The sequence below is a fragment of the Paraburkholderia sabiae genome, from assembly GCF_030412785.1.
In the GTDB taxonomy this organism is placed as follows: domain Bacteria; phylum Pseudomonadota; class Gammaproteobacteria; order Burkholderiales; family Burkholderiaceae; genus Paraburkholderia; species Paraburkholderia sabiae.
Genome location: NZ_CP125296.1, coordinates 230687 through 288357, shown reverse-complemented (window position 1 = coordinate 288357; position 57671 = coordinate 230687). Strand labels below are relative to the sequence as shown.

The window sequence follows — 57671 nt, the reverse complement described above, 5'->3', positions numbered from 1 at the left end:
GTTCGATCAGCCGCGAAATCAGATCGATTGCTCGCGCGACCTGCGCTTCCTGAAACGCGGCGATCCGGTCGAGCACCGGGCCGAGACCGCCCGTTTTCTCGGCGACGGTCAAGAGCCGGTACGTGATCGCATCGGCGAGCGACGCCTGCTGGAACGCGTCCGAAATCTTCGTGCCGTTGCGCACCTGTTCGAGCGCGCGGGCCAGCGACGCCTGATCCGAGCGGCCTACCAGTCCCTTCGCCAGATCGAACGCGCGCACGGCGGGAATGCCGCCATCGACGAGCATCGCCGTCGTGCGGAAGAACTGCGACTGACGGAACACGCGGAAGTACTGGCCGATGCCCGGCAACGCGAGCATGCGATCCGCGATCCAGTCGCGCGTGGATGGACGGCGCAGCATCACGGCAGCGGCGATTGCCAGCGCCGCCGAGCCGAACGACAGTTCCTTGCCGTGCGCGTGAACCATGCTGCCCCACGCGATCAGCAGTTGAGAAAGAAGCGGTAGTTCGCGCCCGCTATGTTCGAGCAGCGTCGAGAAGCGCGGCACGACGAAGCCCAACAGAAAGAGCACGACTACCGCGCCAACCCCCAGCAAGACCGACGGATAGATCGCCGCCGACACGACGCGGCCACGCAGTTCATGCAGCATCGCGCTGTTGCGCGAATAGCGCGTGAGGCTGTCGGCGAGACCGCCCGTCTGCTCGCTCGCTTTCACGCACGCGACGAGCACGGCGGGAAAGACGTCGCTTGCCTGTTCGAGCGCGGCGGACAACGACTGTCCTTCTTCGAGCCGCCGCAGCAAGCCGCGATACACAGCCGCCGATGCGTCGCGCCGCTCATTGCTCGCCAACGTGCGCAACGCGTCGACCACACCGACGCCTGCTGCGAGCAGCGCGGCGAGTTCGCGCGCGAAGAGTTCGACATTCAGCTTGCCGCGAGCGAGCGCGGGCGCGCGCACGCGCCACGGCGCGTTGCCGCGTTCGCCGCGCACCGATACGACGCGCAGTCCGCGCGCGCGGGCCACGGCAGCGGCATCCGCCGTCGAGTCGCTCTCGACGCGCACCGTCTGCACCGCACCGTTCGTATCGAAGACCCGCAGCACATACTTCACGTCGCTTCTCCTCACGCTGCCTTGCTTCACGCTACTTTCCGCAGCGCTCGCCGCTCACCAGGAAGTCACGTCCGAGTTCTCGCCCGCGCCGCCCGGCTGGCCATCCTTGCCGTACGTGTACAGGTCGTAGTCGCCATGCTCGCCGGGCGAGCGGTATTGATACGGACGATCCCACGGGTCGGGCGGCGCGTTCTTCTGCAGATACGGACCGCTCCAGTGCGGGGCGTCCTGCGGCTTCGCCATCAACGCCTGCAGACCTTCTTCCGTCGACGGATACGCACCCACGTCGAGCCGGTATTGATCGAGCGCCTTGCCGAGCGATTCGATCTGCGCGCGCGCAATCTTCGTGTTCGACTTGCCGACCTGTTCGAAATAGCGCGGCGCGACGAGACCCGCCAGCAGACCGATGATGACCATCACCACCAGCAGTTCGAGCAGCGTAAATCCACGTTGGCCACGCTCACCACGTTCACGCGCAGCCCGCCGGACGCACCTTCTGCTCACGTCGCTCGCATCGTTCACGTTGATTTCCTCCCTCGGGCTGCGCGCTGCCGCTATACCTGAGTGCATTCTTGTTCAGGTGCGCGGAGGCGCTAAGTAGGGAGACCCGTGCAAACGGATGGGTAAAGCCCCTCCAGTTTTCGACGGGCTAGATGAAGTAGTTCAACCCATTCGACGTCTCGTCGGGCAGCGCGAGCACGCCCAGATCGAGCGCCGCGCGCACGAGCCCCGTCGCGTTCGAAACGCCGAGTTTGCGCATCAGGCTCGCGCGATGTTTCTCGATGGTCTTGGGACTCAGGCGCAGCTGTTCGCCCACTTCGCGATTCGTGCAGCCTTCCGCGACGAGCCGCAGCACGCTGCGCTCGCGGCCCGTCAGCGCGCTCCATGTCTGCGCGTGTTCGGTGTTGGCCGCGAGGCCGGGCGGTTCGCCATGCCGCGCGCCGTATTCGTCGAGTGTCGGGTTGCGGCGGCCGAGCATGACAAGGCGCATCGCCTCGACGAGTTCGTCGAACGAAGCGTCCTTCAGCACGTAACCGTCGACGCCCGCCGCCAGCGCTTCGCGCATATGCATGTCGCTGGCGTGGATGGTCAGCGCGATGATGCGTATCTGCGGCGTGTGCCGCTTGATCTGCGCGATCGCGTCGACGCCGCTCTTGCCGGGCATCGACAGATCCATCAGGATCAGATCGGGCAGCAGCGCCGCGGCGAGACTGCACGCTTCGACGCCGTCCCTCGCCTCGCCTGCGACGCTGTATTGCTGCAACCTGCGCACCATCGAACAAAGACCGCCGCGCAAGAGCGGCTGGTCTTCGGCGATCAACACCCGGTGGATCTTGTCCACGTTGCCACCTCCGTGCAGCGCTTCACGATCCGTTGCTGGAGAGCACCTCGTGATACGCGCTCAGCAGTTCGTCCGGTGTCGCGAGGCCGTCGAGGCGCAGCCACGGCTTGCCGGGCGCCGCGCGCAGAAACGCGACGGCCGTGTGATTCATCTTGTCGCCGCGATAGACGTTGAAGGCGCGTTGCGCGGCGACGCTCGCGTCCACCGTGCCCGTGTAGTACTGCCACTCGGGACCGGCGCCGAAGCGTTCCGCGTAGGACTTCAGGCGCGCGGGCGTGTCTTCTTCGGGATCGATCGAAATCGACACGATGTGCACCTTGTCGCGCTCGCTGCCCAGCTGTTCCTGCAATTGCTCGAAGGTCTGGCTGACCATCGGGCAGATCGTCGTGCACGACGTGTAGATGAACGTCAGCAGGACCGGGCGGCCATCGTTCAGCTCGTCGGCGAGCGAGACTGACTTGCCGTCGTCGCGCACCAGCGTCACGGGCGGCAACGCGTAGTCGGCCGTCGTGCGGGTCGTGCCCGGCGCCATGTCGTGATGATGCGCGTGCATGTCGTGCTCGCCGGACATCGAATGCTGTTCGTCTTTTGCCTGCTCGTCCTGGCTTGGCGCGGCGCCGGCGGGCGTCGTCGCTTCGTGTGTATCGTTTGCGTCGTTCGCCGTGGGCATCGGCATGTCGGCGGGCATGGCGTGAGTTTCGTCTGCGGCGGCCTCTTCGGTTGCTTTTTCTTTCGCCGCTGCCGCCGCTGCCGCCTGCTTCATCACCCGCTGTTTGGCCGACATGTTCGCCATCGCGGCATCGTCGGCGCTGGCGTCGTCCATGTTCATCGAGGCATCGTGATGATGCGCCGGCGTCTGCGGATCGGCGCCAAACGCGGCTTGCGCTGCGAATGCCGCGCCTGTCAGAATGAGCGCGCCGAGTACGCGCGTTTGCGTGTCCATTGCAACCTCCTCGTCATGACGCAATGGGCTGCGAACCTGGGGCCGGCGCGCAATTCGCCCTTGCTCGTGTCAGTCTCGTCAAACGGGTGGAGAGCGTCATTGGATGAAGCTACCCAAAGCAAGGTAGGAGACTTCCACCTGAGGGTTGCTCCGCTCCTCGCGGTCAGAGGTTCCCCGTACGGATCGCAGCATGTGCCCCGTTGCCGTGCGTCGAGTGCGCGGCCTACAATCGTCCAGCGGCTTGAACGTTTTCGGGTCTATCAGCAGGAGCGCCCATGCATGCCATTACGCCGCCTGAACCGCCCGTGAGGCTGCGCGATCTGATCGACGCGATGCGCAAGCTGGGCCACGCCGCGCGCCATGCGCAGCCGCATGCCGGGCATGCCGCGCATGTCAGCGACGCGCGCGGCGCGGCGCTCGCCGTCACGACCTGCGACGGCGCAATCGTCAGCGTGAATCGCAGCGCGACGGTGCTGTTCGGTTACGCGAACGCCGAGCTTGCAGGCAAGCAGCTCGCCGATTTCGCGCACGACGACGACCACGCGCACGCCGAGCACGAGTTTCGCAGCAATGCCGCTGAAGCGTTCCGTTCATTCGACGTCACGCTCGTGGGCCGCACAGGGCATCGGCTGTTCCTGCGCGTGTTTCAGCAGAGCATTGCAACAGACGCCAGCAACGCGCCCTTGCGCCTCCTGATGTTCGTCGAGCCGCTGACGCTGGCGAACGTCAATTCAATCGACGGCGACACTCACGCGTTCACGAACTGGCTCTTCATGGGCCAGCAGCGCGAACGCGAGCGCCTCGCCGCCGAACTGCACGACGGCATGGGCCAGGCGCTGACGCTGATCAAGCTGATGGTGGAAGACGCACGCATGCGCCTGCGAGCCGGTCATACCGACGACGCCGCGCAACTGCTCGACTCGACCGTCCTGCAGATCCGCGACACCATCGGCGAGATGCGGCAAATATGCGGCGAGTTGCGGCCGCTCGCGCTGGAGCGTCTCGGCTTGCCCGCCGCGTTGAGCACGTTGTGCAGGCGCGTCGAGAAGAGCGTCGAAACCTTGCGCGTCGCGTTCGCGTGCGGCGTCGAAGACGGCGAGATACGCGATCATCTGAAAGCCGATATCTTTCGCGTCGTGCAGGAAGCGCTCAACAACATCGTCAAGCATGCGGACGCGTCGGAGGTCCGCGTCGATTTGCAACGCGACGGCGCGTATCTGCGGCTGTCGATTCACGACAACGGCAGCGGCTACGACCATCATCCGCTGAATTCGAACGATGCACGCACGAACGGGCTGGGCCTGATCGGCATGCAGCATCGCGTCGAGGCTCAAGGCGGCGTGTTCGCCCTGAACCCCGGCGACGACGGCGGCACGGAGATTACCGCTCACTGGCGGCTGTAGCGCGTCGCTTTTATCCCGCTTCCGTGCCCGTCATGCGCGGCAAGGTGCCGGGATCATGAGTCACGTGCGTGTCGTCGACACCGAGACACGTCAGCTTGTCGTCCGAATCCGGCTCCGCGCACTTCGATGCAAGCGAGGTCAGCAATCCCATGCTGATCGCCGCGAGCACCAGCCCCGTGACGTTTTCGATTTCGAGCTTGTGCATCACGCTCGCGCGATATTTCTCGATGGTCTTCGGGCTCAGGTTCAGATACTGCCCGACCTGCCGGTTCGTGCGGCCTTCCGCGATCAGCTTCAATACGCTGCGCTCGCGCGCCGTCAGCAGATCCCATGCTTTCTTGGGCGCGGCGATCTCACGGCCCGTCACGAACGAATCGACCATGAAGCCGTAGACGTCTGCGCTCAAATGCTTCTTGCCCTGCATGACGGTGCGCATCGCGAAGAGCAGTTCGTCGAACGACACGTCCTTGAGCACGTAACCGTCGACGCCCGCGCGCAACGCCTCGCGCACGTACTCTTCGCTCTGATGCACGGTCAACGCGATGATCCGCACGTCAGGCGAACGCCGCTTGATCGCGGCCGTTGCGTCGATGCCGTTCATGCCGCGCATCGACAGGTCCATCAGGATCAGGTCGGGCGCAACGGACATCGCAATCTGACAGGCTTCTTTTCCATCGCGCGCTTCGCCCACTACTTCATATTCGCTTTGCGTCGACAGCATCGATCGCAACCCGCTGCGCAGCAGGTCATGATCTTCTGCGATGATGACTCGATGTTTGATGTTCACTTTCGGCTCCTCGGCTCCGACATCTGTTATGGCTTTAAGATCGGCGAGCACAAATTCTTCTTCTTTCGATTGTTACTTTCTTGAACATTACGTTAGTATTTCGATATGCTAACTACGTGTTTCAAGTTCCCTCTGCAGCGAGCTTTCGCGCAGAAACAGCAAGGAGCTTGCCAATCTCGCGCGGCCTGATCAGACGGATGGTCGATTAAGAATTCGTCAGATATCGGTAAAAGTTGCCTCTAAAAACGTTTCATTTCTGATCGTTTTCTTTCCGTTTCGCCGTTCGGTAATAATCCGCAAAAAGTTCATTTCCACGCAGCGCGATCTTTATTGGAGAAGTTTCCGCTCACGCTCGTGCGGCGCTCTCCTGCTTCCGTCTTTCATGTCCGCCACACGCCTCCGGACTGCGCGAGACGCTGGCGTCCTTAACCGGCCCACCTGTAACGTTTCTGTACAGTGGGTGAAAGCCCTCCACTCGCCCATTCGAAAAAGGGGAACACGCCCCATTGCCGAGCGCTGGACCGCGCAACAGAATCAGAACACCAGCGGAGATCCATCATGCGCGGGCATGCAGCGACACGACCGGCTCATTCGTCGACCGCGCCATCCGTCGTACTCGGGGCCGTGCTGTTCGTGTTCATGCACGCGGCGCACGCGGATATCTTCGGCAAGGTCGATCGCTCGGGCGCAGTCGTGCTGACCGATACGCCGGGCAAGGCGGGCATGTCGGTGATCGTCGCTGCGCCTGTCGCTTCTGGTCGCGCAAAGCAGCCCGGCGACTCGCGCACTGTGCCCGTCGATACCGCGCAGTTCGATACGGTGATCGCGGAAGCCAGCGAAACTTTTCATCTGCAACCCGAACTCATTCACGCCGTGATCGACGTGGAATCGCGCTACAACCCGTATGCCGTCTCCGACAAGGGCGCGCTCGGTCTCATGCAGCTGATGCCGGACACGGCACGCCGATTCTCCGACGGCAACATGTTCAATCCGCGCGACAACGTGCTCGCCGGCGCGCGCTATCTGCGCTTCCTGCTCGATCTCTTCAAGGACGATGTCGAACTGGCGCTCGCCGCGTATAACGCGGGCGAGAACGCGGTGATACGCGCGGGTTATCGGGTGCCGTCGTTTCCCGAGACGCGTTCGTACGTGCCGCGCGTGCTCGAAAAATACCGGCGGCTACTGCCTGCCAGCGGCTGAGCACATAGAGCGCGTCGGTGCTTGCGTCTAAGGCACGATCCAGTCGCTATCGGCGACGACACGCAGCCGGTCGGGCTCCGCATAGCGCACGATGTAGCCGCCCTTCGACGCGAAACGCTGCCCCGGCGCAAGCGTCAGGCGCGGATAGTAGCCCGTGAGAATGCGATGCTCGAGCATGTCGTCGATACGTTCGACGAGATAGTCCCGCACGAAAGCATCCACCATATGGCTCAGCGTTTCCGCGAGCAGTCCGCACGCGAGATAGGTATCGGCCTGCACGCGTTCGTCGACGACGGGAATATGGCGGATCGCGAACCAGCCGAATGCGTAGTCGACACGCACGCGCCGCCCTTGCGGCAGATCGACGGGATAGGCGAGCCGCGCGTTGGCGCGCCACGACGCGGGCAATGGCGCGCGGTCGAGTCCGCCCATGATTCCCGACACATACACGGCCGTCGATGGATGCGGCGCCTCGCCGAGCGCAGCGAGATCGGGCGGCCGCAGCCACAGCACGACTGCATCGGCATGCGATGCGTTGCGAAGCGCGGCAGCAACGCCTGCATTAGCCGACAACGCGCGATTGTCGACGGCAATACCCTGTCTGCGCAAAGTCGTGGCGAGCAGTTGCGCGGCGGCCTCGCCGCTATCGCCTGCCCGATACACCTGCAGCACGCTTCTGACGGGCCGCGCCGGCTCGCGTATTCGCTGCGCGATCAGCTGCGCTTCGAGCAGCACGCCTCGCGAGAAGTACATCGAATAAAAATCATGCTCGCTTTCAACGGGCACTTCGACATTCGGAAACAGACACGGCACTTCCTCGCGTTCGCAGAAGTCGTGAACAGGCGCCCAGTTCCGGCCGCCCAGCCCCGATATCACGGCGAACACCGGCTGCTGCGCGAGATAGTGCTGTAACTGCTCGCGCCAGGTATCCGCTGCGCCATGCAGCTCCCACACATGCAGTTCCCAGCGTCGATTGACCATGAACATCATCTTGCGCGACGAGCGCAGCGCGGGCGTCGCGCCAAGCGGCGCGGCGTTCTTGTCGGCGAAATAGTGTTGCAGCACGTCGAGCATGCCGCGCCGCTTCACGGGATCGGCGTCAGGCGTGATGATCGTCGCGAAATGCAGGACGGTGTCGGTCACGCCGGGCGCTCTGCGGCGGTCGAGCGTCTTCAGATAATCGATCAGCGCATGCATGTCCGCATCGCTGAGCGCGAATTGCGGCATCAGATAACCGAGCGGCCTGCCTTCGGAATCGATGCCTTCGCGGATCGCGCGGGCAAGCGTCGCTTCCCTGTATGGCTGGCGAGCCGTGCGCATCCCGTCGATAAACGGCACCATGAGTTCGTCCGCGCTCTGCGCGCCCGGACGGAACAGATACTGCGCGGCGATCGGGGGAATCGTCGTGTTGCCTTCCTTCGCACCGAGACCGCTGCGCCGATGGCAATTCGCACACGCAGCGGCCGCGCCGCGCATCGCGAGCTGCTCGTGATGCGTCGCTTCGACGGCACTGCCGTCGCCCGCGATGCCGTCGCGAAAGATCGCCTCGCCGGGATTCATAGGCGGCGATGCGTGCGCGCCGAATGTGGATAGCAGCGCGCTCGCGGCCAGTGCGAATCCCAGCAGCCACCCGCTCGCGACGTGACCGCGCATCATGACTACGGCGCAGGACGCAGCGCGGGCATGCCGCTCACGCCCACGGCCACCGTTGCGTGGCGCCCCGGTATCGCGGGCTTGATGAACATGCCCTCGTCGAGCGGCGGATTCATCGACACTCTTTCGAGCACGAGCCGGTCTTTCTTCGCCGCGCCCGCCACGCTGCTCTCGATCACGAACGGCACCTGCAAGCCGTCCACTTCGCGAAAGTCGCGATACGTCACTTCGACTATCACCGGCGTGCGCGACAGGGTGGGCGCTTCGCGGTCGTAGCGGATATCGAGGAACGTCGCGGCATCGACCCACACATGCCGATGCGCGCCCGACGGCAACGTGACGTTGAGCCGGTAAGCGTTCTTCCCTTCGATCGCTTCCATGCCGTCGAGCGCCACCGTAATGCCCTTCGCCGCGTGATCGAGCAACGGACCGTCGATCACCTGCTCGTCGCGCGCAAAGCGCACTTCAGCGGGCGCATAAGCCTGCACATCGGGCGCGCCGCCCGACGACGGCCTGATCTTCCAGCCTTCCCTGCCGTCGAAGATGCGCACGATCCGCTGGCTCATCGCCGTGATCTCGAAGCGCGTGCTGCTGGGCCGCCGCAGCGCGAGCACGAACGGCGCGTTCGGCGTCGGCGCATTCGCGCTTTCCACGTGCCCGGTCCAGAGCATCGTGCGAATCTGCCGCCATGCTTCTTCGCCGCCGCGCGCAGTCGCATTCTTCGCGATGATTTCGTCGACGGTAAGGGGATGTTCGGCTGCGGGCATCTGCGCCCACGCGATGGCGGATACGCAGCCCGCCAGCAACCAGGTGACGATGCGTTTCATGATCGGACCTCGTGCGAACGCGCCGCTTATTTGGCCGCGACCTTCGCGGGCGCGGGTGCCGGTTGTCCCTGTGCGGGCAACTGGGGCTTCGCGAACAGCGTATCGTCGGCGGGCTGATTCACCGCGACGCGCTGGATCGTCATCTGATGCTTCTGCTTGACGCCCGTCACCTGCGTCTCGAGAACATGCGGCACCGTCAACGCCCCTTCGCGCCGGTAATCGCGGTAATACACGGCGACGTTATGCAGGCGGCCATCCAGCCGGCGCGGATCGCCTTCAACCTTCAGTTCGAGAAAGCTCGACGCGTCGATCCATACATGCCGCTGCCGCTGGTCCTTCGTCGTCAGCAGGATCTTGTAGGCGCGATGACCCTCTATGGTCTCCATGCCTTGCATCGCAATCTGGCTGCCCTTGGCCGCATAGTCGATCAGCGGGCCGTCGAGATCTGCCGTTTCCGCCGCGGATTTCGCTTCGGCAGCCGTATACGGTTCGGCGACATTGCGCCCGAGAAACGGCCGCACTTTCCAACCCTGCGCGCCGTCGTAGACCTGATACGCAATCTGGTTATCGAAGTTCAGTTCGAAGCGGCTCTTGTGCGGGCGCTTCATCGTCATCACGAACGGCAGCTTGACGGGCTTCGTGCCGCCGACGTCGATCTGCCCGCTCATCATCATCGTCGTGACGGCGCGCCACGCTTGCAATCCGCCGCGCGCGGCCACGTTGCGTTCGACCACCTGCGACGCGCTCATGCCGCCGCCGCCCGCCGCCATTGCCACCTGCGAAGCGGCGATCGCGGTCAGCGCGAGCGTCGTGCCAGCCGTCATCCGAATGCCCCGTTTCATGTCTGTCTCCTCGATATGTTGCCGCGCGCACCGCTTCACTGAACGACCAGTCCGTCGATATGGAACGAGCCGATCAGCACGTTGACGCGGTCTCCTGCCTTCACCACATCGCCCTTGTTCGAAAACACCATCCAGTATTCCTGGCCGACTTCGAGGTCGCCCGTCTGCCGCAACTGGCCGATGTTGTCCATCACGGGCACTTCGAGCAGCACGTGTTTCGCTTCGCCGTACAGATACGGCGTCGTGCTCTTGTCGCCGAGCAGCTTCGCTGCCGCTGGATCCGTCACGCGATAGCTGAAGCGCAACAGGTTGCCCGACGCGGTGCGCCGCACGCTCAGCCTGTCGATGCCGCGTACCGACTGGTAGAACGCGCGCGCATGCTGCGGCAGCTTCATCGGCTCGTAGTGCGACGCGTGAGAAGTGTGAGCGCTGCCGCTTTGCACCGACACCTGCTGGGTCTGCTGCGCCGTTGCGGGGACCGCCAGCGCGGCGGCCCAGCCGACCCATGCCGCCGCGATGACGAGGCGTCTCATTGCACGCCTCCCGTGACGGCGTTCGCCTGCTGTCCGCCCGCTCCCGCCGCTCCGTTGTTCAGCACCTGATTGAGCAGATCGAGCAGCGCGCCGGGCGCGAGCGGCAGGTTGCCGCCTGCGAACAGCCCCGTGCGCGGCAACTCCACAGCGCCGATGTCGTAACTGCCGCTCTGCGGACGCTGCGTGCCGAAGAAGTCGTGATTCGGCGCACCCGCATTCGTGCCGGCATTGACGGCAGGCGAGCCCGTCTTGATCGAGTAGTTGCCGAGCGGCACGCCGTAGCCCGTGCTGCCCGAACTCACCGTCATGTTGAACAGCGACAGCGGTCCATACGACATGTTGATCCACTGGTTGCCTTCATCCGGTGTCGCCGACGGCATCAATCCGAACAGCGGATTCGGCAGCACGGTGTCCGCGATTCCGGGCGGCACCGCGAAGCCATTCCCGCCGCCTTCGGGCGGCACGCGTGCGCCGTTGCAGTACTGGCTCACCACGTTCGGATTCGCTCCGCTGTTGTGCGCGCCCGGGTAGTCGGTTGCGTCCGTGATGATCGAATACTGCGGTGCGAGCCGCATGCCCGACGAGTGATCCGACGGCTTCGTATCGCCATACGCGCCGATATCCCAGTACACCGCCTTCGGATCGCAGTAGCCCGTCTGATGACCCGCCTGGTTCAGCGTCGGGTTCAGCGTGACGATGTTCTGCAAGCCCGGGATATTCGGATTCAGCCCGCCCACGGTGATATAGAACGTGCGGTTCTGCCAGAACACGTCATTCGTCATCACAGGGAACGAGAAGTGGCTGCAGTCCTGCCCGTTCGGACATCCCGCGTTACCCGCGGTGAAGGCCGTCAGGAAGTTCTGCGTGTGCTTCGCCGTTTCGAGGCCGGACGGCTGCATCGTCGACGTGGTGATCGGGCTGCACGTCGTTTCCGAGCCGACGGTCGTGCAGTTCGGCGGACCGACGTTGGCCTGCGCGGCAAGCGCCGTGTTGAACAGCACGCCCGCTGACGCCGTCGAATCGTTCGACATCACCGTGTTGTTGATGAAGTTCACCCGCACGGCATCCTGCACCGACACGCCGCCGCCCGACCAGCCCGCCACGTTGTTCGCGATGATGTTGTTGACCACGCTCACTTCGTACCAGCGGTTGCGGTTGCGCGGGCTGCGCTGCACGTCCGTGCCATTGATGTTCTGCAGACGCAGGCCGCCGCCCTTGCCGCTTTCCGCCGTGTTGCCGACGATCAGATTGCCGTCGATCACGAGGCCAGGTCCGACGCCGTCGGAGAGCTGCGGCGCGCAGTCGATATCAACGGGGTTGTTCTCGCAGAACGTGCCGTCGGGCGGGACGCCCTGGGCGATCAGCCCGCCGCCGTATGTCGGCAGCGTCGGGTTGTTGCTCTGGTTGAACAGGATCCAGTTGTGCGACAGATCGCCGTTGTAGCTGAAGCCGAAGTGCGCGACACCGCCGCCGTCGCCGCTGCTCATGTTGCCGCAGACCCAGTTGTAGTTGAAGTGATAGTTGTCCGCGCCCGAGCAGAACGTCACGCCCGCTGCCGACGAAGGCGTCGTCGAGTTGATCTCGTCGCCGTACGACGCATTCGACGTCACCGAGTTGTGGTGCACGTTGACATGCGTGTTGTAGGCGAACGGCTCCTCGGTGAAGCCATCGGCGGCGATCGTGCCGTCGGGCACTTCCACCTGGCCGACCGTGATCCCGCCCGTCAGCGTGCCCGCGTTGGCGAACACGCGGTTGTTCGACACCTCCGTATAGTGGTTCCAGCCGTGCAGGAAGATGCCGCCGCCGCCCTGCGAGCTGTTGGTGAACGTGATGCCGTCTACCCGTGACGGATTGCACAGGAAGTTGCTCGAGTACGTGTTGCAGTCGGCATTGCTGGCCGTGAGCGGCACGCAGATTCCGTTCGCCGTGCAGTTCGGATCGGGCTGCAGACGCCCGCCGACGCGCACGTCGCGCACGCCCTTCGCGAGCACGGTGATGCCCGCGCCTTCGTACGCGCCCATCAGCGTCGGCTCCATCAGCAGTTCGCCGAGATTGCCGTTGAGCGTGTTGTCCCAGCCTACAGTCGGCTCGAGCGGAATTGCGTCGACCTGGCGCTGCATCGCGGCTGCGCACGAGTACGCGCCCGACGGATCGTACGGATTGCCCGCCGAGATCGCGCCGCCGTTGAGCGACACACCGAACAGGCACGCCACCTCTCTGCGCCACGGATCGAGCTTGCCCGACGGATGCGTGTTCGCGTTCACGACCACGGACGGCGCACCCACGCCTTGCAGACGGACCGGCTTCCACATCAGCAGCATCTCGTTGTAGTTGCCCGGACCGACGATGATCATGTCGCCCGGCGTGGCCTTGTCGATGGCTGCCTGCAGCGCGTTGCTGGTGCCGTTCTCGCCGCCCACATAGGTTGGCGGCTTGCCGCCGATCGTCACCGTGACGGTATCGATCGACTTCTTGCCGTTGCCCGACGTGATCACCAGTTCGCCGCAACGCGTCTGCGTGTTGACGCCGCGTTGCTGGATCGTGCAGCTCGACTGGTTCGCCGACAGCGTCGGCACGTTGACGCTGATCTGCGTATCCGACCACGAATTGACGTGCGCATTCACGCCGCCGATCGTCACCGTTCCCGATCCTTGCGCCGTGCCGAAGCCATAGTGGCGCGAGACGAACTTCTGGTTGTACGGCGCCGTCGTCGCGGCGGGACCGCCGTACGCGTGGTTCGGCACCTGCTGGTCGCCGAGCGCCTTGATCGTCAGCGTGTGACCTGCCTGGCTCACCCACGGACCGGCGCCGCCGCCGCTCGAGTCACCCGTCACCGAAGAAATTGCCGGCGTCGCATCGGGGTACGCGCAATCGGGCGGGTTGTAGCCGTCCGCGAACGCGGACACAGGCACGACAGGCGTATCCATGTATTGCGTCTGTCCGGGCATGAACGGTATCTCGTAGCAGAACTGGCTGTACGCAGGGTTGAAGAGCGGATCGCGGATCGTCTGCCCCGGATGCGCGGGGTCGGGCATGTCGGGATCGTTCATGCAGGCGACCATCATCGTCGGCGCGTAGCCCGTCGGATTCGGCGGATTCACTTCCCACGTCGAGTAATTCATGCCGTTGAAGATGCCCCACTGATCCGAATAGACGCGGCTCACCTCGTTGCCCGCGAAGTCCTTCAGCGAAACAGGCACGTTCGGCACCGCGAACTTCTCGCCGAATTGCGGCGAATACGGGTCGAACTCCGATGAGAAGTCGTCGAGCATGAAGCCTGTGAAATGCGCGGCCACGTGCGTCGAACTGAACACCCAGAACTTCGCGAGCACCGACATCTGATCGGTCAGCACGACTTCCTTGCGGTCGCACAGATGGCGTGACGCACCCGCGAACGGCGCGACTTCCTGCGAGCCTGGGAACAGGCTGATGTAGTCGGGCACCACGCGCAGCGCACCGACGCACGGCCAGAACGTTTCGACGCTCCCCGTATCGCCTTCGTGACGCGGTGACGAGCCGAGATCCGTCGTCGGGTTCTGCGCGTTGTTGCGGTTGTACGTCGCGTTCACGGCCGCCTGGTCGGGCAGGATGAAGATGTTGCCGAGACCGCCGAACTGCTGCGTGACGGGCGCAATGTAGTTGTCGCCGATCAGGATGTTCTTGTCTTCCTCCTTCACGAGTTCATAGCCCGGCGGCACGATGATTTCCACCACGTACTTGCCCGGCGGCAGCATGTACGAACCGTCCGCGAGCTTGCTGCAGATCGCGCAGTTCGAGCCCGTCGGCGTGCCCTTCGACGGATCGCGGCCCGTGACGCTCGGGAACTGGTACATCCCGTCATACGGCGCGGGCTGCAGCTGGTTGAACGCGTGCATGCCGTCGTAGCACTTGAACTGCGAGTGAGCAGGCAGCGCGCGATGTTGCGAGTCGAGCCACTGCGGGCTGTCCTTCAGCGTGAAGAAGAACGGGTCGGTGGTTTCCTGGCCCGGGCAGTTCATGTTCGGCATGCCGTCCGAACGGAAGCCCTGCGCCCAGTCGTCCCAGCTGCTGGTCTTCGTCGTATCGACGAGCTTGAGACTTTGCGTGCCGTCGGCGGCCGTGCCTTCCGCGTACAGGTTGACCGTCACGTTCGGCACGTCAGGCGTCCAGCTCGTATGGATCAGCAGAGCGGGATCGTCGAACGGACGCGTCGATGCGTAGATCACTTCGCCGTGAATCCCGCCGTTCTCGTTTGCCCCGTAAGGCGCCTTGCCGAACTCGATGAACGAGTTCTGGCCGGAAAAGCCTTGCCAGCCCATCGTCGTGACCCACGGCGGATCGACACGGCCCGTCGACGGATTCGTGCCCGTGCGGTCGTTGCAATCCGCGTCGTTGCAGTAGGTCGCGCCCGGCACGCGCAGTGCGGACGGCAGATGCGCGGTCGACGACTCCTTCGTGTTCGCGAAGTTCGCCGCGATCGACGAGCTTCCGCCTCCCGGCGTGCCGTCAGGCGGACCGCCCGCGTCATAGACGACGTGCACGCCCGTCTGCTTGTAGCGCGTCGTGTCGGCCTCCGCGATGTACCAGTTGAAGAGCGGGAACACTTCGTTGAACGACGCGTAGCCATTCAGGTCCGTGTTGTTGAAGTTCGAATAGCTGCCGTCGCGGAAGCGGATATTGGTCGGCACCAGCGCGAGACCCGGCTCGTTGTCCTGCGACACGCCGTCGCCGTTCGTATCCATGAAGCTGCGCGTGTAGAGGTTCGTGTGCCATTGCAGCACGGGCAGATCGCCGATGTTCTGCACCTGCCCGCCCTTCAGCTGCACGGCCGTCGCGAGTCCGTCGACGATCTGGTCGTTCCACTGGTCGAACACCGTGATGCGGAACAGACCGTCCGGCAAGCCGTTGATGCTGAACGTGCCGTCCGCGTTGCAGCGCGTGAACGCGATGTCTTCGAGATCGGGATCGCCGACGCTCACATAACATTGCGTGAAGCTCAGTGACTCGCGCGAACCGCTGCTGTAGAGGTTTTCGTTAGGCGGACGGCTGTAGTGCAGGTTCGTGATCTTGCCCGTCACGCCGTTGTTGCACGCCACGCCCTTGCACACGCCCGGCAGCCGCGCGTTGATGATCTTCGGATTGGCAAAGCCTATCGTCACGTGGAAGCCCGCCGGGCCGAACTCCTGGAAGTAGGCGGGACCGCCCACCTTGATGAAGGCGTCGTGCGCCTTCTGGCCGTCGAGCGTATTCGTTTGCAGCCACTCTTCGCCCTTCGCGATGCGATCCGCAGCCGGCGTCGCGACGACACCATAGCGGCCCGGCATCAGGTTCGCGATGATCGCCTGGCCGACGAGCGGCGACATCGTCTTGCCGTCCGACTCGAACTTCGGGCAGGTCGGAATCATGCCGACCAGTCCATCCTTGGCCTTCGTGATCGGGCAGGCATCGAGTCCCGTGCTCGGGTCGATCGTGCCTTGCAGCGAATTCGACAGCGGCATGTTGAACATGTCGTAGGTCATCTGGCCGGTGGCATCGCCCGTGCCGCCCGCGTCGTCGAACAGCTTGACTTCGAAGCCGCCGAGACCCGGTTCGCGCGCCGTGCCGAAGGCATCGGTGCCGCCGCTCACGTCGACTTCGCCGTTCACTGGCGCATCGTCTTCGAACACGAACACGGAGATCTTCGCGGTCTGCAACGGTGTCTGCTGCAACAGCACGTTGACGGCATGCTGCGCGGGCGCGATCGGCGCGCCGCCCATCGCGTGGCCGCACGTGCCCGACCCCGGCGCGAAGTCAGCGCCGCCGGGACCGGACGGGCAATCCTTCGCGATATCGAACTGCCGTTGCGGACCGTCCGGATTATTCGGATCGACGGGTTGCGGTGCGCCTGCTCCGTTCGTGAACGTGTTGCCGGCGTCGCCTGGCAGGATCGACAGGTAGTAGTGTTTGGTCGGGTCGAGCGCGACCTGCGCCGGATCGACGGCCGTCTGCTGGGCCACGCCCGTGCGGCACACGCCGTTGCCGACGTCGCACACGGCGGGCACGTGCGTGTTCGACGTGGGATCGAACACGGTTTGTCCCGATTCGCACGACACCGTGCCGACGCACCCCGCTGCGACCACGGGCATGTAGCTCGTGTGGAAGCTCGTGCCGAGGCTCGGCACGGGCAGCGGCGGACAGGTCGAAGGCCGCGTCGTCGAGTTGACCTGGCAGGCGGGATCGATCTGGAACGTGCGGTCTTCCTCGATGATCCAGCGGTAGTCGTTGATCGCCGAGCCCGTCTTCGCGTCCTTCACCGCGACCACGAGGCCGCTGCCGCCCTTGAAGGTCACGGTGACGGTCGCCGGTGCGCTCGCCGTGTTCTGCGAGTTGACGGCCTTGTACTGGAACGTGACCGTCGAAGTCGCGTTGCCGACAGGCGCAGCCGATGGCGTGACGTTGAACGAACCGTCCGCATTGAGTGTGACGGTGCCACCCGATGCGCCGCCCGCAATCGATGCCGTCAGCGGCAAGCCTGCCGGATCGCGGTCGTTGCCGAGCACGCCGGGCGCGCCGATATGCAGCTGCGACGCGATATTGCTGCTGAACGCATCGTCCGATGCAACGGGCGCGCCCGTCAGGCAGCTCGAACCCGCCGAGCACGCGTTAAGCGTCACGACGGCCGTCAGGGCGGGATTGCCGTTCGCCTGATAGACGAAGGTGTCCGATGTCGTGCCCGAGTTCGGCACATAGGTGAACGTGCCGTTGGGGTTCAGCGTCAGCGTGCCGCCCGTCGGCTGCGTCTTGATCTGCACGCCATAGACGCCGACGTCGTTGGCCATCAAACCCTTGCCGGGATCGGAGACAGTCAGCGTGTTGCCCGCGACGAGATAGTACGCATCGGGGACCGCCTTCGCGTTGGCGTTGCCCGCCGCTGAAGTGGGCAGCGCGCCGCCGTTCACGCTGATATAGCCCTGCATGCCGCCGTCGCGCTGGTTGTTGGTCGACAGGCTCAGTTGGCGGTCGAACACAGGCAACGCGAGTGCGCCCGCTGTGGGCGAATTCATCAGGACATCGTAGGTCTTGCCCGCTGCGAGGAACACGGCGCTCTGCACGCGCGGATTGCCCGGCAACACGTTGCCGTCTTCCGCGACCAGCGAGAAGCCGGACGTTGCAGGCAGGCCCGTTTGCGCGCCGACCACGGACGGCACATGCATGCGCAAGCCCGCATTCACGAAGCGCAGCAGGATCTGGCCGGTGGTCGTCGTCGTCGAGGCGGGCGCCGTGATCGGGAACGACGAGCCGTTCGCATTCGAGCGGTCGAACGCGACGCCGTTGATCAGGTAGTAACGCGGATCGTAGTTGACGGCAGGCGGATAGCAGGTGCCGTAGGTCGCCGACGTGGGATCGCCGCAGCCGCCCGACAAACCGGACCACACACGTGTCTCGCTGAAGCCGGCCGTGGCGACAGCCGTCGCGACCGCCTGGTTCTGCACCGGATCGATTTCGCTCAACACGAGCGGCAGGTCGGCATCGTAGTTGACGCCGGGATACGCCTGCCCTTGAGTCGTGCCGGGTGCGGGCGGCGTCGTGACGACGAGCACGCCGTACAGACCCATCGGCCCCTGAATCGACGGATGCGTGCCCGATTCGATCAGATACGTGCCGGGGCGCAGATTGTTCCAGGTCAGCGCCGTCGTCGCGCCCGTCTGCACTTCCGTCGAGAACGACTGCACGCGCGGCCCTTGCGTCGGCGGCGTGAAGCTCGCGCCGCTGCCCGTTCCGGCGATAGGCCAGGTCGTCGCGGTTTGCGTCGCGTGCACCGGACTCGGCGTCGACGTGGCCGACGCACCGAGACCGCCGCCGAACTGCCCGACGATCACAAGCGACGTCGGCACCTGCGCAGGCAGACTGTTGGTCAGGTTGATCGTCAGCGAGCCGGGCGGCGTCGTGATGACCACAGGCGACCAGTTCGCGCCCGCGCCTGAATTGCTGGCCGCGCACGTCGCGGGAGCAGTGGCCGCCGCCGAGCAGGTGTAGCCCCACATGGGCACGACCTGGCCGTCGGGAAGCGCAATCGTCTGGGCCTTCGCTGTCAGCGTCACGCTCGCGCTCTGCGCGCAGACTATCGCGCTCGCCGACATCAGCACCGACGCCACGACACCTGCCTTCACGAGGCCGGCAAGCGTTCTTTTGAAATCGCTGGATCTCATCGCGATTCTCCCCGTCTCTCTAATTGCCTTCGTTGATCGTGAACGCCTGCGGATCGACGAGCATCATCATCATCATTCCGCCAGGGAAGATGTTGTCGGTGGTGATCTCGCGCTCATTGTGCGAATGCCACATGTAGGCGAACCCGGCTTCCGATGTCGGCGAGTTCGCGATCGTGCCGCTCGGCGGCGTCGTGCCCGTGTACGACGTCGCACGCACCGTCGCATCGGGACCGAGATACGGACTGCCGCCGTACCACGCGCCGTTCGTGAACAGGCGCGCATCGGGCAAGGTCACCGGGCCGCCGCTGCCGACGTTGCCGAACGGATGCGCTTCGAGCGCCTTGTTGTGATCGGCGCACCACTCGTAGTAGTTCGGCGCGTTCGGCGGCGCGGGCGGGTTGCTGTTGACCGTGTAGTAGCCGTTCGCGTCGGGAATGCAGACGCTGCCGTCGCCCGCCGTATGGCCGTAGACGTCCCAGTTCAGGCCTTTGCCCGTCCAGTAGAAGATGCCGTCCATCGCGAGGCCCGGCGTGGTGGTCGTCGTGAAGAGCAGCGGGCCGGCGAGTTTCGTCGCGTCCGTCTTGCTCAGCATCAGGTTGCCGTCGCGTGCGAGCACGCGCACGTGATTGCCGTGTTCGTGGAACGGATGCTGCCAGCGTCCCGAGCCGATCACGCGCAACAGCACCAGTTCGCCCGGATGCATGTGCGGATTGCCGTTGTACGGCTGATGCGGATACTGCTGCGCGTAGTTGGGATCCATGTCGTCGGGCATCGAGCGGCCGTTGATCATGAAATACGCCGGGTGATACGGTTCGGTTTCGACCGACATGCAGCCCGTCGGCTGCGTGCACGACTTGCTCGCTTCCTGCTCGGCTTGCGCGTGAATGCGCGGATCCATTTCGGAAAACTGGAACAGATACTCGCGGTCGTAGCATGCCGACGGATGGTTGTACGCCGCCGCGGCATTGCGGAAGTCGGGCTGGCCATCGGGCAACGACGCCTGCACGGCACGGCAGCCCGCGGGCACGGCGACCGCGCCTGGCGCCGAAGTCGGCAGCACGATGATCGCGCCCGACAGTCCCATTTCCACCTGCAGATCGCCTTGCGTGCCGCTGTAGTACGCGTGCGTGCCGGGCGTCGCCGCGACGAAGCTGTAGGTCACGCTGTTGCCGTGCGTCGCCTCGCGCGTGAGCAGGCCGGGGACGCCCGTCAGCGCCGTCGGGCAGGTGCCGTCGCTGTTGAGCTGCGCGGCACAGACCTGAAAGCCCGGAAACAGGATCGACGTATTGCCGGCCGCTTCGGGCAGGTTGTTCGTCAACGTCACGGTGACCACGTCGCCCTGTTTGACGATCAGCGTCGGTCCCGGCACCTGCATGCCGGGACAGTTCGCGCCCGGCACATTCGCGGGCGAAAAGCCCGCCGGTGCGGTGCGGCAGCCGTAACCCCACGAATACACACTCGATCCGTCAGGCTGGCTGATGCGGTCGGCTTGAGCGGTGAGGTCGAAGCTCGTTCCCGTGATGCCGGGCGCCGCGGCGCGCGCATGCTGGCAGATCAGCACGGCGACGAGCAGCGCATAGAACGACGCATGCAGCAACGCCTGCAATGGCGTGAGGCGCAGCGAGCCGCAGCGCGCAGCGGTGCGCCGGAAGTTGTCGATGAGGGTGCCCACGGCTGATCTCCTAGGTGCAGGACTTCGTGCTCGGGTCCACCGCGTGGCAGATGTGGACTTCCGTCATCAATCCGCCGAAGTTCTCGGCATCGTTCGACAGGTGGTCGAGGTTCGGCGTGTACAGATAGAAGATCGACCCCGGCGTGTAGCGCGAGGTGTCGCTCGCGTCGAGAATCACGTCGATCGACTCGCCGCCGCCCAGCGTGATCGAGTTGGTCAGATAGGTCATGTCGTTGCCGGCGAGATCGCGCAGCAGGCGCGCGTTGACGCCGATGACATGCATCGGAATGCCCAGCGAAGCGAGCGTCTGGAATTCACTCGTGTCGAGGTCCGAAATGCGCAACAGCACCCGGCCGCCCGCCGGCACGTTGATCAGCGCGGGCAGCGGCTGCGACATGTGTTGCGAGCCGTCGGCAACAGGCGTTTGCATCGGACCTTGCGCGACAGTGTCCGGATAGCTGCGGCCGTTGAGAAGGAAGTACTTGTCCTTCATGTCGGTGAACGGCTCCGGATTGAACGTCATGCCCACGAAGTGGAAGTTCGGATCGAAGCCGTGAATCTGCACGGGATACTCGACGTCATAGGCGGTCGAGCCGTCGCCGTCGTTGTACGCATACAGCGTCGGCGTGCCGCTCTTGTTCTTCGCGTGCATCATGCCGTTTTGCTGCGGCAGCGGCGTCGAACACAGGATGTCGTTGCCGCACGCGGTGCGCAGATCCTTCTGCTGCTGAAGCAACGCGTTGTAGAGCGTGCCGCTCGACACGCGGTTCTGGCGCGGCCTCACGAAAATCTGGCCGACCATGCCCATCTGCAGGTGTTCCGGCGGCGTGATGTGGCAGTGCCAGAAGTAGGTGCCGGCGTCGGGCGCGAGATAGTAATAGGTGAAGCTCGCGCCGATGTTGATCGCGACCGACGCGTCGGGCACACCGTCGTAGAACGCCGATGCATTCGGATAACCGTGGAAGTGCACCGTGTGCTGCTCGAACAGGTCGGGCCGCATGATCATGCCGACGTTGGTCAGCGTGAGGAAGAACTCGTCGTCTTCGTCGATGGCCATCGTCGGCGCGGGCATGTTGCCGTTCATCACGCCCACGTCCATGATCTGGCGCGGATCGACGTGACCCGTCAACTGTCCGGGCGGCGTCGATTCCGGGTCGGGCACGAGGCCGACTGCGCCGTTGTAGTTCGGATCGGCGGCCGTGCCGACCACGTTGAACACCGACGCGAACTCGGTGCCGGGCAAGCCCTTCCGGATATCGGAGAGACCGGACAACGGGCCGAACGCGAACAGATAGGTCTGCGTGCCGTCCGCCATCGTCGCGTAACCGTCGCCGCCCGAAATCTGCTGGCACTTGATCGCACCGTTGGTGACGCCCGTCGGCTGCGAAGTCTGACCGGTGACGGACGGGCCCGTGTAGGCAGGCTCACCCGCGCCTGCCGGCAGAGCCTTCGGGTGCAAGGTCGTCGTGGGTGGACATTGCACCCGGAACGACTGAGCGAACGACGGCAACGCAAACAGCAGCAGCAACAGCGCCGCCACGCCGTTGCGGTATGCGAGGGTGCTGGACATAGGACCTCCGCTGAGGAGTCAGTCAGCGCGGGGGCGCGCCTTCCCGTATCTGGATTCTGTCGATGGACGCAGGTCGACGGGATGGGGCACCTCCCTACACTTGCGGTAGGGTTGACCCAATGAAGGCATGGGGACGCGGCGGCTCGGGAATTCAGCCCGATTTCGGAGGGATGGCGGGCGGCGTGGATGGCTTCGTATGACGATGGCTCGCTTCGCGACGCGGCATCGCCGGAGCGGAAAGCGCACTACAGTCGAATCATCGAATCGGGACTTGCACACCGGACGGAGCACATCGCTCTGTGCGGTAGCCCACATTTGAAAGCGAATCGTACGCCTACCATGTGCGATCCGACGACGAACGCGCTTCGCACAGGAGGCATCGATGACACGGACACCCGACAACGAGCAGCAGGCGCCGCGCGCCGATCAGGTCGCAGACACGGCGCCTTCGCCCGAGCACATTCTTCAGGTGGCCATGGGCTTCTGGGCATCGAAGACCTTGCTCTCGGCGGTGGAACTGCAATTGTTCACGCATCTCGCGCGCGGCCCGCAGGACGCGCAGCAACTCGCGACGGCGCTGGAACTGCACCCGCGATCGGCACTCGATTTTCTGGACGCGCTGGTTGCGCTGAAGGTGCTGGACCGCGTCGACGGCGTCTACAGCAATACGCGCGACGCGGACATTTTTCTCGATCAGGCGAAGCCGGCCTATGTCGGCGGGTTGCTCGAAATGGCGAACTCGCGGCTCTATCCGTTCTGGGGTTCGCTCACGGAAGCGTTGCGCACCGGCGAGCCGCAGAACGAAGCGAAGCAGGGCGGCAATGTCTTCGAGGCGATCTATCGCGACGAAGCGCGGCTGCGCACGTTCCTGCACGCGATGAGCGGCGTCAGTCTCGGCGCCGCGCGCGCCATCGCGCAGCAGTTTCCGTGGCAAAACTACCGTACGTTCGTCGACATCGGCGCAGCTCAGGGTGCGTTGCCGGTGCAGATCGCGCTCGCGCATCCGCATCTGACGGGCGGCGGCTTCGACTTGCCGCCGGTGGGGCCCGTGTTCGAGGAGTACGTCGCGTCGCAAGGTTTGCAGGAGCGGTTGCGCTTCCACCCAGGCAATTTTTTCGACGATCCCTGTCCGACCGCCGACGTGCTCGTCATGGGCCACATCCTGCACAACTGGGATCTCGACCAGAAGCGCGCGTTGCTGAGGAAATGTCACGACGCGCTGCCCGATGGCGGCTGCCTGATCGTCTACGACGCGATGATCGACGACGAGCGCCGGCACAATGCGTTCGGCCTGTTGATGAGCCTGAACATGCTGATCGAGACGCGCGGCGGCTTCGACTACACGGGCGCGCAGTGCATCGATTGGATGCGCGAGGCGGGCTTCAGGGACGTGCGTGTCGAGCGGCTGGTGGGTCCTGACTCGATGGCGATCGGCATCAAGTAGCGACGCCGAAGGGTGGCCGCCGACGGATGACAGATCTCTAACATCAGACAAATAGGCATCAAAGTACTGGTAACATCGCGCTTTTTGCGTAGATCAGACTAATGCCTTTGATTGACCTGTTTAGAAAATCCGTCCCCGTCGCGGCCGCCGCCGCGTCCCTCGTAGCCGCCACCGTGCTGTCCTCCCCCGCAGCCCACGCCCAGGTCGAAACCCTGAAGGCGCCCGTCTATGGCGTGACGCTCGACGACCTCAGCAAACTCGACGCCATCGTCGCGTCGCTCAGCAACCTGCCGTACCGTCCGACCGTGCGAGTCGTGTTCGATCCCGACACCCCGGCCTCGGATTACTACGCCCCCCTCTTGCGCCTGCACGCAGTCGCCTACGTGATGGGCGAAGTCCTGGACTCGTACTACTTCCCGACGAATCTCACCAGCTACAAGGCGCGCACCCAGGAACTCGTGTCGACGCTGAAGGGCACGGTCGACGTCTGGGAGATCGCGAATGAAATCAACGGCGAGTGGCTGCGTCCGCATCCGTCCGGTTCCGCGTCCGTCGTCAATTCGGAAGAATCGCAGATCGGTCAGATGGTTGCGGCAGCAAACACGATCGTGAAGGGAGCGGGCGGCAAGACGGCCATCACGCTTTACTACAACGACGACAGCAAAGGCAAGAACTGCTGGGAGAAGCCGCAAGACTACTGGAAGACCTGGCCGACCAGCTTCCTTCCTGCGAACGTGCTCCAGTCGACCGACTACGCGCTCTTCAGCTACTACCCGTATCAGGATTGTACGGGCCTGTCGCCGAACTGGAATGCGGACTTCTCTGCACTCGAGAAGATTTTCCCCAACGCGAAGGTCGGCTTCGGCGAGATCGGCACGTCGAGCGTCTCGGCTCCCGCGTCCGTTCAGCAGAACCTGATCACGACGTATTACCCGATGGTCAATTCGATGAACGACCCGCGCTTTATCGGCGGATTCTTCTGGTGGAATTACGCCGAGCAGATGGTGCCGTACGCGAAGAGCAACTACTGGCAGCTGCTCCGTCAGACGATGATTAACCTGAAAGCGCCGAACTAACTGCATCGCGGTTGCTGTCCGGCGATCGCAGTATCGCCGGACACGCGCACTCCTCATCGCATCGTTTCGACGCGCGCGATATTCAGGCACACCACACTTGTCGTCACACAACCGACGCATTTAACGGTATTCGAATGGCAGGGAAAGGCACCTTGCTTATCATTTTCACGGCCTTTTCTGACGCCAGTTGAATACGGTCGTTAAAGTGCAAATGTTTCGCAAAGCGAAAGTCGCAATTCAACTGCATATATACGAAGTTCTTTAGAGCGAACGAGAAGACCGCTTATCTCCTGACGATTGTCAGGTGTTAAGGAAAGTCCCTATCTGCGTTCACTCGCGAATATCAACAGGTGTGGACGGTAGCCGCGGGATCATCGAACAATCCGCATGTAATACCAGGTAAGATTGTGCTGCGGGCGCACGCATGGAAGTACAACTTGCTTATCGAAGTAGCAATTTAAGGGGCCTGTTTCTGAATTGCATGCGAACAACTACCTATCATCCTCATTTCCCGCGCGTATTGCCCATAAATGACCCGACGTGATTGAATCTGTAAACCGCTCGAACACTGAGTAGTTCAGGCTGTTAGTCACCTCGTACGAAAGAAAAAAATTCCGTATAACGGCATTGCGTCATAGAAGCGTAAAGAGCCGTCACTCGTAAGTCCCGATCCCGAAGAAAACTGTTTAATTGGTCCGACAGCGCAATGTACTGTCACGCCCATTTTTGTCCAGTGTTGCTTCTGCGGAATTAAACCTGCCGCGACCCGAGGAGACGACAATGAGACGGCTAAGCGACGCGATACTGTCTATCTATAAAGCGTCGAAAAGTAGTACTCAAACTGAATTCCTGGCTCACGCATTCCAGATCATTGGCGAATACGTACCTTATGACCGTATTCACTGGCGTGCCGGAGTCGTGGGCGACGCGGGCCTGACCATTTACACGCTCGGAGCGTTCACAGCGCCTCGCGTTTCCGAACGCAATCCGATCGATGTCAGTCATGTCAAAGGCAGCGAATCTATCCTGCTACCGCGCATCAGTTGCCCGCCGGACGAGAGTACACATGATCGCGACGAGTTCGATCATCTCGCGAATACGATCGCTGTCTGGTATCGCTTCGGAGAACGTGCGGACACGCCTACCGTCACAAGCGGTCTTCGTTTTGCGAACCTGTCGTTCTTCGTCCTCTCGCTGCAACGCGATGGTCCTTCGTCTTCATTCACGGACAACGATCGCGAGATCGTGCAGACGTTGCACGATCACATCAGCGAGGCTTGGGGAACAAATGCCACCGACAGGCTAGAGCGCTTTCTGCATGTCCAGCACGAACAGGAAGGCGCCGGTGCAATCGTCACCGCGAGCGGCATCGTATTGTTTGCCGACGATCGCTTCGTGCAGCACGTCGCCACGCGATGGCCGAGGCCCGTGGACGCGCATCTTCCTGATCCGCTCCGCCTCGCATTGATTGCAGGAAAAACGTACTTCGTCGAAAACGCTCACAGATATCGCATCATGCGCGACGGACCGATCGCGTGTATCTGCGCGCATCCGAGACGAGCCGTCGATTCACTGACCGCGCGCGAATTGCAGGTCGCACAGCACATTGCGCTCGGCCTCACTCATAAGGAAATAGCGCGACTACTCGGTATTTCTCCGAGTACTGTCAGAAAACAGATCGTCTCGATACACGAGCGTATGGGCGTGCGCAACAACGCGGAACTTGCGGCTCAGCTGGGTCCGGGGATTAGTCCATAGCTGGAAATAGAACTCTGCGGATAGATCGCTATCCGCAGAGTTCTTTGGCTCTTTTATTCCACCGTCACCGACTTGGCGAGATTGCGCGGTTTGTCTATGTCGGTATGTCTCGCGCACCCACTGTGATAAGCGAGCAATTGCATCGGCAGCACATGGACGATTGGAGAAAGCAGTCCGAAGTGCGCGCCTGTTTCGAGCGTTCTTATCCCTGCGCCGCTTGCAATTTCGCTTCCGCTGTCGGTAAGCACGAACAGCTTGCCGCCACGCGCGCGTACTTCCTGCATATTCGATTTCAGTTTGTCGATCAGCGCGTCGTTCGGTGCGGAGACCACGGCCGGCGTGTCGGGCGTGATTAGCGCCAATGGTCCATGCTTGAGTTCTCCGGCGGCGTACGCTTCGGCATGGATATAGGCAATTTCCTTGAGCTTCAGTGCGCCTTCCATTGCGATTGGAAAATGTATGCCGCGGCCCAGATAGAAGGCGTTGTCGTGCGCACTGATCTCGTTTGCCCACGCGATCACTTGCGGTTCCTGCGCGAGCACTGCACGACACGCTATCGGCAATTTGTGCAATTGCTGCAGATAGCTCGTCTCCTGCTGTGACGACAACGTGCCGCGCACTCGCCCCAATGTCGCCGCGAGAAGGAACAGCGCAACCAGCTGCGTCGTGAATGCCTTCGACGAAGCCACGCCTATTTCAACGCCCGCCCTCGTCTGAAAGCGGCTTCGCGCCGCCCGCATCATCGCACTGTTCGCGACGTTGCCGATTGCAAGCGTATTGTCGAGGCCCATCGTCTGCGCGTACTTCAATGCCGCGAGCGTGTCAGCCGTCTCGCCGGACTGTGACACCGGCACGACAAGTGTTCGCGGATCGTGGCACTGTTCACGATAGCGGAATTCGCTGGCAATCTCGGCCTGAGCCGGTACTCTCGCGATACTCTCAAACCACTGACGCGCGACCAGCCCCGCATGGTGGCTCGTCCCACATCCCAGCAGAAGAACTTTCTCGACTTTCTCGAAGGTCGAACGGTTGGCGTCCTCGAAAATAGAAGGATCAAGCGATGTGATATTGCTCAAAGTATTGGTGATCGCAAGCGGCTGCTCGAAGATCTCTTTCTGCATGTAGTGAGAAAACGATCCGAGAGACGTGTCTTCAAGCGATTGCTCGATCAGCCGGTTCGGTCGCTCCACGTTGCGCCGGTTCTGATCAAATACGGTCACATGACCCGGCCTCAAGTCGACGACGTCGCCATCCTCGAGAAAGACGAAGCGATTCGTGTAACCCGCCAACGCCAGCGCATCCGACGCGAGAAATGTCTCCGTCTCACCTAGCCCCGCCACCAACGGCGAGCCTTCCCTCGCCCCGACCATGCGGCCCGGTTCGCTATTGCTGAACGCCGCGATCGCATACGTGCCGCGAAACATGTGAGTCGAGCGCATCACTGCGGCGAGCAGATCGCCGTCATAGAACGAGTGCACGAGATGCGCGATGACCTCCGTATCCGTCTCCGTCTGAAATTCGTAGCCTTGGCCCAACAACATCGCCTTGAGCGATTCGTGGTTCTCGATGATTCCGTTGTGGACGATCGCGATCAGATCCCGCGAAAAGATCGGATGCGCGTTCATCGTTGCAGGCGCTCCGTGCGTCGCCCAACGCGTATGCGCAATACCAAGCGACCCTTCCAGATGAATATCTGAAATCGTTCTCGCGAGCGAATTGACGCGCGCGGTACATCGCGCACGTCTTGGCTTGCCCGTCCGGTGAACCGCTATACCACACGAGTCATAGCCTCGGTACTCCAGCCGGCGTAGTCCCTCGATCAGCATCGGTACAACATTCCGCTGCGACACGGCTCCTACGATTCCGCACATGATCCACCCCCGACTCAAACGGCAGCACGTTTCAACGACGATGTAGAAGTGATAGGCGCTGCGTACATCGCAAGCAATGGTTCAAATGTTCCATTGCCGATTGAGCACGCGACACCTTCAATACGTCTGCCGAGATCGAAGAGCATGACGACGCCATGCAAACGAATATTCTTTGGACTGTGTACCTGACCGGGCTCAACGCAGTTGCGCTTGTAGTCGCGTGCATCATTTTCATCAGTACGATCGACGATCTGATGCTAGACGGGTTCTTCTGGATCACCACGTTGAAGCGCAAGATTCGCGGCGAACAAAAACAGACCGTCAATCCGCCGATGCTTCGGCAACTCACCGAGCAGCACTTCGCGATCATGGTGCCCGCGTGGAAGGAATACGACGTGATCGCCAAAATGGTCGAGAACACCTTGTCGACCATCGAATACGAGCACTACACGATCTTCGTCGGCACTTACCACAACGATCCGGAAACGACAGCCGAAGTCGAGCGCATGATCCGCCGCTTTCCCGGGCGCGTCACGCGTGCAACCGTTCTGAACGATGGTCCGACGTGCAAGGCCGATTGCCTGAACTGGATCATCGCGGCCATTCTGCGTTACGAGGAAACCCATCGCATCCGCTTCGCAGGCGTGATCATGCACGATTGCGAAGATGTCATTCACCCCATCGAATTGAAGTACTTCAACTACGCGATCGAGCGTCACGATCTCGTGCAACTTCCCGTTCTCTCGCTTCCGCGCAAATGGAACGAATTTGTAGCGGGAACTTACATGGACGATTTCAGCGAGACGCATCAGAAAGATATACCGACGCGCGAACGGCTGACAGGTGTTGTCCCCGGCGCAGGAGTCGCGTCGTGCTATAGCCGGCGTGCGATCGAAACAGCGATGAAACTGCGCGGCGGCTCGCCCTTCAACACGGATTCGCTAACGGAAGACTACGACTTCAGTTTCCGTCTGCGTGAAATGGGCATGACGGAAACATTCGCGCATTTCTCCATTTCCGGAGAGTCGAGCGATGCAATCGGAGAAGATGGCAAAGCGAATCCAAAAGAGAAAGTCGAACTACTTGCGACGCGCGAGTACTTTCCCGATACCTTTAGAACCGCCTACCGACAGCGCGCCCGCTGGATTCTCGGTATCGCGTTCCAGGGATGGGAACAACTCGGCTGGAAAGGCAATCTGCGCACCCGTTATATGTTCTTTCGCGATCGCAAGGGAATGGTCACGTCGGTCGTTTCAGTGATCGCGTATGTCGTATTGGTCAATTTCCTCGCACTTGCCGGGTTGCAGGCGGCAGGTCAGGAAGTCTTCGTCGATGCACGGCTGGCGATGGCCACCGACTATCTCTATCCGCTGCTGTCGATCAATGCCGTTTTGCTGATCTTGCGCGTATGGGAACGGTATTACTTCGTCGCAAAGCTGAATGGGCGACTACAGGGCCTGCTTGCGATACCGCGCATCATCGTCAATAACCTGATCAATTTCTGCGCCGTATGCCGCGCATGGAAGATCTATATCCGGCACCTGATAACGGGCAAAGCGATCGCGTGGGACAAAACGGCCCACACGTTTCTCTCGAATGAAGCAATGGGGAAATCTCGTCGGCGTCTGGGCGAGATTCTGATCGAATGGGGCGCGCTAACTCAGGAAAAGCTCGAGTACATTCTGACCGTGCAAGGCCAGTGCGGCAGAAAGCTCGGCGAACTCCTTATCGAGCATGCGTATGTGATGGCCGACACGCTCGCCGACGCCCTTGCTGAGCAATCGGAACTTCCGCGCGTCAGCCTCGCGAATGTCGCCGTCGATCTCTGCTCGGGCGTTTTGCCTTACGAGCTTCAGCACGCCTTCGGCATCGTTCCGTTCTCGATCGCCGAAGACGGGACGCTCAATTGCGCGATCGGCTGCCCGTTGACTGCCGACGAACAGGCGATCGTCCGACGCGGCGCCGGTACCAAAGTGGCCTACTTCATCGCCGCCGATGCGGAATTGAGAAGCCAACTGCGCAAGCACAATCGCTACGATGAACTCGAACGGGCACGCGCACAGGTTCTGCCGTTTATCGATCCGAAGGTCAGTCACGGACCGGGGGTCGCATGAATACGGCCAGGCGCACTCAATTCACTCCTGCACGTTTCCCGCTTGGCCGTGCGGCTGCTGTGCTTGTCTGCCTCACGTTTTGCGGCGTCGATGCCTATGCACAGCCCAAACTTTCGCCCCGTGCGTACCGGCTCGCCGACGCGGCGTATGCTTCCATCGCCAATGGCAATCTTCCCCGCGCCGAAAGCTATGCGGAGCGGGCATGGAAAGTACAGCCGGGCAGCGAACAACTCGGCTTGCTGCTCCTCGACGTGTACGTTCGTGAGGGTAAAACACCCGAAGCAGATGCCCTCGCCGAAAAGCTGCTGCAGCAGTTTCCCGACAGTCCACAGGTGCTGGCGCAAAACGGCTTTCTCGCGCAGCGCCAGCAGCGCAGTCAGATGGCATTCAGGTATCTCTCGGCGGCGCTAGAGAAAGGAACCTGGACAAGCGAACAGCAGAGAACCTTGCGTTTGGCATGGGCCGATAGCGCACTGGCCGCCGAGCGTCCCGACGAGGCAGAAAAAGCACTCGGGCCGCTGACCGACGAGTCCGACGTAGGCGTCCAGTTGCGACTCGCCCAGACGCGGTTGATCGAAGGCAAGCGCCAGGCCGCCGTTTCTGCGGCGCAAGCGGCACTCGACCACGCAACGACGGACGTTGACCGCAAATACGCACAGGCGATCATCGATCAGGCTCACAACGCCGAAGCCGAAGAGGCGCAAGCGAACGCACGCGCTCATCTGCAGGCCGCCTACGACCTGTTGCGTGAGCGCAAGGATTCACAGGCGCTCGAAGAATTCCAGGCCGGCTTCGATGCGGGCGCAGGCAACGCGGGAAATTATGCCGACGCTGCCTACGCTGCGAAGCGAACCTTCGATAACGACCGCTCCGTCAAGCTCTTCGAGCAAAGCCTCGACGCCGACGACAAGGAGCACGAGTTCGACCAGCAGCGGCGCTTCGGGTACAAACGCGAAGTCGAGCAACTGGAAAGAGAATGGGGATTCCAGCTCAGTTTGCCGTATCAGACGGCCGCATTCGGGCCTGAAGGAACGGTAGACGTATTGCAGCCGGGTTTCGAAGCGTACTGGCAGCCGCCGAAAATAGGCTATCGCGATGGACGCATTCTCCAGTTTTTCGTGCGCGGCTACGGCACTGCCTATGACGGCTCCGGCAACGTGACGGGTGCGCCGACGGTTCAAGGCTCGGTCGGCGCACGCTATAAGCCGCTCCCATCGCAAAACCTCGTGGTGACGGGCGAGCGGCTGTTCAAGATCGGCAGTCTCTCGACGAACGATTTTCTATTCCGGCTCGGCTATTCATCCGAAGACGGTACTGACCTGCGCGTGACAGAACCTAGCTGGCGAAGCTGGCAGGCTTATATAGAAGGCGCGTATTTCGTCAACGCAGGCCGCTACATCATTTATACGGAATTGCGCTATGGGCACACATGGCGCGTCTCGCCCATCAGCGAAAAACTCACCGTCTATCCGCACATCGCACTCGCCGGCGATCACGACAACAAGGCCACCGATCAGACAGCGATCGGCATCGGACCCGGCGTGCAATTTCGTTTCTGGTTCCGCGAATCCAAATATCGCGCCCCGGCAAGCTGGGCAGATATCACCGTGCAGTATCGCGTCCCGTTGACGTCGGCAGCCCGCGCTCGCGGTCTCGTCGTGCGTGCCACCTTATGGTTCTGATGACGCATCTGAAGGAGAGTAACAATGAAGAAAGTGTTGACGGTATTCGGCACCCGGCCCGAAGCGATCAAGATGGCGCCGCTCGTTCACAAGCTGCGAGAGACGCCCTGCTTCGACGTCGAGGTGTGTGTAACCGGACAGCATCGCGAGATGCTCGATCAGGTTCTCGATCTGTTCGATATATCGCCAGACTACGATCTGGACATCATGCGCAAGCGGCAATCGCTGACGGAGATCACATCGGATATCCTCAATAACATCGGCGAGGTTTACGACTCGGCGAAGCCCGAGATCGTGCTCGTACACGGCGATACGACCACGACACTCGCGGCGAGTCTTGCGGCGTTCTATCGGCACATCAAGGTCGGCCATGTCGAAGCCGGCTTGCGGACGGGGAATATCTGGTCCCCGTGGCCCGAAGAATTCAACCGCAAGCTGTGCGACGCCGTTTCAAGCTGGCATTTCGTGCCAACGGTACGTGCACGCGACAACCTGCTGGCTGAAGGCGCAGCCGCAGAACAGATCGTTTTGACAGGCAACACGGTGATCGATGCGCTACTCGGCGTACGAGAAAAAATAGACAACGATAGCGCGCTTGCAAACGAGATATCACAACGATTCCCCGGCATAGACTGGTCGCGTCGTCTGATTCTCGTCACAGGTCATCGCCGTGAAAGTTTTGGAGAACCATTTCATAAGTTCTGTGCGGCGCTACGCATCCTTGCACAATCTTATCCAGACGTGCAGATCGTGTATCCCGTTCACCTCAATCCCAACGTTCGCGAGCCGGCGGAGCAGATTCTTGGCGGCTCGCAGAACATCTATCTGACCGAACCGCAGGACTACTTGCCCTTTGTCTTCCTCATGTCGCGCTCATACCTGGTCATCACCGATTCGGGCGGCGTTCAGGAGGAAGCCCCTTCTCTCGGCAAGCCGGTACTCGTCACGCGCGATACCACGGAACGTCCCGAAGCCATAGAAGCCGGAACCGCAAAACTGGTAGGCACGGACATCGGCCGGATTCTCACGGAAGCATCGACGCTGCTCGACAACGAACACGCTTACCGCAGCATGGCCTGCGCAACGAACCCGTATGGCGACGGCCGGGCGTGCTCGCGAATCGTGGCGGCTCTCGAAGACGTGCCCCTGCGCAGCCCCATCGAAGTGTCGATTGCTCCGACACTCGTCGATGTGCTCGCAATCGCACCTGCCAAGCCTCTCAACGGCGAACACCTCGCGGAGATCCTGGATTCAGAGATCAAGGTTCCGCGCGTAGACAGATTGGACAGCACGACTGGAATCGACTTGTCGCTCGACGACGTCGACAGCATCAAAGTGCGCCCCGATTAAGCACTACGGCTTTTCGCCATCGGTATCCGTTATGTTTGTTCAGGAATGCTTAATGGAGAGTTCATGATGAAACCTTCGAAGCTCGTCGCATCCGCGGCCTTGTATGCGGCACTCTGCATGGCATGGCCGATCCTCGCCGCCGAGCCGGCCGCCAGCGTGGTCAGTTCCGCTGCTTCGGCTCGTCCAGGCGGACTCGCCGTGACGCCGAACCTGCGCATCTACGGCAACAAGCCACCGGCGCCGCGGCCCGGCGGCAAGGTCACGCCGCCTGACAAGCCACCTGTTGTCTCTGTCGTGTCACCGGGCATACCGAAAGAGGTCAAGGACGATACCGAAACGGGACACGGCCAGCGATCCGGGAAAAATCTGCGGCAGTTCAACGGCGCAGATGGCACGTTCATCCGTCAATAGCGACGCAGACACAGGAGCCTCATCATGAAAAAGCTTTTTGCGATGGCGGTACTCGTCTGTGCGATATGCCTCGCCGTCACGCCGCGCTTCTCGCAAGCGCAAACGACTACGGCAAAAGTACTCGTGCTTTACGATGCGCCTGCCAATGATGTTTATTCGAAGCTCGGTCTCGCATACGCGATCATGCTTCGCAATCTCATTGGCCACTTCAATGCCACTGTCGATCTCGCGCCCGTCAACAACTACACAGCCGGTCAGCTCGCGCCCTATACGGCTGTGTTCTATATCGGCAGTTATTACGGGAACAACACGCCGACTGCTTTTCTCTCCGACGTGGCCGCGAGCACCAAGACCGTCGTGTGGTTCAAGTACAACATCTGGAACCTCGCCTGGGACCAGACCTATAACTTCACCAACAAGACTGGCTTGACGTTCTCCGGTCTGCGAGGTTTAGGTTCGACGCCTTCATCGAGTAATCCGACACCCGACTTCTTCGACACCGTCACCTACAAGAACCTCAATATGGTGAAGTACTACGCGTTCGATTCGACGTCGGGCACGGTCAGCGCCGATCCCGACATCGGCGTCACCGCCATCGCCGATCCGACGAAGGCAACGACGGTCGTCACCATCAAGGACAGTCAGACCGCCGAAGTCGCACCTTATGTCGTGAAGGCGGGCAATTTCTGGTACTTCGCGGATGTGCCTTTCTCCTTTATCGGACCGCGCGACCGCTATCTCGTCATCTGCGACATGCTTCACGACATCTTGCAGAGCGGAGTAGCGACGAGCCATCGCGCGCTGGTCAGACTCGAGGACGTAAGCGCCGTCACCACGGTCAGTTCGATGAAGTCGCTGACGGACTATCTGTTCTCGAAGAGAGTGCCGTTCTCGATTGCAACGATCCCGCTGTACAAGGATCCGCTTGGCGCCTATAACGGCGGCGTGCCGCAAACCATCCACCTCGCGCAGGCGACAGGCCTGAAGCAGGCCTTGAACTATGCGCTGGCCAGAGGCGGCAAAATCGTGATGCACGGCTATACGCACCAGTACAACTCCGTTCCGAATACCGAAAACGCCGTCAGCGCGAACGATTACGAGTTCTGGTACAAGCCGCAAGAGCGACCCGTCGATGAAGATTCGACGCCTTGGGCCGCAGGTCGGTTGTCGGCGGGTTTGCTGGAACTCTCCCAGAACGGCTATACGCCTTTCGCGTGGGAAGCGCCGCATTACCAGTCGTCGCCACTGGCCATGAAAGCCGTTCCGCCGCTCTTCAAGAAGACGTATCAACGTGTCGTCTATTACACGTCGGATACGCCGAACGTCAACGCGAACGTGCCTAACAAGGACTTCGAGGTTGGTCAGTTCTTCCCGTACATCATCAAGAGCGACTACTACGGGCAATTGGTTTTGCCTGAAAACCTCGGGAACGTCGAATACAACATCTGCTCGATCGATCCGTTCTCGTGCCTGACGTACACGGCGCAGGATATCCTGACCAACGCTCAGTACGGATTGACCGTGCGCGACGGATTCGCGTCGTTCTTCTTCCATCCGTTCTGGCTCGAACCGGATCTTGGTCAGCCTGGATTGGCAGACTTCAAATCCATCATCACCGGAATCACTGGGCTCGGCTATACGTTTGTCGATCCCAGCACCGCGCAGTAACGCCCTCGGTGTTGTTCTTTGCGCGCTCGCCCTCACAGGCCAGCGCGCATTTTTTGCTGCGAGGAGCGCTTACATTCCCTTCGCGGCGGCTGCGCCCGGCGCGAGTTGCCGGATCGTTGTGTCGGGAACATAGTGAGGTCCATCGAAGAGATAGACCGAATAGCCGTTATACGCGCGTAGTTGCGGAAGCAGTTCTTCAGGGGTAGCGGGACGGAACGTGGTTGCATCGGCCGGACGAAACGCCTCGGCGATCACGCGGATGCGCTCCTTGCCGAAGCGCTCGGACAGGACATCGAGATACTGGCGCGCAACCCTCGGTTCGCGCGCATAGACGCCGCATCCGTCCTGAAAGAAGACGCCGATGTCCGGAGGCAGCCAGGTTTGCATCCAGTCCGCAAGCGGCACGGGGCCAATGTTGCTCTGATCGTATACCGTGATCCAGAGCGGCCTCGGCAACGCCACCAGTCGCGCGGCAAAGGCCGATACGTCTGTCCATGTCGGATCCACTTCGACGGGGAAGTAGTATCCCGTCACGTGCAACGGTACATGTGTTCGCGCGATATCGAGCGACTGCGCAACCAGCTTCGAAACATTGGCGCGCGCTTTGGGTTCGGATGGATACGTGGCGAGTCCCAGTATCACGTTCTTCGCCCACGGTTCCTGACCGATCCGCTGCCAGTCGATGCGATACGGTGCCGCGGGTAACGGCGTGCCGTCGATCAGCGACATATCGTCGAACGCTGTCCACTGGATGAGCAGATTGTCGGCTCCGAGAACATCCCAATGCGCCGATGGGTTCGCTGTCTTTTCGTCCGGCTGCCATACGGTGCCGTCGACACGCACGTCCTGCGCCATCGTCGAGCAACCTGCGATCATCGGAAGCAATGCCGATATCACGGCCAGCAGTCGAAGACGAGGGATCCTTTTGCCGGATGCCGTCACGAGAAGTGTCCTTTTTGCATCGAGATGACGCGTAGGTCGTTACGAATCGTAGTTCGTCCCGGTTGCCGTTTCAACCGGTTTGCGAACCGCGCGTTCAGTACCGGAAGATGTTGTCAGCGCGACGATCGCATCAATGCAGAAAGATAACTTCGCTATGCAGACTAATTTACCGATCCACGACTTTGTAAATTTTGAAATGTGCGGTTACCAACTGCATAAGTTATTTCAACAACGTCCGCTTAAGATGATTTCCATGACCCGTCGAACGGGAAACGGAGAATCTCATGAAACGCGCAGCAGTTATCTTGTTGATGATCGGTAGCTTGTCGGTGGCGCAACAGGCGTCGGCACACGGACGCGGCGGCTGGGGCCACGGTCGCGGCGGCGGTGGCGACGGCGGCGCGATCGTGGGGGCGCTGATCGGCGGCGCAGTGCTCGGCGCACTCGTGACGTCGGTGGCAAATGCCCAGCCCACGTATGCACAACCGGTCTATCAGCAACCCGCTTATGTGCAACAGACGTATGCGCAGCCGCCGGCAGCCGCCTGCTACGACAGCTATCAACGCGCCTATGTGCCCTGCCAGGGCGGCTATGGGTATTGATCGCGGATGTAGCCGATGTAGTCTCGCTGCTTGCAAAGCTTGAACCTTCGTTTTCACAGCAGGTGTCTTCAGATCGATCGAGACGCGGAATCTGGCGATTCTGACTGCAGTCGCATAAAGTAAATGAAGAACATCGCGCCAGATTCTCGTGAAACGCTTTGAACAGAGACGTCGATGTCGCCGGGGGCGGAGTCGTGTGAAGCTGTTCTCTCGATCTCAGCTGGAGCGGCCAAATGAAAAAGATGTTCATAACCGGTGCGACGACGATGATCTCCCTGGCCGGCGCAGCCCATGCGCAAAGCAGTATCACGCTTTACGGGCTGATCGACGCCGGCCTCAGCTACACGAACAGTCAGATCGCGGGGACGGGCGGCGGACACAGCAACTGGGAACTGACCAGCGGCGCCGTCCAGTACAGCCGCTGGGGCCTTCGTGGCGCAGAGGACCTGGGTGCGGGATTGAAGGCCATCTTCACGCTGGAAAGCGGCTTTAACCTGAACAATGGCCAGTATTCGTCCAACAACCGGATCTTCAATCGTCAGGCCTATGTCGGCCTGACGAGCCGCGATTACGGTACGCTCACGCTGGGTCGCCAGACCGACAGCATGGTCGATTTCGTCGCGCCGCTCTCGTTGACGGGCACGGAATTCGGCGGCACGCGTTTCGCGCATCCGCTCGATAACGACAACCTGAACGACTCGTTCCAGATCAACAACTCGGTCAAGTATCAGAGCCCGGACTTCGGCGGCCTCAAGTTCGGCGCGCTGTACGGTTTTTCCAATCAGGCGGGCAGTTTCACGAACAATCGCGCCTACAGCTTCGGCATGTCGTATCGAGCGGGCGCGCTGAACTTCGGTGCCGGCTACCTTCAACTCAACAGTTCCGCACGCACGCCGGCCGAGCTGAATACGAACGGCGCCGTCACCGATACGACGGGCGCGTCGCTGCAGGGCGCATTGTCGCCGTCAGCCGTGCCTCTGGGCGTGCTGGCCAGCAGTCAGAAGACCTTTGGCCTCGGCGTGAACTACACGTTCGGCCCCGCTGTGGCGGGCTTCGTGTACTCGCACAGCAAGCTCGCCCAGTTCTTCCAGACCGGGCTCAGTGGAACGTTCCAGAACTTCGAGGGCAACTTCCGCTATGCGCTGACACCGTCGATCGAGCTTGCGGGCGCTTACACGTATTCGCGCGCCGGCGGAAACGGCGGCGGCGGCGTCCCTCACTGGAATCAGGTGAGTACGATGGCCGACTATCACTTCTCGCTGCGTACCGACGTCTACGTTCAAGCCGTGTGGCAACGCGTGAGCCCGAGCGGCACGTCGCCGTTGGGTGTCGCATGGATCAACGGTGTCAGCGCCCCCTCCTCCACAACCAACCAGGTTCAGGCGACGGTCGGCTTGAGACATCGCTTCTGATGGCGTGGGCCATGCGAGCAACAGATGGCGCTCAGGATTTGCCGTCGGTATAGCTCTCACGCGGCGGATACACGCCCGCGAGCCGGGCGATCAGGATCGCGACGAACAGGCTGCCGACGATCTGTTCCACCATGCACATGCCGCGCGCCTGACGCGTGAGCGGCGTGATGTCGCCGAAGCCTGTGCTCGTGAGAACGGTGATGCTCAGGTAAAGCGCGTCGGCATAAACGAGCCGCCCCGGCTGCCCGACGATCATATACGACTGCGGATAGAAGAATCCGATGCTCGCATAGACGTACGCCCACAGCACGCCGATCAACAGATAAGCCGCAGCAGCGCCGAACAGCTTATCGGGCGTCATTATCTTCGGCTGGAAGACGTAGCGGAGAAGATACGCGACCGTGATGCCATAGAGGACGGCACAGAACAGCCAGGATATCGCGAGGCTTCTGTCGTCGTCGCGCCACAAGCCGAGGTACTGAAACCACATGGCTGGAACGGCAAGCAACAGCGCGATCACAAACGACAGCGTCGTACGGCCGACTGCCGCAACAGTCGCTATCAGAAGGAACATATTGACGACGTTCAGGACGAGTCGCCCGCTGTCGCTCGCCGAAACAAACGACACCGCGCCGATAAGCGCGAGCAGTACGACGAACAGCCAGAAACAGCGCTGATAAAAAATGCGGGACAGCGCTTCGCGCGTGGTACGGATGGCCATGGTCGTCGCTCCCCGATACAGGTATATCGCAGCCAGACCCGCCGAAACATGGATTATTGAACGACTTGCCGACCAGTGCCGTCGAGAGGCGGCAGCGGCCCATTAAGCCAGAATACGTTACCAGGGCCGCATTTCAAGTGCCGTGGCTCGATCCGCTTCGGTTGATCGATCCGGCTCCCACAGACAGAGTCATGGTCCCCGGCGCGTGTAGGTGCTGCTTACCCGATTCGCGCCGACGATTTATACCCGCGCTAACGGGTTCGACGCCTACAATAAAAACGCCAGTCCTTTATGGAGGCTCAAGTCATGGGCTTCTTTCTCCGCTTCACCTCGTGTGTACTCTTCGGCACGTCCTGTGTGGCCTCCGCCTACGCGCAAGTCTCGTCGGGTTCGACCGATCCGTCAGCGCCGAGGACACGCGCTCAGGTGGTCGCCGAACTGAACGAGTGGTTCGCTGCCGGCTTTAACCCGGAAGAGTGGGCTCACTATCCGGACAATGCCGAAGCAGCCGCGCTCATCGTCGCACGACGGCATGGCGCCACTGGCAGTGCGACGGCCGTTCAGCAATAGCCGGTCACTCTGTCCGTAGCAACCGGCGAAAGCAGCACCTGCACAGCACGGCCAGCATGGTCGGCTGGGGGTGCCGTGCGCGTCCCGGCTGCAGCCTGGCCTTCTGGTGGCGTGACGCAACGTTCGATGCGTCAGCGGCCCACACACAGCGACACGCTTTCGCCTGACCATTGCAAGACATTCGGCCCTCCCGGCGCCCGTCGACGGGCAGCCATCTCGTAAGCGTCCCACGCCGCCCGTCGTTCTTCCCACGCGAACGCGGGACGGCCTTCGCCTTTCGCCTCCACTACGGAAAACCCTGCCCCCCACCGATGGGGGGAATTGATCCGGCGACAGTGCTTATGCTTTCGTACCGGATGCAATGTCCCTTCATGAAGAACGGGTTCGTTATGCATCGGATCAGAACACCGTTATGGAGACCTCATGAAGTCGGAATTGAAAGTCACGGCGTTGGCATCGCTTCTCGCAATCGCTGGCGTCGCTCACGCGCAATCGTCCGTCACGCTCTACGGAACAATCGATTCGGGCTTGCTGTGGCAAAACACCGCGGCAGCAAACTTTCTGCCAGTCGCTTCGAAGAACCCGAACCTGGGGCATGTCGTCCGCTTCAAGGACGGTGGCCTTTATTCGAGCCTCTGGGGCCTGAAAGGCACGGAGGACATCGGCGGCGGCTACAAGATCAACTTCCGGCTGCAGGGTTCGTTCGATAGCGGCACAGGCAGATTCCAGCTAAGCGACACGCCTAACGCGCCGGCCCTCTTCAACCAGATCGCGACGGTTGGTGTCTCCGGACCGTTCGGCAAGTTCGACATGGGCCGCCAGCTCGCGCCGATGGCCTATGCATTCGCCGACACGGACGTGCGCAACGCGTGGTTCTTCGGCAGCGTGCTGACCGCGTGGCTCACCATGAACCAGCAGTCGGGCTGGACGGCCAACAGCACGAACGGCAGCATCGGCGCGCTCTATGACAGCAACGCGCTCGTGTATAACTCGCCGAGCTTTTATGGCTTCTCCGCAGCGCTCGAATATGCGCCGGGTGGCGTCGCCGGTCATTTCCAGGGCGGCACACGCGAGTCGGCGGTACTCAAGTATTCGAACTTCGGCCTGAACGTCGCGGCCGTCTATTACAACGGACACGACACCAGCCCGTTCCCGTATCCGACAGCGGGCAATCCCGGCGCGACGCCCATTCCTGCAACCGGCGTGAACAACAACCGCTTTGTATACTTTGGCGCGAAGTACACATGGAAGGGTCTCTCGGTGTCAGGCTCGTTCAGCAACGGCCGCAATCCGTCGAACCCGAACGGGAACCTCGCGGCGGGCATCGCCTCGGGTGACTTCGACATGTGGACGGGAGGCATCGGTTATCGCTTCTCTCCGACGTTCGAACTCACGTCGGGCATCTACTACGTTAAGGACGAGAAGCACAACCAGAACCAGTCGACGGCCTACGTGCTCGGCGCCGATTACAACCTGTCCAAGACGACGGCGCTGTATGCGCAGGGTGGTTATGTCGCGAATCGCGGCACGATGAACCAGACGCTCGTGTACGGGCAACCCGTCGCTGTCGGCAAGAACACCGCCGCAGGCATGGTGGGTATCCGCCACGCGTTCTGATGCGGGAAGCGGGTCTGATGGCGTTGGCCACCAGGCTCGTATCGTTCGAGGTTCAACGCGAGCCGTGCGCATGATCGACACGGCGTCGCTCATCATGGCGGACAGCACATGACAACGGGGCATGCGAGCCCCGTTGAAGTGAAGAACTGTGCGCCGCCATTCAAACCGATCCGGCGACGCATGCCGGAAATCCGCAAGGCAGGGCGACGCCCCGCCTGCGTCATCCATCGACGCGTGCCTATTGGCCGCCAAACGGTTTCTGGACCACGAGCTTGCTGGTGACCGAGGTTACGCCGGGAACGCCTCTCGCGATCTCCGCGACCTTCGGAATCTGGTTGTTATCCGGAACCGAGCCACTCAGCGTGACCGCGCCGTCTTTCGCCGTGACACTGATGCTTCCGGCTTTGATCTCCTTGTTCTTCCCGATCGCGGCATAGACTTTTCGCCGCAGCGCGCGATCCGCTTTTTTCCCGGTGGCCGGCGCGCTCGCGCCCGATGCCGCCAAAACGGAAGCGGCCGGTGCGCTGGTGGGATCGCCACCTTGTGCCCAGGCGTTGATCGAAAGCGCAATGACGATTCCGCCGAAAGCGAGCCTGTGTGCAGAGATTGGTTTCAAGAAAGTCTCCTGTTGATCTGGTTTCAGGTAAAAGAAATCAAAGCCCGCGATCCTTTCGGACAGTGCGAGCTTTTTAATGCGCGTGGCGCCACACTTCGCGACATCCCTCAGTCTGGAATTGCCAGCGCCATCGCTTCGATCATCATTTCCGCGGAATAGGCGCCGGAGAGCGCGTACACACCGTTGAAAACAAAGTGCGGAACGCCACTCACACGATGATCGACGTGCAGCGACCGCAGCGCGGCAGAGCCGGCGAGGCGCCGCGATTGCGCAAGATGATCGGCTAACCCCTGACGCTCCAGACCGCACTCCAGTCCGAGACGCTCGAGGGTCTGCCAGTCGCCGATGTTTTCGCCCTCGATGAAGTACGCGACGAACAGGCGCTCTATTAATATCGCGCGTTGCGACCGGCTGGCCGAAAAGGCAACGAGATCGTGCGCGGCGGCGGTATTCGGCAGCACTTCGATCCTGTCAAACGCGAACTCGATGCCCGCGTCGTATCCCGCGCGCTGCACTTGGGCGCGCTTCGTGGCGACCGCTTCGGCACTACCCAGACGGTCGAGATAGAACGCCGGGTAAGACCTGCCTTCGGGAGGTGTAGAGGGAAGCAGCTCACGTGAACGCCACACAAGATTGAGCCGCACGTCGGGACGCAACGCGGCAAAGCGGCGCATGGCCGTCTCCAGATTGCGTTTGCCGATCAGGCACCACGGACAGATGAAATCGAAGTAGATCTCGATCGACAGCGAGCGATCCTCGCCTGCTGCCTTACTGTCGAGTCGAATCGCGCTTGCGTCAACGAAGTTCATGAATCCGGTTCTCCACCATCTGCCCAGCTCGCTGGCATGTCAGCGACGCATTCGAATTGCGTGCAATGATCCAGCGTACCGGGACGCGCGAAGGCTCGGCCCCCTCGCCAGGGGGGGGCGGGGTTAACCCGTTTTCCGCTTCACTGTCGGCCCGTTAAATACTGAGGCAATCCGTCAGATGCACGGGGCGTCCAACAGCATGCGGCTTGATCGCACGGTCCATTGAAGGGGATCAGTTGCAGAAGCGCCCGGCCGATAACTCCTGCGAGGCGCGGGCGCGATGACGCTAAAGCGCTACCGACTCCGGGCTGTGCGTCTTACCCGAGTTCACGGCTGACAAACGATGGCGAGAGTTTGCGATGCACAAGCAGCAGCAAAGGCGTCGAGACCATCGAGAGTGCGACGACGAGTGTCACGAGCGACGACTGCCGCTGATCGATGACGTGGGCCGTCATCGCAGCCGCCATCACCACAAAGGCGAACTCGCCGCCTTGCGACAGCAAAATGGCGAAGTACGAGCGTTGCGAAGCAGGCACATCGAATCTGTCCGCGAGAAACCACAGCGCGATCACCTTGATGCCGACCAGCGCCACGACGAGTATCGCGACACGAACCGGCTCGCGCATCATCACGCCGAAATCGATCGACATGCCCACTGCAATGAAGAACAGGCCGAGCAACAGGCCCTTGAAAGGCGCCATGTCGACTTCGACCTGATGGCGATAATCCGAGTCCGCGAGCAGGACGCCCGCGACAAACGCGCCCAGAGACATCGACAGATGGACGCTTTCCATGAGCAAGGCGATACCTGCGATCCAGAGCAATGCGAAAGCGGTGAATATCTCGGGCACGCCGATGCTCGTAATCACGCGCAGCACGATGTGCAACAGATAGCGGCCGACCAGCGCCACCGCACCGAGCATGGCAAGCGCTTTCAACGCCACGAGCCATCCGGGTTCGGCTGCAGGCGTGATCGCCGACGGTCCGAGCAACGGCAACAGAGCGATCAGCGGGATCGCTGCCATGTCCTGGAACAGAAGAATGCCGAATCCGGCGCGCCCCGTCGGCATGTCCATCAACTTGCGCTCCTGAAGTTCGGACATCACCATCGCCGTCGACGACAGTGCAAGGGCGAGCCCGCCCGTCAATGCGATGCGCCAGGGCAACCCCAGCATCATGAAGATCGCCAGGAGGACCGCGGCACAGACAGTCATTTGCATCGTGCCGTAGCCGAAGATGGTTCGGCGCATCGACCACAACTCATCGACCCGCATTTCCAGTCCGATCACGAACATCATCAACACGATGCCCAACTCGGAAAAATGCAGGATCGCATCGATGTCGGTCACCAGCCTCAGTACCCATGGCCCGATGAAAACGCCTGCGACGAGATAGCCGAGAACGGCGCCGAAGCCAAGGCGCACTGACAGCGGCACGGCAATCAGCGCGGAAGCGAGAAAGATCACCAGGTCGATCAGTAACTTCGTCATCCGGACCTCCACGGCCGCAGCCAGCGGCGCATTTCCGCCAGGCGTCCCATGCGCCCGTCATGGCTGCGCGAAATGCAATGGGGCAATGCCGGATCGCGTGCGGGCTTCGAATCGCATTGCACGACGACACCGCCGTCCGCCTGCTGTCGCACGCTCGTCCTGACGACATGGCCGCCGGGTAAATCGGAACCAGTCTATGCACTGTCTGCCGGCGAAGGTATTGGACCTTGGTCCCATACGCCCAGCCCGTCTGGCTGGCCTATTCTTTATCTGGAGCGGCAGTACCGCCACCTCCGGAGCGCAGCGCTCCCGATTACATCCCTCCGACAAATGCAATCCGATCGCCCCATTCACGAAGGTGGACAGGCTGCCGTCAGTGCGCCGCGATGGTTGCGCTGGCTGCCGGGCCTGACGATGCTCAGGACATATCGGGGCAGCTACCTACCCAACGATCTCACCGCCGGTCTGGTGCTGACGACGATGCTGGTGCCCGTCGGTATCGCTTATGCAGAGGCGTCGGGTGTTCCCGGCGTCTACGGCCTTTACGCGACGATCGTTCCGTTGCTGGCGTATGCCGTTTTCGGTCCGAGCCGGATTCTGGTGCTCGGTCCCGATTCCGCACTTGCTGCGCCGATTCTCGCCGTCGTGATCGCTATCGCGGGCAGCGACCCGTCGCGCGCGATAGCGACGGCCAGCATGATGGCGATCGTCTCCGGACTGTTCTGCATCGTGATGGGGCTCCTGCGGCTCGGCTTCATCACGGAACTGCTCTCCAAACCGATCCGGTACGGCTACATGAATGGCATTGCACTGACGGTTCTGATCAGCCAGTTGCCGAAACTCTTTGCCATTTCGTTCGACGATCGGGGACCGCTGCGCGATCTACTGTCGCTCGTAGCGGCTATCGCGGCAGGCAAAGCCAACTGGTACAGCTTCGCGGTGGGTGCAGGAAGCCTTGTGTTGATCCTGTTGCTCAAGCGCTTCGAGAAAGTACCCGGCATTCTGATCGCCGTAGTGCTCGCGACGCTGAGCGTCATTGCATTCGACCTGGACGGTGTGGGCGTCAAGGTGCTCGGCAAGATCCCGCAGGGTCTTCCATCGTTCGCATTGCCATGGATCGGCGACATCGATTTCGTCAGGATTCTGCTTGGCGGCTGCGCGGTCGCGCTGATCTCGTTCGCGGATACCAGCGTGTTGTCGCGTACCTTTGCGGCGCGTTCTCACACGCGCGTGGACCCCAATCAGGAGATGGTCGGATTAGGGGCGGCCAATCTGGCGGCCGGCTTTTTTCAGGGCTTTCCGATCAGCAGCAGTTCTTCGCGAACTCCTGTGGCCGAAGCGGCGGGCGCAAGAACGCAGATGACGGGCGTCGTCGGTGCGCTTGCGGTGGCGGTTCTTCTGCTCGCTGCACCGAATCTGATGCGGTATCTGCCCAATAGCGCGCTGGCCGCCGTCGTCATTGCGGCAGCGCTCGGCCTGTTCGAATTTGCCGACCTCAGACGTATCTATCGAATCCAGCAATGGGAGTTCTGGCTCTCCGTGGTCTGCTTCGCAGGCGTCGCCGTTTTCGGTGCGATTCCCGGAATTTGCATCGCAATCGTGATCGCGGTCATCGAGTTTCTCTGGGACGGCTGGCGTCCCCATTACGCGATTCTCGGACGTGTGGAAGATCTGCGCGGCTACCACGACATCAAGCGCTATCCGCAGGCCACGCGGATTCCTGGGCTGCTGCTGTTCCGCTGGGATGCGCCGTTGTTCTTTGCAAACGCCGAGCTTTTCCAGGAATGCCTGCTGCGAGCCGTCGACGAGTCGTCGACGGCCGTGCGCCGGATCGTCGTGGCCGCCGAACCGGTAACGAGTATCGACGTGACCTCGGCGGACATGTTGCGGGAACTGATTCGAATATTGGGCGAGCGCGATATCGCATTGCACTTCGCCGAAATGAAAGACCCGGTGCGCGACAAGCTCCGACGTTTCGAAATGCTGGAAATCGTTGGAGATCAGCGGTTCCATCCGACCGTGGGCAGTGCTGTCGACGATTACGTTGGCGAGCACTGAGCGCCATCGGTCGACGACAGCCTTTCACCATCACTGGGGCGCACTCCCTTTCGCTTCGGCATCACTCGCGGCCTTCTGTTTCTTTTTCGCTTCGTGGTGTCCGATCGCGCAACCCGCCGTTGCGCCGGCGACGCCGTGCTTACCTGCCACATGTCCTGTGACGCCGCCTACCGCCGCGCCTTTCGCGCAGCCTTCGGCGTGGCTTGCATTGGCGAAGGCGAAAGCCGTCGTCGCCACGATGATCGAAAGCGTGATTTTCTTCATGCGTCAGCTCCAGTTCCGTTGTTCGCGATGACGGCCGACACGCCGCCATTCTGCTGGCCTCTCTCGCAGCAGAAAGCGGTCCTGCACGGAGTAACGGCTGCGGCACGCTTTGTGCGCCGCTTACCGACGCGGTCGCGTCGGACAACTTCCGCAGCGCCCGTTCTGCCAACCCAAAAGCATGAGGACAATGTATTGGTGGTTTCATTCGATGACGTAGCGCGCATCACGGAAGCGCCGATGCATTCGTGGCTCGGCGGCATCGTTGTGTCATTGGTTGCGATGACAATCGGGCTCGTCATTCAACGCGTCGGGGCGCGCATCGTCATGCGTATTGCGCGGCCCTATCCGTTCACGACCATCGTGCTTCATAGCATCGATATGCCCACGCGGGTGCTGCTGATGCTGCTGACGCTCGGATTCGTGTTCTGGCAGGCGCCCGACACGCTCCGCTTCATCGGCCCTCTGCGCGACGCCTGGGCGTTCGTCCTGATCGCCGCGATTACATGGCTGTCGCTGCGCCTCGCGGGCTCGATCGGCGAAGCGATCATCCGGGCGCATCCCCTCGACGCCGAAGACAATCTGCATGCGCGCCGCATCCACACGCAGGCGCGCGTGCTCGCGCGCTCGGTGATGGTGGTGATCATCATTCTTGGTTTCGGCGGCGCGCTGATGATGTTCCCGTCAGTGCGGCAGATCGGTGCGAGCCTGCTTGCGTCGGCGGGAGTCGCGGGACTGGTCGCAGGTATTGCCGCGCGCCCTGTGCTCGGCAATCTGATCGCCGGATTGCAGATCGCGCTCGCGCAGCCGATCCGTCTCGATGACGTTGTCGTGATTCAGGATGAATGGGGCCGCATTGAAGAAATCACGGGCACGTATGTGTCGGTGCGTCTGTGGGATATGCGGCGGCTGGTCGTGCCGCTCCAGTGGTTCATCGAGCATCCGTTCACGAACTGGACGCGCAGCAGTTCGCAGATCATCGGCACGGTGTTTCTCTACGTCGATTACCGCACGCCGCTTGCGCCGCTGCGCGAAGAACTCGGGCGGCTGCTGAATGACGCGCCGGAATGGGACGGCAGCGTGCAGGTGCTGCAAATGACGGACGCGACCGAGCGCGCGTTGCAGCTGCGCGTGCTCGTCAGTTCGGCGGATTCGGGGCTCAACTGGGACTTGCGCTGCCGCGTGCGCGAAGGGCTGCTCGCGTTCGTGCAGCAGCACTGTCCGCAGTATCTGCCGCATGCACGCGCTGAAGTGACGGCCGAACTGGATGGCGGCGAAGCGCTGCCGACCATGTCGAGTGCTGCCCGTCATGGCGAACCGGCCGCATCGAGTACGGCCGCCGATACGCCCGCCGATCCCGTCGCCGTGCGTCCTTCCGGAACCCGGCGCGGCAACCCGATTCGCGGCAACGGACACGAGGAGCGGCACACGCCCGCCGCAACCGACGGCATGTATCGCGGCCGTGCGCGTGCGCTGAACACGCACTGATTGCGCGACGGTTCACTCTTCCGAATCGAGCGCGCCCGGCGGCGGTCCGATCGTGATCCCGGCACCCGATTCGTTCGGCGTGCCTTGCGGGTAGGCGTCGGTCGTGCTGTCGGGAACACATTCCGCCACGCACTGGCTCGCATTTTTTTCGCGCAGACATTGCACGAATCTGTCGGCATGGTCGCGTGAACGGAAACCGTACAGCTTGTTGTCCACCTGCACCTGCGTATCGGTTGGGCGTGTCCAGAGCGTGTCCATCGCATGGCCTCTTGTGAGTTGACGTGTGACTGACGGGCAGCATCGCGCGTGCCACTGCGACTGGCCGCGTCCGCGCGTACGTCGGGCAATTGCGACATAATCGAATGCCGAATTCCACGGAGGATGAGATGGACTATGTGAAGCTGGGCCGCACCGGACTCGATATCTCCCCGCTCTGCCTGGGCTGCATGACATACGGCGTGCCCGAGCGCGGCCCGCATCCGTGGACGCTGAACGAGGATGCAAGCCGCCCGTTGATCCGTCAGGCGGTGGAAGCCGGGATCAATTTCTTCGATACGGCAAACACATACTCCGACGGCACGTCAGAAGAAATCGTCGGCCGCGCGCTGAAGGAATTCGCAAAGCGCGACGACATCGTGCTCGCCACCAAGGTCTTCTTTCCGATGGGCAATCGCGCGGACCCGAAGAAGCCGAACGGCTCGGGCCTCTCGCGCAAGGCGATTTTCCAGTCGATCGATGCGAGCCTCGCGCGCCTCGGCACCGACTACGTGGATCTGTATCAGATCCATCGCTGGGACTATGCGACGCCCATCGAAGAGACGCTCGAAGCGCTGCATGACGTCGTGAAAGCGGGCAAGGCGCGGTATATCGGCGCGTCGTCGATGTTCGCGTGGCAGTTCGCGAAGGCGCTGCATGTCGCCGAACGAAACGGCTGGACGCGTTTCGTCACGATGCAGAATCACCTGAATCTGCTGTATCGCGAGGAAGAGCGCGAGATGCTTCCGCTCTGCGCAGACGAAGGGATCGGCGTGATTCCGTGGAGCCCGCTCGCGCGCGGCCGGTTGACGCGCGACTGGGACGAAACAACCGAACGCCAGCAAACCGATTCATTCGGCAACAGCCTGTACGACAAGACGGCGGACGCCGATCGTCGCGTGATAGAAGCGGTGGCGAAGATCGCGGCGGCGCGCGGCGTTCCGCGTGCGCAGGTGGCGTTGGCGTGGGTGATCGGCAAGGCGGAAGTGAGCGCGCCGATTATCGGCGCGTCGAAGCCGCAGCATCTGAGCGATGCGATTGCGGCACTCGATATCAAGCTGACGTCAGATGAAGTCGCTTCGCTCGAAGCGCCGTACGTGCCGCACGACGTCGTGGGATTCCAGTAAGCGGCGGCGCTCAGATCTCGCAGGTCGAAGGCGCGCGCCTTCAACCTGCAGTTCAGTGCAGTGCTTACCAGTGGTAGTTCATGCCCGCGAACACCTGGCGTCCATAGCCGAACGCACACCAGCTGCCGTAGTAGCACGACGCGACATATTCCTTGTTGAACAGGTTCTGCGCGTTCACATAGACCTCGGCACCCTTCAGCTGCGACGCGGCGCGGCCGAGGTCGTAGCGTAGCGTGGCATCGACGAGGAAGAAGCTCTGCACCTTGAAGTCGTTGTCGGTGCTGTACGTCGTGCCCGTGTAACGTCCGCCCGCGCCCATCGACAGCCCGGCGAGCGGCCCGCGATCGATCGTGTAATACGCCCACAGCGAAGCCTGATTCTGCGGAATGCCGGCGAGATGCTTGCCTTCCAGGCCGCTGTTGTCCTTCGTGTAGACGGTGTTCAGGTACGTGTAGCTGGCCGTCACGTTCAGCGAATCCGTGAGGCTCATCTTCGCTTCGAGTTCGACGCCGCGCGAACGCGCTTCGCCCGCCTGCGACTGGAAGTTCGGATTGTCGGCATTCGTGGTCAGCAGGTTCTCGCGCGTCAGGCTGAACAGCGCCGCCGTGAACAGCGCGTTGTAACCCTTCGGCTGGAACTTGACACCGACTTCATACTGATGACCGCGCTCGGGATCGAACGTCTTGCCGTTGATGTCGGTGCCTGCCTGCGGCGTGAACGATTCCGTGTAGCTGACGTACGGTGCAATGCCGTTGCTGAACACGTACGTGAAGCCTGCGCGACCCGTGAACGCGCGATCGAACTGGCTCGACGCCGTGTTGAACGTCGTGTTGTTCGTCTTGCTGCTGGCCCAGTCTTCGCGTCCGCCGAGCGTCAGGATCGCGTTGCCGAGGCGCGCCTGATCCTGCGCATAGACGCCGTATTGCGTGCCGCTCAGAATCTGGTGGTAGCGATCGGGCGGCGTGACCGTCTGATAGTAGACGGGCGCGAACATGTCGATCGACGGCCCCGCACCGAAGCCCGCATCGAAGTTGCTCGCGTAATGCTGGTAATCGAAACCGACGAGCAGCGTATGGTCGATCGGGCCCGTCGAGAAGTTGCCTTCGACCTGGTTGTCGATTGCAAACGTGTTCAGGTTATCCGCCGATGCCGCCGTGCCGCGATCGAGCGTGCGCAGATCGTCTTCGAGAGAGGACGCGTAGACGCTCTTGTAGTCCTGCGCGAGGTGCAGGAAGCGCGCGTTCGAACGGAACGACCATGTGTTCGTCAACCGACGCTCGAACTTGTAGCCGATCGACTCCTGCACGCGATTGAAGCTCTCGAAGTTCGGATCGCCGTCGTAGAAGTTGCTCGGCAGCTTGCCGTTCGGATTGAACAGCACCGTGCCTTGCGGCGGCACGCTGCCGTACGACGTGCTGCGCGGATCGTGCTGATAGAGACCGAACAGCGTCAGCGACGTCTTGTTGTCCGGCCGCCACGTGAACGACGGCGCAAACGCGATGCGCTCGTTCTTCGTCATGTTGACCTGACCATCTTCCTTGCGCGCGATGCCCGTCACGCGGAACAGATAGCGGTCGTCGCCGGCAATCGGACCGGACAAATCGAACTTGCCTTGCACGTGGCCGTAGTTGCCGAACTCGACGCCGACTTCATGCAGCGGCACGACCGTCGGCATCTTGCTTTCCATGTCGAGCAGACCGCCCGCCGCCGCCTGTCCGTACAGCACGGAAACCGGGCCCTTCACGACCTCGACGCGCTCCATCATGTACGGATCGAGCTGCGGAACCGCGTACCAGCCGTTGCTGATCAGCTTCAGACCGTTCCAGTACGTGTCGGCGTCGAAGCCGCGCACTTTGAGCTGGTCGTAACGCGTCGCGATGCTGCCGCGCGTTTCGGGCGTCACGCCCGACGTGTAGCGCACGACGGCGTTCAGGTTCTGCGCGTTCTGCTGTTCGATCTGATCGCGTGTGATCACGGACACGGACTGCGGCGTCTCGAGAATCGGCGTGCCGGACTTCGTCGCGCTCGAGTTCCATTCCGCGACATAGCCATGCGTCGGGCCGTATGGCTGATCGGCATCGTTTTGCGCGGTGACGTTGACGGCCGGCAGCGTGGCCTGTTTCTGGCCGTCGGCGGTCGTGGTGGCGGGTTGCGATTCCGTGGACTGCGCCCCGGCGTGGTTGGCGGCGAATGCGAGAAGGACGGCCATCGTAAGAGGCCGTAGCGCGGTCGAGTGGTTCCTGGTCGTTTTCATTGTCCTCTTGCCCAACTTTATAAATGCGAATGATTGTTATTAGCGATCGCATTTTGGCGTGCCTTTTTACATTTGTAAAGTTGCAGTCGGACGGTTGTTGGATATGCGCGTCAGATTGTCAGGCGCTCGCGACACCTGCGGCGTCCCGATGCCATATGCCTCTGCGCCTTTGCTGGCGCGGCAAAGCGGCGGATTGCGCCTGGTCCTTGCTCTATCTCAAATTACTGTATATATTCACAGTACTGTGTTTGCATACAGTATCGGAGGCATCATGGAGCATCTGGTCAGGGTGTACAACGAGAAGGATCGTCGGACGCTGGAATGGCTTCGCAAGCACGTCGGCGACGCGGCCATCGCTGCCGCCGTCAAACGGTGCGTCGGCGGCAAGCCGTTTCTGTCGTCGGTTTGCCGGCAGATCGGGGTACGGCCACCCGAGTTTCTGGCCTCCGTCAGCCGTCCGGCACCGACCGCGACGGGCGAGCAGGCGCTCGCGACGATTCGCGGCATCCTCGCAGCCAAAGCCCTCGCGCCGAGCGGCACGATCGCCAGGATGCACTGAGGGACAACGCAGCCCGACACTTCGCATTGCTCATCAATTGCTGGAGCGTCGCTGCGCGGAACGTGCCCTTAGGCGAGCGCATCCCCCGTCCGCGTGTCTTCGCGCCCCGTCTCGGACATGCAGCACGCGAACAGCGCAAAGGCCAGCACCGCGACGGCCGATAGGCTCAGGTACGCCGCGACAAAACCGAATCGGGCGGCGACAAGTCCGCCCATCACGTTGCTCAACGCCGCGCCGATGCCCACGCAAAGCGCCATCAACCCTTGCGCGACATTGAAGCGTCCCGTGCCGCGCATCAGATCGGACGTGATGACGACGGCCACCACGCCGAAGATGCCCGCCGCGACACCGTCGAGCAGCTGAATTCCGACGATCGCATACGGGTTCGTCGTCAGGCAGAACAACAGGCCGCGCACGGGCAGGATCGCGAGCGCGACAAGAAAAATCGTCTTCCTGCCGACGCCCGATTTCATCGCGCGTCCGACTAACGTCGCGACGGCGATCATCACGAGTTGCGCGGCGATCACGCAAGCGCTCAGCGCGATCACGTCCATGCCGGGATGCGTCTGCGCAATCAACTGCCCGGCAAGCGGCAACATCGCCGCATTGCCGAAGTGAAACAGCACCACTGTCAGCAGGAAAACGCGCAAGCGGCGGTCGCGCCAGAGGTCCGCGAGCGGCACAGGACGATGCGCGCCGCCGTCAGTGCGCAGCGTTTCGCCGCCGCGTGCGAGTTCGTGATCGACGGCACGCGGATCGATCAGCAGCACGACGAGCGCGCTCGCCACTGCAAAACCGCACACGAGATAGAAGAGCCAATACACGCCGACGAACTGCCCGAGTCCGCCCGCCAGCACTGCTGCCGTGAAGTTGCCCGCGTGATTGAAGCTCTCGTTGCGCGCGATCCGCGCCGGCAGCCGCCGATGTCCGACGATGCCGAGACTGATCGCCGCGAGCGACGGCGGAATGATCGCCGCCGCCGCGCCGAGCACAATTTGCGCACCGAGCACGGCGGGCAGTCGCGGAAACCAGGCGATCAGCACGCACGCGGCAGCGACGAACAGACCCGATAGCGCGACCAGCAGACGCTTCGCGCGCACGGAATCGACGAGCATGCCGGCTGGAATCTGGAACACCGCGGCGGCCAGCCCGCTTGCCGCCATCACGATGCCGATGCTGCCCGAATCCCAGTGCTGACTGCTCTTCAGGAATACGGAGAGGAACGGCCCAAGGCCGTCGCGCACGTCGGCCATCAGGAAGTTCAGACCATCGAGACTGCGCAGGCTGCGCCGACTGCGGGCTTTCGATTCAGATGTCGCTGGCATCGCCGCGCGTTTCCGGCAAATAGCGTGGATCGATCCAATGCATGGCGACTCCTGTCGTCGGGATGATGAATGCCTCGTGCTGCGCGCGGATTGCACCTAGCAACGCCTATGCCCGTCGCATGCAACAGGACAAAAGCGGTATGGAATGTGCTCTCTTCAAGTGTGGTGACTTCGATATCCATGCCATCCGCATAACGCTTGTCCTACGCGCCTTGCCCGACCATGAGTGAGCCTATCCAACCCCGTAGCGTACATTCCCTCTACACGACCGAGTCGGGACACGCGTTGCCATCGCGTAATTTCGCTCGTACCCGAAGAGTGCTGTTCATCATGCTGGTCGTGACGGTGATCGTTCCGATCGGCTGCCTGACGGGTTACGGTTACTACAACTACAAGCAGCGCTACAACGACGCAGTCGAAGCAAGCGAACGGATGAGCCGCGTCGGCGAAGAACAGGCGCTCAAAGTGATGGATCTGAACGCCGAACTCGTATCGCGCGTCGAAGAGCTGCTCGGCAACATGACGGACGCGCAGATTGCACAAGACGAGTCCGCGCTTCATCAGCGGTTGAACCGGATCGCGGGCGGCTTTCCTCAGGTCGCCGCGATCTCCACATTCGGCCAGTCGGGACAACTGCTGGTAAGCAGCCGCTTTTTTCCGGCCCCTGCTGTCAACATCGAGCGGCGCGACGACTTCATCAACGCGCGGCACTTTCAGCCCGAGGCCTACGTGTCGCTGCCGATGCAAGCCAGCATCTCCAGAACGAGCGTCTTCAACGTGACCGACGCGCGCGTCGCCGATGACCGCTTTATCGGCGTCGTTTCAGTCGCGCTGCGCCGCGATTATTTTTCGAGCTTCTATCAGAAACTCATCGACGCGCATGCCGCGACGTTCATCGGACTCTATCGAGCCGACGGTTCGGTGCTGACGAGTTTCCCCGAAGATTCACCCGGCGCAGCGCCGCAGGAAGCCAACCTCTTCTCTCAGGCGTTTTCGCGCAATGAATCGGTGGGTCATCTCGTGTCGTCGACATTTGCAGACGGACAGAAACGCGTCGTGACTTACCGCCACGTCGGAAACTATGGACTGTTCGTCGCTGTCGGCTTTCAGGTCGCACAGCTTTACGCCGTCTGGTTGCATCATTTCCTGTTGATCTGCACGCTGACGGGCGTGCCCTGCCTCATCATCTGGCTGCTGATCGGCTTTTCGCTGAAGCAGTTGTCGACGGAAGAGCGCGCGTGGGAGCGATGGCGCGGCGAAGCAGGCCGACGTCTCGACGCCGAGGAATCGGCGCGGCATCTGCAGCGCGCGAGTGCATTGGGCAACCTCGTCGCAAGCGTCGCGCACGACTTCAACAATTACCTGATGGTCGTGAAGTCGAATGTGGCAATAGCGAAGGCCAAACAACACGAGACCATTCACGACGAGATCGTCGCCATCGAGCGGGCCACGGGCACGGTCGAAGGACTCGTCCGGACGCTGATGGGCTCGGCGAGAAAGCAGCCCTTGAAGCTGACGCAAGTCGATCTCGCGCAGTTTCTTCCCGGCATGATGCAGGTCGTGCAGGCGACCGTCGGCGATTCCGTCGCGGCGAGCATCGACGTCGCGCCGGACATCTGGCCCGTGCGCAGCGATACCGCCGAACTGGAACTGGCCATCGTCAACCTCGCGCTCAACGCGCGCGACGCGATTCATCGCGGAGGCAAGTTCGCGATCCGCGCGCAGAACATCGCGGTCGCGTCCCATGTGGTCGGCGTGCCCGCAGGCGACTACGTGCTGCTGTCCGTTTCAGACGATGGCGAAGGCATGACGCGCGATGTCGCGGCCAAAGCATTCGAACCGCTCTTCACGACCAAAGGCGGCACCTCGCATCCCGGCCTCGGACTCGTCCAGGTTCTCGCCGTGTGCGAAATGAGCGGCGGCACGGTGAAACTCACCAGCGAGCCGGGCGTCGGCACGACAGTGCGCCTCTATCTTCCGAGGACCACCGTGCGCGCCGAGCCCGAACGGGAGCCCGTTGAATACGTGCCGGCGGCATCGTCGGAAACGGCGAGTCAACATGTCCTGCTGATCGAAGACAACGACGAGGTCGCGGCCAGCCTGTCCGCCGTGCTGCAGTTGATGGGGCACGACGTCACGCACGTCCCGAGCGCCGACGACGCGCTGATCGCGTTGCAGGAAGGCCAGGCATTCAAGCTCGTGCTGTCCGACGTGCAGATGCCCGGCAAGATGAGCGGCATCGACCTCGCGGAGTGGCTGCAAACTCACCGGCCGGAGCAGCGCCTCGCGTTGATGACCGGTTATGCCGACGAACTCGAACGAGCGCGGCATACCGGCGTGCCGATTTTCTCAAAGCCTTTCGATGCCGAGGAACTCGAGCCGCTCATCGGCGCATGAGCCGACGAAGTGCGTCTATGCAGGCGCCTGAATCATCTTCCAGCCGTTGCCGGCGGGATCGCGGAAACCCGCATCGACGCTGCCGAAGCGATCGACCGGCTCCTGCGTGAACTCGACGCCATTCGCCTTGAGCCGCGCATAGCTCGCGCGACAATCGGCGACGGAGAGAACGAGCGGCGGCATCGCCCCTTTGGCGACCATCGCGCGCAAGGTTTGCGCGGTGGCCTCGTCGTGAACGGGCGGCCCCGGCGTGAACAGGCCGAGCTGGAACGAAGGCTGTTCCGGATGCTGAACCGTCAGCCAGCGATACGCGCCATTGCGCACGTCCGTATGAATGCGGAATCCGAGCTTGTCGACGTAGAACGCGAGCGCTTCATCCTGATCGTCGACGTACAGGCCCACCAAGTTGATACCTTGGGTCATCACGATACCTCCTCCTCGATTGATGGCCGCACTGTACCTTTGGACTTGCGCCGCCGCTTCTCCAAAACTGCGGTCGTGAGGTCCGGCCTCTGCGCGGCCTTCAGCACGCAGGCGGGCACGAGCGCCAGCTGATGACCGTTCGCGCGCGCCTCGACGCGCATCGCACTGGGGCTTCGGCCCGTGACGTCGTGGAATGTGCGTCCGAACGTGCCGAGACTTTCCCACCCCGTCGCGAAGGCGATGTCCGTGATGCTGAGATCCGTGTCGCGCAGCAGCGTGGTGGCCTGCTCGATGCGCCGCGTCAGCAGGTAACGGTGCGGCGGCACGCCGAACGCCTGCTTGAACGAGCGAGCGAAATGGGCTTTGGACACGCCGCTGATCGCCGCCAGCCGATCGACGGGCCAGGCCTCGTGCGAGGCGGCATCCATCCGGTCTTTGGCGCGCAGCAGACGGCGCAGCAGCGCCGGATCCTGCAATTCGACGCCCGCCGATCCGGCTGACGATGGTGCGGCGTTGGAATGTTCGCGAGAGCGCATGGGTTCACAGGAAGCGGCCGGTGTCCGCGTAGTGTAGGGCAGGCTCACAACAGCGGCAGCATCGCCTTGATGTGGTCAGCGAATGCCGACGTCAGCAGCGACGGTCGCGCCCGCGCAAATCTCAGCGACACACCCACGGCCGGCAACGGCGGCAGTTCATGATCGGCACTGAGCACGGACAGATCGGACGGCACGGCCGTTTGCGTCATCACGGCGAACGCTTGCCCCGAACGCACCAGCGCTGTGAGGCCCGACAGACTGCTGCTCGCATACGCGATCCGGTAAGCCCGGCCGGCGCGTTGAAGCGCGTCGCAGGCGGCGATGTGATCGAGCGTGTCGGGGTCGGACAGCGCCAGCGGCAACGGATCGAAATGTGCCGAATCCAGTCCGGGATACCCGATCCACACCAATTGCTCGCGCCGGATGACGTCGTCTCCCGGACCGCTGTCGGGCAATGAGATCATCGCGAGATCGACTGCGCCTTTTTTCAGCCGTTCGAGCAGCCGCGGCGTCGGCCCGCACACGACTTCGACGAGCGCATGCGGATGCTGGCTCGAGAACTGCCGGAGCAATGGCGGCAGGAACACGGCGGCGTAATCGTCCGGACAGCCGAAACGGATGCTGCCCGACAGGCCCGTTCCGCACAGATCGGCCATCGCCTCGTCGTGCAGCCGCAAAATGCGTTGCGCGTGAATCAGCAGACGCTCGCCCGCATTCGTCAGCACGACGCCGCGCCCCGTGCGCTGAAACAGCGGCTGATCGACGATTTCTTCGAGCCGCTTCA

At 62.2% G+C, this 57671-nt stretch carries 43 protein-coding genes and 1 pseudogene (2 of these 44 running past the window's edge); 19 read left to right on the top strand and 25 right to left on the bottom strand.

Annotated elements, in window-relative coordinates:
• The 4 genes and pseudogenes from QEN71_RS30920 to QEN71_RS30905 form a co-directional block, all read right to left on the bottom strand.
• On the bottom strand, positions 1-1111 hold the 5' portion of the coding sequence (locus QEN71_RS30920; RefSeq protein ID WP_201648022.1) for a type II secretion system F family protein. The gene continues 92 nt to the left of window position 1, outside the view; 1111 of the gene's 1203 nt are visible here — the first part of the coding sequence; it begins with the start codon at positions 1109-1111; its stop codon lies off the left edge, out of view.
• Between the two features lie 54 nt (positions 1112-1165).
• Complete coding sequence (gene gspG, locus QEN71_RS30915; RefSeq protein ID WP_377789351.1) at positions 1166-1681, bottom strand: type II secretion system major pseudopilin GspG; 516 nt, start codon at positions 1679-1681, stop codon at positions 1166-1168.
• 79 nt (positions 1682-1760) lie between these two features.
• The gene (locus QEN71_RS30910; RefSeq protein WP_201646955.1) at positions 1761-2453 is read right to left on the bottom strand and encodes a response regulator; all 693 of its coding nucleotides are present in this window, start codon (positions 2451-2453) and stop codon (positions 1761-1763) included.
• 22 nt (positions 2454-2475) lie between these two features.
• A pseudogene (locus tag QEN71_RS30905) lies at positions 2476-3009 on the bottom strand (SCO family protein); the annotation flags it as partial.
• Between the two features lie 662 nt (positions 3010-3671).
• Here QEN71_RS30905 and QEN71_RS30900 point away from each other — a divergent pair.
• On the top strand, positions 3672-4799 hold the full coding sequence (locus QEN71_RS30900) for a PAS domain-containing sensor histidine kinase (RefSeq protein ID WP_201646954.1): 1128 nt from the start codon (positions 3672-3674) through the stop codon (positions 4797-4799).
• A gap of 10 nt (positions 4800-4809) precedes the next feature.
• Here QEN71_RS30900 and QEN71_RS30895 read toward each other — a convergent pair whose 3' ends face one another.
• The gene (locus tag QEN71_RS30895) at positions 4810-5586 is read right to left on the bottom strand and encodes a response regulator (protein WP_201646953.1); all 777 of its coding nucleotides are present in this window, start codon (positions 5584-5586) and stop codon (positions 4810-4812) included.
• 558 nt (positions 5587-6144) lie between these two features.
• Here QEN71_RS30895 and QEN71_RS30890 point away from each other — a divergent pair.
• Positions 6145-6786: a lytic transglycosylase domain-containing protein gene (locus QEN71_RS30890; protein WP_201646952.1), complete on the top strand. Its 642-nt coding sequence runs from the start codon at positions 6145-6147 to the stop codon at positions 6784-6786.
• A 27-nt stretch (positions 6787-6813) separates the two neighbouring features.
• Here the strand turns inward: QEN71_RS30890 and QEN71_RS30885 are convergent, their stop codons facing one another.
• The 7 genes from QEN71_RS30885 to QEN71_RS30855 all read right to left on the bottom strand — a co-directional run bounded on the left by QEN71_RS30885 (position 6814) and on the right by QEN71_RS30855 (position 22051).
• Entirely contained in the window at positions 6814-8442 is a 1629-nt protein-coding gene (locus QEN71_RS30885) for a c-type cytochrome (protein ID WP_201646951.1), read from the bottom strand.
• 2 nt (positions 8443-8444) lie between these two features.
• Positions 8445-9266, bottom strand: coding sequence for a LolA-like protein (locus QEN71_RS30880; RefSeq protein WP_201646950.1), 822 nt, complete (start codon positions 9264-9266; stop codon positions 8445-8447).
• A 26-nt stretch (positions 9267-9292) separates the two neighbouring features.
• On the bottom strand, positions 9293-10108 hold the full coding sequence (locus tag QEN71_RS30875; protein WP_201646949.1) for a LolA-like protein: 816 nt from the start codon (positions 10106-10108) through the stop codon (positions 9293-9295).
• A 35-nt stretch (positions 10109-10143) separates the two neighbouring features.
• Positions 10144-10641 (bottom strand): hypothetical protein, encoded by a 498-nt coding sequence (locus QEN71_RS30870; RefSeq protein ID WP_201646948.1) that lies wholly within the window; start codon positions 10639-10641, stop codon positions 10144-10146.
• Positions 10638-18809 (bottom strand): Ig-like domain-containing protein, encoded by an 8172-nt coding sequence (locus tag QEN71_RS30865; RefSeq protein WP_201646947.1) that lies wholly within the window; start codon positions 18807-18809, stop codon positions 10638-10640. The genes QEN71_RS30870 and QEN71_RS30865 overlap by 4 nt, the downstream gene beginning before the upstream one ends.
• A gap of 19 nt (positions 18810-18828) precedes the next feature.
• A complete protein-coding gene (locus QEN71_RS30860) occupies positions 18829-20406 on the bottom strand; it encodes a multicopper oxidase family protein (RefSeq protein ID WP_233471659.1) in 1578 nt (525 codons plus the stop codon).
• 85 nt (positions 20407-20491) lie between these two features.
• Positions 20492-22051 carry a multicopper oxidase family protein gene (locus QEN71_RS30855; RefSeq protein WP_201646945.1) on the bottom strand — a complete coding sequence of 520 codons (1560 nt, stop codon included), beginning with the start codon at positions 22049-22051 and terminating at the stop codon, positions 20492-20494.
• 382 nt (positions 22052-22433) lie between these two features.
• Between QEN71_RS30855 and QEN71_RS30850 the strand changes: the two genes are divergently transcribed.
• The 3 genes from QEN71_RS30850 (at position 22434) to QEN71_RS30840 (ending at position 26329) form a co-directional block, all read left to right on the top strand.
• The gene (locus QEN71_RS30850) at positions 22434-23495 is read left to right on the top strand and encodes a methyltransferase (RefSeq protein WP_201646944.1); all 1062 of its coding nucleotides are present in this window, start codon (positions 22434-22436) and stop codon (positions 23493-23495) included.
• A 101-nt stretch (positions 23496-23596) separates the two neighbouring features.
• Positions 23597-24571 carry a hypothetical protein gene (locus QEN71_RS30845; RefSeq protein ID WP_201646943.1) on the top strand — a complete coding sequence of 325 codons (975 nt, stop codon included), beginning with the start codon at positions 23597-23599 and terminating at the stop codon, positions 24569-24571.
• A gap of 690 nt (positions 24572-25261) precedes the next feature.
• Positions 25262-26329, top strand: a complete 1068-nt coding sequence (locus QEN71_RS30840) for a helix-turn-helix transcriptional regulator (RefSeq protein ID WP_290468269.1) — start codon at positions 25262-25264, stop codon at positions 26327-26329.
• Between the two features lie 53 nt (positions 26330-26382).
• On the opposite strand, the gene glmS is transcribed toward QEN71_RS30840, so the two are convergent.
• Entirely contained in the window at positions 26383-28200 is a 1818-nt protein-coding gene (gene glmS / locus QEN71_RS30835) for a glutamine--fructose-6-phosphate transaminase (isomerizing) (protein ID WP_201646942.1), read from the bottom strand.
• Positions 28201-28355: 155 nt separating this feature from the next.
• Here glmS and QEN71_RS30830 point away from each other — a divergent pair, with 155 nt between their 5' ends.
• The 5 genes from QEN71_RS30830 (at position 28356) to QEN71_RS30810 (ending at position 35425) form a co-directional block, all read left to right on the top strand.
• Entirely contained in the window at positions 28356-30314 is a 1959-nt protein-coding gene (locus QEN71_RS30830; RefSeq protein ID WP_201646941.1) for a glycosyl transferase family protein, read from the top strand.
• Positions 30311-31996: a bacteriophage N4 adsorption protein A gene (locus QEN71_RS30825; protein ID WP_201646940.1), complete on the top strand. Its 1686-nt coding sequence runs from the start codon at positions 30311-30313 to the stop codon at positions 31994-31996. Before QEN71_RS30830 ends, QEN71_RS30825 begins: the two co-directional genes overlap by 4 nt.
• A gap of 24 nt (positions 31997-32020) precedes the next feature.
• On the top strand, positions 32021-33346 hold the full coding sequence (gene wecB, locus QEN71_RS30820; RefSeq protein ID WP_201646939.1) for a non-hydrolyzing UDP-N-acetylglucosamine 2-epimerase: 1326 nt from the start codon (positions 32021-32023) through the stop codon (positions 33344-33346).
• 63 nt (positions 33347-33409) lie between these two features.
• Positions 33410-33757, top strand: a complete 348-nt coding sequence (locus QEN71_RS30815; RefSeq protein ID WP_201646938.1) for a hypothetical protein — start codon at positions 33410-33412, stop codon at positions 33755-33757.
• Positions 33758-33781: 24 nt separating this feature from the next.
• Positions 33782-35425, top strand: a complete 1644-nt coding sequence (locus QEN71_RS30810; protein WP_201646937.1) for a DUF2334 domain-containing protein — start codon at positions 33782-33784, stop codon at positions 35423-35425.
• A gap of 69 nt (positions 35426-35494) precedes the next feature.
• On the opposite strand, the gene QEN71_RS30805 is transcribed toward QEN71_RS30810, so the two are convergent.
• A complete protein-coding gene (locus tag QEN71_RS30805) occupies positions 35495-36301 on the bottom strand; it encodes an alpha-amylase family protein (RefSeq protein ID WP_233471607.1) in 807 nt (268 codons plus the stop codon).
• Positions 36302-36651: 350 nt separating this feature from the next.
• On the opposite strand from QEN71_RS30805, the gene QEN71_RS30800 reads away from it, so the two are divergent.
• Both QEN71_RS30800 and QEN71_RS30795 read left to right on the top strand, forming a co-directional pair.
• Positions 36652-36969 carry a hypothetical protein gene (locus QEN71_RS30800; protein WP_201646935.1) on the top strand — a complete coding sequence of 106 codons (318 nt, stop codon included), beginning with the start codon at positions 36652-36654 and terminating at the stop codon, positions 36967-36969.
• 233 nt (positions 36970-37202) lie between these two features.
• Positions 37203-38381 carry a porin gene (locus QEN71_RS30795; RefSeq protein ID WP_201646934.1) on the top strand — a complete coding sequence of 393 codons (1179 nt, stop codon included), beginning with the start codon at positions 37203-37205 and terminating at the stop codon, positions 38379-38381.
• Positions 38382-38412: 31 nt separating this feature from the next.
• On the opposite strand, the gene QEN71_RS30790 is transcribed toward QEN71_RS30795, so the two are convergent.
• Positions 38413-39102 (bottom strand): potassium channel family protein, encoded by a 690-nt coding sequence (locus QEN71_RS30790; RefSeq protein ID WP_201646933.1) that lies wholly within the window; start codon positions 39100-39102, stop codon positions 38413-38415.
• A 306-nt stretch (positions 39103-39408) separates the two neighbouring features.
• Here QEN71_RS30790 and QEN71_RS30785 point away from each other — a divergent pair, with 306 nt between their 5' ends.
• Complete coding sequence (locus tag QEN71_RS30785; protein WP_233471606.1) at positions 39409-39672, top strand: DUF4148 domain-containing protein; 264 nt, start codon at positions 39409-39411, stop codon at positions 39670-39672.
• Positions 39673-40095: 423 nt separating this feature from the next.
• The gene (locus QEN71_RS30780) at positions 40096-41289 is read left to right on the top strand and encodes a porin (protein WP_201646931.1); all 1194 of its coding nucleotides are present in this window, start codon (positions 40096-40098) and stop codon (positions 41287-41289) included.
• Positions 41290-41527: 238 nt separating this feature from the next.
• Here QEN71_RS30780 and QEN71_RS30775 read toward each other — a convergent pair whose 3' ends face one another.
• From QEN71_RS30775 to QEN71_RS30765, 3 genes are all read right to left on the bottom strand, one after another.
• Entirely contained in the window at positions 41528-41905 is a 378-nt protein-coding gene (locus QEN71_RS30775; RefSeq protein ID WP_201646930.1) for a BON domain-containing protein, read from the bottom strand.
• 107 nt (positions 41906-42012) lie between these two features.
• Complete coding sequence (locus QEN71_RS30770) at positions 42013-42714, bottom strand: DsbA family oxidoreductase (RefSeq protein ID WP_201646929.1); 702 nt, start codon at positions 42712-42714, stop codon at positions 42013-42015.
• A gap of 317 nt (positions 42715-43031) precedes the next feature.
• A complete protein-coding gene (locus tag QEN71_RS30765) occupies positions 43032-44204 on the bottom strand; it encodes a monovalent cation:proton antiporter-2 (CPA2) family protein (RefSeq protein WP_201646928.1) in 1173 nt (390 codons plus the stop codon).
• Positions 44205-44534: 330 nt separating this feature from the next.
• On the opposite strand from QEN71_RS30765, the gene QEN71_RS30760 reads away from it, so the two are divergent.
• Positions 44535-46262 (top strand): SulP family inorganic anion transporter, encoded by a 1728-nt coding sequence (locus QEN71_RS30760; RefSeq protein ID WP_201646927.1) that lies wholly within the window; start codon positions 44535-44537, stop codon positions 46260-46262.
• 30 nt (positions 46263-46292) lie between these two features.
• Here the strand turns inward: QEN71_RS30760 and QEN71_RS30755 are convergent, their stop codons facing one another.
• On the bottom strand, positions 46293-46526 hold the full coding sequence (locus QEN71_RS30755; protein WP_201646926.1) for a hypothetical protein: 234 nt from the start codon (positions 46524-46526) through the stop codon (positions 46293-46295).
• 195 nt (positions 46527-46721) lie between these two features.
• On the opposite strand from QEN71_RS30755, the gene QEN71_RS30750 reads away from it, so the two are divergent.
• The gene (locus QEN71_RS30750; RefSeq protein WP_201646925.1) at positions 46722-48011 is read left to right on the top strand and encodes a mechanosensitive ion channel family protein; all 1290 of its coding nucleotides are present in this window, start codon (positions 46722-46724) and stop codon (positions 48009-48011) included.
• A gap of 12 nt (positions 48012-48023) precedes the next feature.
• Here QEN71_RS30750 and QEN71_RS30745 read toward each other — a convergent pair whose 3' ends face one another.
• Positions 48024-48269 carry a hypothetical protein gene (locus QEN71_RS30745; RefSeq protein WP_201646924.1) on the bottom strand — a complete coding sequence of 82 codons (246 nt, stop codon included), beginning with the start codon at positions 48267-48269 and terminating at the stop codon, positions 48024-48026.
• A gap of 128 nt (positions 48270-48397) precedes the next feature.
• Here QEN71_RS30745 and QEN71_RS30740 point away from each other — a divergent pair, with 128 nt between their 5' ends.
• On the top strand, positions 48398-49393 hold the full coding sequence (locus tag QEN71_RS30740) for an aldo/keto reductase (protein ID WP_201646923.1): 996 nt from the start codon (positions 48398-48400) through the stop codon (positions 49391-49393).
• A gap of 64 nt (positions 49394-49457) precedes the next feature.
• On the opposite strand, the gene QEN71_RS30735 is transcribed toward QEN71_RS30740, so the two are convergent.
• Entirely contained in the window at positions 49458-51602 is a 2145-nt protein-coding gene (locus QEN71_RS30735; protein ID WP_233471605.1) for a TonB-dependent siderophore receptor, read from the bottom strand.
• A 316-nt stretch (positions 51603-51918) separates the two neighbouring features.
• Here QEN71_RS30735 and QEN71_RS30730 point away from each other — a divergent pair, with 316 nt between their 5' ends.
• Positions 51919-52206 (top strand): hypothetical protein, encoded by a 288-nt coding sequence (locus QEN71_RS30730; protein WP_201646921.1) that lies wholly within the window; start codon positions 51919-51921, stop codon positions 52204-52206.
• Between the two features lie 68 nt (positions 52207-52274).
• Here the strand turns inward: QEN71_RS30730 and QEN71_RS30725 are convergent, their stop codons facing one another.
• Positions 52275-53531: an MFS transporter gene (locus tag QEN71_RS30725; protein ID WP_201646920.1), complete on the bottom strand. Its 1257-nt coding sequence runs from the start codon at positions 53529-53531 to the stop codon at positions 52275-52277.
• Between the two features lie 318 nt (positions 53532-53849).
• On the opposite strand from QEN71_RS30725, the gene QEN71_RS30720 reads away from it, so the two are divergent.
• On the top strand, positions 53850-55928 hold the full coding sequence (locus QEN71_RS30720; RefSeq protein ID WP_322791182.1) for a hybrid sensor histidine kinase/response regulator: 2079 nt from the start codon (positions 53850-53852) through the stop codon (positions 55926-55928).
• A gap of 15 nt (positions 55929-55943) precedes the next feature.
• Here QEN71_RS30720 and QEN71_RS30715 read toward each other — a convergent pair whose 3' ends face one another.
• The 3 genes in view from QEN71_RS30715 to QEN71_RS30705 are tightly spaced (at most 44 nt apart) and all read right to left on the bottom strand, a layout consistent with a single transcriptional unit that may run on beyond the window.
• On the bottom strand, positions 55944-56351 hold the full coding sequence (locus tag QEN71_RS30715; protein WP_201646918.1) for a VOC family protein: 408 nt from the start codon (positions 56349-56351) through the stop codon (positions 55944-55946).
• Positions 56351-56887 carry a helix-turn-helix domain-containing protein gene (locus QEN71_RS30710; protein ID WP_201648014.1) on the bottom strand — a complete coding sequence of 179 codons (537 nt, stop codon included), beginning with the start codon at positions 56885-56887 and terminating at the stop codon, positions 56351-56353. The genes QEN71_RS30715 and QEN71_RS30710 overlap by 1 nt, the downstream gene beginning before the upstream one ends.
• 44 nt (positions 56888-56931) lie before the next feature.
• Positions 56932-57671, bottom strand: partial view of a LysR family transcriptional regulator gene (locus QEN71_RS30705; RefSeq protein ID WP_201646917.1) — the 3' portion only. The gene runs 118 nt beyond the window's last position; 740 of the gene's 858 nt are visible here — the last part of the coding sequence; its start codon lies beyond the right edge, outside the window; the stop codon is at positions 56932-56934.

Bases quoted from the DNA above. Each gene is read 5' to 3' on its own strand.
- QEN71_RS30790 (WP_201646933.1), bottom strand. From the start codon at position 39,102: ATGGCCATCCGTACCACGCGCGAAGCGCTGTCCCGCATTTTTTATCAG.
- glmS (WP_201646942.1), bottom strand. From the start codon at position 28,200: ATGTGCGGAATCGTAGGAGCCGTGTCGCAGCGGAATGTTGTACCGATG.
- QEN71_RS30885 (WP_201646951.1), bottom strand. From the start codon at position 8,442: ATGATGCGCGGTCACGTCGCGAGCGGGTGGCTGCTGGGATTCGCACTG.
- QEN71_RS30825 (WP_201646940.1), top strand. From the start codon at position 30,311: ATGAATACGGCCAGGCGCACTCAATTCACTCCTGCACGTTTCCCGCTT.
- QEN71_RS30770 (WP_201646929.1), bottom strand. From the start codon at position 42,714: ATGAACTTCGTTGACGCAAGCGCGATTCGACTCGACAGTAAGGCAGCA.
- QEN71_RS30880 (WP_201646950.1), bottom strand. From the start codon at position 9,266: ATGAAACGCATCGTCACCTGGTTGCTGGCGGGCTGCGTATCCGCCATC.
- QEN71_RS30735 (WP_233471605.1), bottom strand. From the start codon at position 51,602: ATGGCCGTCCTTCTCGCATTCGCCGCCAACCACGCCGGGGCGCAGTCC.
- QEN71_RS30855 (WP_201646945.1), bottom strand. From the start codon at position 22,051: ATGTCCAGCACCCTCGCATACCGCAACGGCGTGGCGGCGCTGTTGCTG.
- QEN71_RS30845 (WP_201646943.1), top strand. From the start codon at position 23,597: ATGCCTTTGATTGACCTGTTTAGAAAATCCGTCCCCGTCGCGGCCGCC.
- QEN71_RS30785 (WP_233471606.1), top strand. From the start codon at position 39,409: ATGGGCTTCTTTCTCCGCTTCACCTCGTGTGTACTCTTCGGCACGTCC.
- QEN71_RS30865 (WP_201646947.1), bottom strand. From the start codon at position 18,809: ATGAGATCCAGCGATTTCAAAAGAACGCTTGCCGGCCTCGTGAAGGCA.
- QEN71_RS30740 (WP_201646923.1), top strand. From the start codon at position 48,398: ATGGACTATGTGAAGCTGGGCCGCACCGGACTCGATATCTCCCCGCTC.
- QEN71_RS30800 (WP_201646935.1), top strand. From the start codon at position 36,652: ATGAAACGCGCAGCAGTTATCTTGTTGATGATCGGTAGCTTGTCGGTG.
- QEN71_RS30715 (WP_201646918.1), bottom strand. From the start codon at position 56,351: ATGACCCAAGGTATCAACTTGGTGGGCCTGTACGTCGACGATCAGGAT.
- QEN71_RS30900 (WP_201646954.1), top strand. From the start codon at position 3,672: ATGCATGCCATTACGCCGCCTGAACCGCCCGTGAGGCTGCGCGATCTG.
- QEN71_RS30730 (WP_201646921.1), top strand. From the start codon at position 51,919: ATGGAGCATCTGGTCAGGGTGTACAACGAGAAGGATCGTCGGACGCTG.
- QEN71_RS30745 (WP_201646924.1), bottom strand. From the start codon at position 48,269: ATGGACACGCTCTGGACACGCCCAACCGATACGCAGGTGCAGGTGGAC.
- QEN71_RS30725 (WP_201646920.1), bottom strand. From the start codon at position 53,531: ATGCCAGCGACATCTGAATCGAAAGCCCGCAGTCGGCGCAGCCTGCGC.
- wecB (WP_201646939.1), top strand. From the start codon at position 32,021: ATGAAGAAAGTGTTGACGGTATTCGGCACCCGGCCCGAAGCGATCAAG.
- QEN71_RS30875 (WP_201646949.1), bottom strand. From the start codon at position 10,108: ATGAAACGGGGCATTCGGATGACGGCTGGCACGACGCTCGCGCTGACC.
- QEN71_RS30830 (WP_201646941.1), top strand. From the start codon at position 28,356: ATGCAAACGAATATTCTTTGGACTGTGTACCTGACCGGGCTCAACGCA.
- QEN71_RS30710 (WP_201648014.1), bottom strand. From the start codon at position 56,887: ATGCGCTCTCGCGAACATTCCAACGCCGCACCATCGTCAGCCGGATCG.
- QEN71_RS30810 (WP_201646937.1), top strand. From the start codon at position 33,782: ATGAAAAAGCTTTTTGCGATGGCGGTACTCGTCTGTGCGATATGCCTC.
- QEN71_RS30890 (WP_201646952.1), top strand. From the start codon at position 6,145: ATGCGCGGGCATGCAGCGACACGACCGGCTCATTCGTCGACCGCGCCA.
- QEN71_RS30760 (WP_201646927.1), top strand. From the start codon at position 44,535: ATGCAATCCGATCGCCCCATTCACGAAGGTGGACAGGCTGCCGTCAGT.
- QEN71_RS30780 (WP_201646931.1), top strand. From the start codon at position 40,096: ATGAAGTCGGAATTGAAAGTCACGGCGTTGGCATCGCTTCTCGCAATC.
- QEN71_RS30850 (WP_201646944.1), top strand. From the start codon at position 22,434: ATGACACGGACACCCGACAACGAGCAGCAGGCGCCGCGCGCCGATCAG.
- QEN71_RS30870 (WP_201646948.1), bottom strand. From the start codon at position 10,641: ATGAGACGCCTCGTCATCGCGGCGGCATGGGTCGGCTGGGCCGCCGCG.
- QEN71_RS30815 (WP_201646938.1), top strand. From the start codon at position 33,410: ATGATGAAACCTTCGAAGCTCGTCGCATCCGCGGCCTTGTATGCGGCA.
- QEN71_RS30805 (WP_233471607.1), bottom strand. From the start codon at position 36,301: ATGATCGCAGGTTGCTCGACGATGGCGCAGGACGTGCGTGTCGACGGC.
- QEN71_RS30755 (WP_201646926.1), bottom strand. From the start codon at position 46,526: ATGAAGAAAATCACGCTTTCGATCATCGTGGCGACGACGGCTTTCGCC.
- gspG (WP_377789351.1), bottom strand. From the start codon at position 1,681: ATGCACTCAGGTATAGCGGCAGCGCGCAGCCCGAGGGAGGAAATCAAC.
- QEN71_RS30765 (WP_201646928.1), bottom strand. From the start codon at position 44,204: ATGACGAAGTTACTGATCGACCTGGTGATCTTTCTCGCTTCCGCGCTG.
- QEN71_RS30795 (WP_201646934.1), top strand. From the start codon at position 37,203: ATGAAAAAGATGTTCATAACCGGTGCGACGACGATGATCTCCCTGGCC.